Annotated in this window: 49 protein-coding genes and 1 tRNA gene (1 of these 50 only partly in view); 35 read left to right on the top strand and 15 right to left on the bottom strand. The window is 70.6% G+C overall.

Annotated elements, in window-relative coordinates; all coding sequences use genetic code 11:
* A protein-coding gene (locus tag ACWCRB_RS16485; protein WP_450996712.1) for an HAD family hydrolase crosses the window boundary here: on the bottom strand, positions 1-550 show its 5' portion. The gene continues 284 nt to the left of window position 1, outside the view; the window shows 550 of its 834 coding nt (coding positions 1-550); its start codon is at positions 548-550; the stop codon falls past the left edge of the window.
* A gap of 553 nt (positions 551-1,103) precedes the next feature.
* Here ACWCRB_RS16485 and ssd point away from each other — a divergent pair.
* The 7 genes from ssd (at position 1,104) to ACWCRB_RS16450 (ending at position 6,242) form a co-directional block, all read left to right on the top strand.
* Positions 1,104-2,210: a septum site-determining protein Ssd gene (ssd, locus tag ACWCRB_RS16480; RefSeq protein ID WP_450996711.1), complete on the top strand. Its 1,107-nt coding sequence runs from the start codon at positions 1,104-1,106 to the stop codon at positions 2,208-2,210.
* A complete protein-coding gene (locus ACWCRB_RS16475; protein ID WP_450996710.1) occupies positions 2,207-3,412 on the top strand; it encodes a TadA family conjugal transfer-associated ATPase in 1,206 nt (401 codons plus the stop codon). Before ssd ends, ACWCRB_RS16475 begins: the two co-directional genes overlap by 4 nt.
* A 20-nt stretch (positions 3,413-3,432) precedes the next feature.
* On the top strand, positions 3,433-4,278 hold the full coding sequence (locus ACWCRB_RS16470; RefSeq protein ID WP_450996728.1) for a type II secretion system F family protein: 846 nt from the start codon (positions 3,433-3,435) through the stop codon (positions 4,276-4,278).
* 70 nt (positions 4,279-4,348) lie between these two features.
* Positions 4,349-5,149: a type II secretion system F family protein gene (locus ACWCRB_RS16465; protein WP_450996709.1), complete on the top strand. Its 801-nt coding sequence runs from the start codon at positions 4,349-4,351 to the stop codon at positions 5,147-5,149.
* A gap of 88 nt (positions 5,150-5,237) precedes the next feature.
* A complete protein-coding gene (locus ACWCRB_RS16460) occupies positions 5,238-5,456 on the top strand; it encodes a DUF4244 domain-containing protein (protein WP_235476106.1) in 219 nt (72 codons plus the stop codon).
* Positions 5,443-5,835 carry a TadE family type IV pilus minor pilin gene (locus ACWCRB_RS16455; protein ID WP_450996708.1) on the top strand — a complete coding sequence of 131 codons (393 nt, stop codon included), beginning with the start codon at positions 5,443-5,445 and terminating at the stop codon, positions 5,833-5,835. The genes ACWCRB_RS16460 and ACWCRB_RS16455 overlap by 14 nt, the downstream gene beginning before the upstream one ends.
* Positions 5,832-6,242: an Rv3654c family TadE-like protein gene (locus ACWCRB_RS16450; protein ID WP_450996707.1), complete on the top strand. Its 411-nt coding sequence runs from the start codon at positions 5,832-5,834 to the stop codon at positions 6,240-6,242. Before ACWCRB_RS16455 ends, ACWCRB_RS16450 begins: the two co-directional genes overlap by 4 nt.
* A gap of 75 nt (positions 6,243-6,317) precedes the next feature.
* Here ACWCRB_RS16450 and ACWCRB_RS16445 read toward each other — a convergent pair whose 3' ends face one another.
* Entirely contained in the window at positions 6,318-8,792 is a 2,475-nt protein-coding gene (locus ACWCRB_RS16445) for a DEAD/DEAH box helicase (RefSeq protein WP_450996706.1), read from the bottom strand.
* Positions 8,793-8,872: 80 nt separating this feature from the next.
* Here ACWCRB_RS16445 and bldG point away from each other — a divergent pair, with 80 nt between their 5' ends.
* The 11 genes from bldG (at position 8,873) to ACWCRB_RS16390 (ending at position 25,563) form a co-directional block, all read left to right on the top strand.
* Positions 8,873-9,214, top strand: coding sequence for an anti-sigma factor antagonist BldG (gene bldG, locus ACWCRB_RS16440; protein WP_005475923.1), 342 nt, complete (start codon positions 8,873-8,875; stop codon positions 9,212-9,214).
* Positions 9,215-9,340: 126 nt separating this feature from the next.
* Positions 9,341-9,775 carry an ATP-binding protein gene (locus ACWCRB_RS16435; protein ID WP_235476102.1) on the top strand — a complete coding sequence of 145 codons (435 nt, stop codon included), beginning with the start codon at positions 9,341-9,343 and terminating at the stop codon, positions 9,773-9,775.
* A gap of 331 nt (positions 9,776-10,106) precedes the next feature.
* Positions 10,107-12,509: a sodium-translocating pyrophosphatase gene (locus ACWCRB_RS16430; RefSeq protein WP_450996705.1), complete on the top strand. Its 2,403-nt coding sequence runs from the start codon at positions 10,107-10,109 to the stop codon at positions 12,507-12,509.
* 195 nt (positions 12,510-12,704) lie between these two features.
* Entirely contained in the window at positions 12,705-13,301 is a 597-nt protein-coding gene (locus ACWCRB_RS16425; protein ID WP_450996704.1) for a small secreted protein, read from the top strand.
* Between the two features lie 86 nt (positions 13,302-13,387).
* Positions 13,388-14,920, top strand: a complete 1,533-nt coding sequence (locus ACWCRB_RS16420; RefSeq protein ID WP_450996703.1) for a DUF7059 domain-containing protein — start codon at positions 13,388-13,390, stop codon at positions 14,918-14,920.
* Positions 14,921-15,432: 512 nt separating this feature from the next.
* Positions 15,433-15,630, top strand: coding sequence for a hypothetical protein (locus ACWCRB_RS16415; RefSeq protein ID WP_450996702.1), 198 nt, complete (start codon positions 15,433-15,435; stop codon positions 15,628-15,630).
* A 270-nt stretch (positions 15,631-15,900) separates the two neighbouring features.
* Positions 15,901-18,762, top strand: a complete 2,862-nt coding sequence (gene topA / locus ACWCRB_RS16410; RefSeq protein WP_450996701.1) for a type I DNA topoisomerase — start codon at positions 15,901-15,903, stop codon at positions 18,760-18,762.
* Between the two features lie 125 nt (positions 18,763-18,887).
* Complete coding sequence (gene tmk / locus ACWCRB_RS16405; protein WP_450996700.1) at positions 18,888-22,232, top strand: dTMP kinase; 3,345 nt, start codon at positions 18,888-18,890, stop codon at positions 22,230-22,232.
* A gap of 248 nt (positions 22,233-22,480) precedes the next feature.
* On the top strand, positions 22,481-23,686 hold the full coding sequence (locus ACWCRB_RS16400) for a DNA polymerase III subunit delta' (protein ID WP_450996699.1): 1,206 nt from the start codon (positions 22,481-22,483) through the stop codon (positions 23,684-23,686).
* Between the two features lie 137 nt (positions 23,687-23,823).
* Positions 23,824-25,359 (top strand): alpha/beta hydrolase, encoded by a 1,536-nt coding sequence (locus ACWCRB_RS16395; RefSeq protein ID WP_450996698.1) that lies wholly within the window; start codon positions 23,824-23,826, stop codon positions 25,357-25,359.
* 130 nt (positions 25,360-25,489) lie between these two features.
* A tRNA-Thr gene (locus tag ACWCRB_RS16390) sits at positions 25,490-25,563 on the top strand.
* A 171-nt stretch (positions 25,564-25,734) separates the two neighbouring features.
* Here the strand turns inward: ACWCRB_RS16390 and ACWCRB_RS16385 are convergent.
* The 7 genes from ACWCRB_RS16385 to ACWCRB_RS16355 all read right to left on the bottom strand — a co-directional run bounded on the left by ACWCRB_RS16385 (position 25,735) and on the right by ACWCRB_RS16355 (position 31,821).
* Positions 25,735-25,863, bottom strand: a complete 129-nt coding sequence (locus ACWCRB_RS16385; RefSeq protein WP_450996697.1) for a hypothetical protein — start codon at positions 25,861-25,863, stop codon at positions 25,735-25,737.
* 713 nt (positions 25,864-26,576) lie between these two features.
* The gene (locus tag ACWCRB_RS16380; protein ID WP_450996696.1) at positions 26,577-27,290 is read right to left on the bottom strand and encodes a hypothetical protein; all 714 of its coding nucleotides are present in this window, start codon (positions 27,288-27,290) and stop codon (positions 26,577-26,579) included.
* 51 nt (positions 27,291-27,341) lie between these two features.
* Positions 27,342-28,385 (bottom strand): LLM class flavin-dependent oxidoreductase, encoded by a 1,044-nt coding sequence (locus ACWCRB_RS16375; RefSeq protein ID WP_450996695.1) that lies wholly within the window; start codon positions 28,383-28,385, stop codon positions 27,342-27,344.
* Between the two features lie 47 nt (positions 28,386-28,432).
* Positions 28,433-29,932 (bottom strand): aldehyde dehydrogenase, encoded by a 1,500-nt coding sequence (locus ACWCRB_RS16370; RefSeq protein WP_450996694.1) that lies wholly within the window; start codon positions 29,930-29,932, stop codon positions 28,433-28,435.
* Positions 29,925-30,656, bottom strand: coding sequence for an alpha/beta fold hydrolase (locus ACWCRB_RS16365; RefSeq protein WP_450996693.1), 732 nt, complete (start codon positions 30,654-30,656; stop codon positions 29,925-29,927). The genes ACWCRB_RS16370 and ACWCRB_RS16365 overlap by 8 nt, the downstream gene beginning before the upstream one ends.
* Positions 30,657-30,667: 11 nt before the next feature.
* Complete coding sequence (locus tag ACWCRB_RS16360; RefSeq protein WP_450996692.1) at positions 30,668-31,219, bottom strand: amino acid synthesis family protein; 552 nt, start codon at positions 31,217-31,219, stop codon at positions 30,668-30,670.
* Positions 31,216-31,821: an amino acid synthesis family protein gene (locus ACWCRB_RS16355; protein ID WP_450996691.1), complete on the bottom strand. Its 606-nt coding sequence runs from the start codon at positions 31,819-31,821 to the stop codon at positions 31,216-31,218. Before ACWCRB_RS16355 ends, ACWCRB_RS16360 begins: the two co-directional genes overlap by 4 nt.
* 208 nt (positions 31,822-32,029) lie before the next feature.
* On the opposite strand from ACWCRB_RS16355, the gene ACWCRB_RS16350 reads away from it, so the two are divergent.
* From ACWCRB_RS16350 to ACWCRB_RS16300, 11 genes are all read left to right on the top strand, one after another.
* A complete protein-coding gene (locus ACWCRB_RS16350) occupies positions 32,030-33,583 on the top strand; it encodes a BCCT family transporter (RefSeq protein ID WP_450996690.1) in 1,554 nt (517 codons plus the stop codon).
* Positions 33,570-33,995, top strand: coding sequence for an ester cyclase (locus ACWCRB_RS16345; protein ID WP_450996689.1), 426 nt, complete (start codon positions 33,570-33,572; stop codon positions 33,993-33,995). The genes ACWCRB_RS16350 and ACWCRB_RS16345 overlap by 14 nt, the downstream gene beginning before the upstream one ends.
* A 26-nt stretch (positions 33,996-34,021) precedes the next feature.
* Positions 34,022-34,543, top strand: a complete 522-nt coding sequence (locus tag ACWCRB_RS16340) for a flavin reductase family protein (RefSeq protein WP_450996688.1) — start codon at positions 34,022-34,024, stop codon at positions 34,541-34,543.
* A 10-nt stretch (positions 34,544-34,553) separates the two neighbouring features.
* Positions 34,554-35,231 carry a GntR family transcriptional regulator gene (locus ACWCRB_RS16335; RefSeq protein ID WP_450996687.1) on the top strand — a complete coding sequence of 226 codons (678 nt, stop codon included), beginning with the start codon at positions 34,554-34,556 and terminating at the stop codon, positions 35,229-35,231.
* Between the two features lie 101 nt (positions 35,232-35,332).
* Positions 35,333-36,667 (top strand): type III glutamate--ammonia ligase, encoded by a 1,335-nt coding sequence (gene glnT, locus ACWCRB_RS16330; RefSeq protein ID WP_450996686.1) that lies wholly within the window; start codon positions 35,333-35,335, stop codon positions 36,665-36,667.
* 58 nt (positions 36,668-36,725) lie between these two features.
* Positions 36,726-37,583, top strand: coding sequence for a glutamine amidotransferase (locus tag ACWCRB_RS16325; protein ID WP_450996685.1), 858 nt, complete (start codon positions 36,726-36,728; stop codon positions 37,581-37,583).
* Positions 37,571-38,248 (top strand): GltB/FmdC/FwdC-like GXGXG domain-containing protein, encoded by a 678-nt coding sequence (locus ACWCRB_RS16320; protein WP_450996684.1) that lies wholly within the window; start codon positions 37,571-37,573, stop codon positions 38,246-38,248. The genes ACWCRB_RS16325 and ACWCRB_RS16320 overlap by 13 nt, the downstream gene beginning before the upstream one ends.
* A 95-nt stretch (positions 38,249-38,343) precedes the next feature.
* On the top strand, positions 38,344-39,663 hold the full coding sequence (locus tag ACWCRB_RS16315) for an FMN-binding glutamate synthase family protein (protein ID WP_450996683.1): 1,320 nt from the start codon (positions 38,344-38,346) through the stop codon (positions 39,661-39,663).
* Positions 39,660-40,745, top strand: a complete 1,086-nt coding sequence (locus tag ACWCRB_RS16310; protein WP_450996682.1) for an FAD-dependent oxidoreductase — start codon at positions 39,660-39,662, stop codon at positions 40,743-40,745. Before ACWCRB_RS16315 ends, ACWCRB_RS16310 begins: the two co-directional genes overlap by 4 nt.
* A gap of 9 nt (positions 40,746-40,754) precedes the next feature.
* Complete coding sequence (locus tag ACWCRB_RS16305) at positions 40,755-41,405, top strand: helix-turn-helix domain-containing protein (RefSeq protein ID WP_450996681.1); 651 nt, start codon at positions 40,755-40,757, stop codon at positions 41,403-41,405.
* Between the two features lie 125 nt (positions 41,406-41,530).
* On the top strand, positions 41,531-42,826 hold the full coding sequence (locus tag ACWCRB_RS16300; protein WP_450996680.1) for an ammonium transporter: 1,296 nt from the start codon (positions 41,531-41,533) through the stop codon (positions 42,824-42,826).
* A 105-nt stretch (positions 42,827-42,931) separates the two neighbouring features.
* Here ACWCRB_RS16300 and ACWCRB_RS16295 read toward each other — a convergent pair whose 3' ends face one another.
* Positions 42,932-43,519: a TetR/AcrR family transcriptional regulator gene (locus tag ACWCRB_RS16295; protein ID WP_450996679.1), complete on the bottom strand. Its 588-nt coding sequence runs from the start codon at positions 43,517-43,519 to the stop codon at positions 42,932-42,934.
* 99 nt (positions 43,520-43,618) lie between these two features.
* On the opposite strand from ACWCRB_RS16295, the gene ACWCRB_RS16290 reads away from it, so the two are divergent.
* Entirely contained in the window at positions 43,619-44,578 is a 960-nt protein-coding gene (locus ACWCRB_RS16290) for an alpha/beta hydrolase family protein (protein WP_450996678.1), read from the top strand.
* Between the two features lie 141 nt (positions 44,579-44,719).
* On the opposite strand, the gene ACWCRB_RS16285 is transcribed toward ACWCRB_RS16290, so the two are convergent.
* The 5 genes from ACWCRB_RS16285 to ACWCRB_RS16265 all read right to left on the bottom strand — a co-directional run bounded on the left by ACWCRB_RS16285 (position 44,720) and on the right by ACWCRB_RS16265 (position 50,995).
* Positions 44,720-45,532, bottom strand: coding sequence for an NAD(P)-dependent oxidoreductase (locus ACWCRB_RS16285; RefSeq protein WP_450996677.1), 813 nt, complete (start codon positions 45,530-45,532; stop codon positions 44,720-44,722).
* Positions 45,529-46,401 carry an NAD(P)-dependent oxidoreductase gene (locus tag ACWCRB_RS16280; protein WP_450996676.1) on the bottom strand — a complete coding sequence of 291 codons (873 nt, stop codon included), beginning with the start codon at positions 46,399-46,401 and terminating at the stop codon, positions 45,529-45,531. The genes ACWCRB_RS16285 and ACWCRB_RS16280 overlap by 4 nt, the downstream gene beginning before the upstream one ends.
* 96 nt (positions 46,402-46,497) lie before the next feature.
* Positions 46,498-48,162 (bottom strand): IS200/IS605 family accessory protein TnpB-related protein, encoded by a 1,665-nt coding sequence (locus ACWCRB_RS16275; protein WP_450996727.1) that lies wholly within the window; start codon positions 48,160-48,162, stop codon positions 46,498-46,500.
* A 524-nt stretch (positions 48,163-48,686) separates the two neighbouring features.
* Positions 48,687-49,187 carry an SRPBCC family protein gene (locus ACWCRB_RS16270; protein ID WP_450996675.1) on the bottom strand — a complete coding sequence of 167 codons (501 nt, stop codon included), beginning with the start codon at positions 49,185-49,187 and terminating at the stop codon, positions 48,687-48,689.
* A gap of 50 nt (positions 49,188-49,237) precedes the next feature.
* On the bottom strand, positions 49,238-50,995 hold the full coding sequence (locus tag ACWCRB_RS16265) for a SpoIIE family protein phosphatase (protein WP_450996674.1): 1,758 nt from the start codon (positions 50,993-50,995) through the stop codon (positions 49,238-49,240).
* Between the two features lie 460 nt (positions 50,996-51,455).
* Here ACWCRB_RS16265 and ACWCRB_RS16260 point away from each other — a divergent pair, with 460 nt between their 5' ends.
* From ACWCRB_RS16260 to ACWCRB_RS16240, 5 genes are all read left to right on the top strand, one after another.
* Positions 51,456-52,223, top strand: coding sequence for a maleylpyruvate isomerase family mycothiol-dependent enzyme (locus tag ACWCRB_RS16260; RefSeq protein ID WP_450996673.1), 768 nt, complete (start codon positions 51,456-51,458; stop codon positions 52,221-52,223).
* Positions 52,224-52,433: 210 nt separating this feature from the next.
* Positions 52,434-53,531: a hypothetical protein gene (locus ACWCRB_RS16255; RefSeq protein WP_450996672.1), complete on the top strand. Its 1,098-nt coding sequence runs from the start codon at positions 52,434-52,436 to the stop codon at positions 53,529-53,531.
* Between the two features lie 322 nt (positions 53,532-53,853).
* Positions 53,854-54,219, top strand: coding sequence for a hypothetical protein (locus tag ACWCRB_RS16250; protein ID WP_450996671.1), 366 nt, complete (start codon positions 53,854-53,856; stop codon positions 54,217-54,219).
* A 265-nt stretch (positions 54,220-54,484) separates the two neighbouring features.
* On the top strand, positions 54,485-55,750 hold the full coding sequence (locus ACWCRB_RS16245) for an acyltransferase family protein (RefSeq protein WP_450996670.1): 1,266 nt from the start codon (positions 54,485-54,487) through the stop codon (positions 55,748-55,750).
* 177 nt (positions 55,751-55,927) lie between these two features.
* Positions 55,928-57,379, top strand: coding sequence for a Tat pathway signal sequence domain protein (locus tag ACWCRB_RS16240; protein ID WP_450996669.1), 1,452 nt, complete (start codon positions 55,928-55,930; stop codon positions 57,377-57,379).
* The last annotated feature ends 86 nt before the right edge of the window (positions 57,380-57,465 follow it).

The following is a 57,465-nucleotide window of genomic DNA, read 5'->3' as shown; positions in this document are numbered from 1 at the left end:
GGTCGTACCCCTCGGACTTGGCCAGCTCCTCGATCGCCTCGGCCTTGGTGGGTCCGTACGCGTAGTACTCCACCTCGCCCGTGAAGCAGCCGTCGTCGCCGACGACCATGCGCGTGGCCACCACCCGGTCCGCGCCGAGCAGTTCACCGATCGGCTCGACGACCTCCGCGCCCGACGTGGACACGATCACCACGTCACGGCCGGCGGTGTGGTGCTCCTCGATGAGAGAGGCCGCCTCGTCGTAGATGATCGGGTCGATCAGGTCGTGCAGCGTCTCGGCGACGATCTCCTTGACCTGCTGGACGTTCCAGCCTCGGCACAGCGCGGACAGGTACTCGCGCATGCGCTCCATCTGGTCATGGTCGGCGCCGCCCGCCAGGAAGACGAACTGGGCATAGGCGGTACGCAAGACGGCCCGGCGGTTGATCAGACCGCCCTGGTAGAACGACTTGCTGAACGTGAGCGTGCTCGACTTCGCAATGACCGTCTTGTCCAGGTCGAAGAAGGCGGCTGTGCGGGGCAAGGAGTGGTTTTCCACGAGCCCGAGCATAGGCGCCCACCATTCGGCGTAAGGTGTGGCGCGTGGGTTTGCCTGAGAGGGCTGTCGGGTACACCATGGAAGTCACGGATCGTTCGCGACCGTGCTAACCCGGTCCGGCTCCTCCCCCCCCGAGTCGAACCGTGGGGACGACCCCCGCTCTCCCCCCCGGCGGGGGTCGTCGCATGTCCGGGTGGGTTTTAGTTCTTCCTTCATCATCCCTTCGCGGCCGTGGCGCCGTACGAGGCGGCTTCGGTCGCCTCTTTCGCCTGCCCGCGATCCGTCACTGTGCGTAGCCGTTGGGCTGCTCTGGGGAAAGTCGTACAGCAGTCACCTGTTTGGGTGAGGGAGATATCCACAACCACCGTGTTGTCCACAGATATCGACCAAGATCCACACGATTTCCGGGTTCGCCTCATCGTGATTCCAGTGCGTCCCGCTCGCGGCGAGTTCATGGCCGGTTCGGTTTGTCGAACGCGCTTGGCCGGTTTCCGCCGGCCGTTCATATGGAGGCCGCTCGCCGGTTCTCCGCATGTCCGGGAACTAGTGAAGGGGGCCGGAAACCATGGCAGGAGCCATCACGCACGACAACGATCAGCCTGCGGCCGAGGGACGGCAGAGCGGACCGCTGATCGTCACCGAGGACGCCGGTCTGCTGGACGACCTGCTGCGCCTGTGCGCGGCGGCAGGCGCCACACCCGAAGTGCACCACGGGGTGCCCGAGCGGGGCGGTGGCTGGGAGGCCGCACCGCTCGTCCTGGTCGGCGACGACGCCGTACGGCGGGTGCGCGGGGCCGCGCGCAGGCGAGGGGTGGTGCTGGTCGGGCGGGACCAGGACGACTCCGGGGTCTGGCGGCGGGCCGTCGAGATCGGCGCCGACCACGTCCTGATGCTGCCCGACGGCGAACAGTGGCTCGTCGACCGGATCGCCGACGTCGCCGAGGGCGTCGGCAGGCCCGCGCTCACCGTCGGCGTCATCGGCGGCCGGGGCGGGGCCGGAGCGTCCACGCTGGCCTGCGCGCTCGCCGTCACCTCCGCGCGCGAGGGACTGCGCACCCTCCTCGTGGACGCGGATCCACTGGGCGGCGGACTCGACGTACTCCTCGGCGGTGAGACGGCCGACGGACTGCGCTGGCCGGCCTTCGCCGCCTCGCGCGGCCGGGTCGGCGGCGGCGCCCTGGAGGAGTCGCTGCCGAAACTGCACTCCCTGAGGGTGCTGAGCTGGGACCGCGGAGACTGCGTGGCCGTCCCGCCGCAAGCCGTACGCGCGGTGCTCGCCGCGGCCAGACGGCGCGGCGGAGCGGTCGTCGTCGACCTTCCGAGGCGCATCGACGACGGCGTCGCCGAGGTCCTCGCCCAGCTGGACGTCGGCATCCTGGTGGTCCCCGGCGAACTGCGCGCCGTCGCGGCGGCCGGCCGGGTGGCGTCCGCCGTCCGCATGGTCCTGCGCGACCTGCGCGTGGCGGTACGCGGGCCGTACACGCCCGGCCTGGACGACCACGAGGTGGCCCGGCTGCTCGACCTGCCCCTGGCAGGCGAGGTCCCCGTCGAATCGGCCCTGGCACGCCCGCACGAGGGCAAGGCGCCACCGGGAGCGGCCCCACGCGGACCACTGGCCCGGTTCTGCACGGTGTTCTGGGAGCGGGCGCTGGCCGAGGCGGGCGGCGCATGAGCCGCGTGCGCTGGGACGAGGGGCCGGGGGCGCCTGCCGGGCTGCTGGACGGCGTACGGCAGTGGCTGGCCGAGAGCGGCGCCGAGGCGACACCCGCGCGCGTGGCACAGGCCCTGCGGGAGCAGGGGAGGGTGCTCGGGGACGCCGAAGTGCTGGGCGCCGCCGAGCGGTTGAGGTCCGAACTGGTCGGCACCGGCCCCCTGGAGCCGCTGCTCGCCGATCCGTCGGTCACCGACGTGCTGGTGGCGGCCCCGGACCGGGTGTGGGTGGACCGGGGCGGCGGACTGGAACTGACCGCCGTCTCCTTCCCCGACGCGGGCGCCGTACGACGGCTCGCGCAGCGCCTGGCCGCGGTGGCCGGACGACGGCTCGACGACGCCCGCCCGTGGGTCGACGCCCGGCTGCCCGACGGGACACGTCTGCACGCGGTACTGCCCCCGGTGGCCGTCGGCTGCACCTGCCTGTCGCTGCGGGTGGTGAGGCCGCGTGCGTTCACCCTGGACGAGCTGATGGCCGCGGGGACGATCCCGCCGGGCGGCGACCGGGTGCTGCGGGCGCTGCTCGACGCCCGGCTGTCGTTCCTGATCAGCGGTGGCACGGGAAGCGGCAAGACCACCCTCCTGAGCGCCCTGCTGGGGCTGGTCGGTCCAGGAGAGCGGATCGTGCTGGCCGAGGACTCGGCGGAGTTGCGGCCCGACCATCCGCACGTCGTACGCCTGGAGACCAGACCCGCCAACCAGGAGGGCGCGGGCCTGGTCACGCTCCAGGACCTGGTGCGGCAGGCGCTGCGGATGCGGCCGGACCGGGTGGCGGTCGGAGAGGTCAGAGGCTCCGAGGTTGTGCATTTGCTCGCCGCCTTGAACACGGGTCACAGCGGCTGCGGGACGGTCCACGCGAACGCGGCGGCGGACGTACCGGCGCGGCTGGAGGCGCTGGGTACGGCCGCCGGGCTCGACCGGGCCGCGCTGCACAGCCAGTTGGCGGCCGCGCTGTCGGTGGTCCTGCATCTCGCCCGCGACCGGGCCGGGCGGCGCCGGATCGCCGAGGTGCATGTGCTGGAGCGGGACCCGTCGGGGCTGGTGGTGACGGTGCCGGCGCTGCGGTGGGGCGAGGAGGCGTTCGCGTACGAGCGGGGGTGGGAGCGGCTGCGGGGGCTGCTTCGCGCCGGAGGCGACAAGGGACAGGGGAGTGAGGGCGCGTGAACGGGACGGTCGAGTTGTCGATGGGGGCGGCCGGGGTGTGTGCCGGGGCGGTCTGCTGGTTGCTGGGCGGGCGGTATCCGGGGGCGCGGCGGGCGGAGTTGCTGCTCTCTGGGGGCGGGGCGGCGGGGACCGGGCCGCCCTCGTGGGAGCGGGCAGCCGGTGAACTGCGGCGGCTGCGCGGGCGGTTGCGCGCCGAGTGGTGGTCGGTGGCCGTCGGCCTTGTGGTGGCGCTGCTGGGTGCCTCCGTGGTGCCGGCCTTGGTGGGCGCGGCCGGGGTGCCGCTGCTGCGCCGGGTCAGGCTGGCCGGTGAGGTGCGGCGGGCGAGGGAGCGGCGGGGCGATGAGGTGATCGCGCTGTGCGGATCGCTCGCCGGTGAGGTGCGCGCCGGGCGGCAGCCGGGGGAGGCACTGCTGCGGGCGGCCCGTGACTCCGGCGGGCTCGGCGAGGCGCAGGCGTCGGTGCTGGCGGCGGCGCGGTTCGGTGGGGATGTCCCCGGGGCGCTCGCCTCAGCGGCCCGACAACCGGGCGCGGAGGGGCTGTTGGGCCTCGCGGCGTGCTGGCGGGTGGCCGTGGACCAGGGTGCCGGACTGGCGGCGGGACTGGACCGCCTCGAAGGCGCTTTGCGTGCCGACCGGGACCAACGTGCCGACCTGCGCGCCCAGTTGTCGGGCGCCCGCTCGACGGCGGTGATGCTCGCGGGCCTGCCGGTGCTGGGCCTGTTCCTGGGCACGGCACTGGGCGCGGACCCCCTGCACGTGCTGCTGCACACCGGCGCCGGACTTGGCTGCCTGCTGGTCGGCGGGGTGCTGGAGGGCGTGGGCCTGTGGTGGGTGCTGCGGATCGTGCGGGGAGCGGAGGCGGCATGAGGGCCGGGGGAGTGCGTGAGGGGGACCGCCGCGGTACGGCCGTCGACCGGGGCCGGCGAAGGGAGTTGGCGTGAGCGCGGAAGTTTTCCACAGGCTGGGGGTGGTGCTGGGGGTCGCGCTGGCCCTGGGGTGGCTGCTGCGGTGGATCGAGACGGTACGGCGTGAGCGGAGGGTGCGCCGGAGGCTGGCCAGGCTGCTGGCACGGGAACTGGAGCGGGAACGGGGCCTGGCGGGGCGGCGGTTCGAGGCACGGGACGCCGTACGGCGGTGGCTGCCCGTGGCGGGTGCGGTGTGCGCCGGGTGGGTGCTGGTCGGCGGCTTCGCAGGCGTCGTGGTGGGACTGGTCGCCGGGTTCGGGCTGTGGCGGTGGCGACTGCGACAAGCGGCCGGTGGCGCTGCGGCGGAGGAGGTCGACGCGGCCGAGGCGGCCCGGCAACTCCCGCTCGCCGCCGATCTGCTGGCGGCCTGTATCGCGGCCGGTGCCGGTCCGGTGATCGCGGCCCAGGCGGTGGGCGAGGCGCTGGCGGGACCGGTCGGGGAGCGGCTGGCGCGGGGCGCGGCGGAGGTACGGCTCGGCGGCGAACCGGCCGAAGCGTGGCGGAGGTTGGCGTCGATACCGGGCGCCGGACCCCTGGCGAGGCTGCTGGAGCGGGCCGACGAGTCGGGCGTTGCCGCGGCGGCTCCCGTGGCGCGCATCGCCGCCGACACCCGCGCCGGCTGGGGACGCGCGGCGACGGAACGGGCCCGACGGGCGGCCGTCATGGTCACCGCGCCGGTGGGGCTGTGCTTCCTGCCCGCGTTCATCGCGGTCGGCGTCCTGCCCGTGGTGATCGGGCTGGCGGACGGGTTGCTGGGCGGGGGTGGTGGGTGACGCGAGCGGTGCGAGATCAGGAGCAGGTCACCAACAGCAAGTCAACGACATCAGGTCATCAACGAAATTGACACTTACGGGAGTTGAGATGTTCGCAGTGGTACGGGAACGGGTGTGGGCGCTGGCGTTCAGGGCGCGTGCGGCGCTCGGGGCGCGCAGGGATGCCGGGATGGTCACGTCAGAATATGCCGTAGGCATCATCGCATCGGTGGCGTTCGCGGCGGTGCTCTACAAGGTGGTGACGAGCGGGCAGGTCAGCTCGGAGTTGCAGGCCATCGTGAAGAAGGCCCTCGATGCCAAAATGTGAACGCCGGGCCCGGGAGCGGGATGTGGGGCGGTGGCGGGACCGGGGGTTCGTGACCGCCGAGGCGGCTGTGGTGCTGCCCGTGCTGGTGCTGTTCTCGATGGGTCTGGTCTGGGTGCTGTTCGTCGCCGCCGCGCAGATCCAGTGCGTGGACGCGGCCCGGGCCGGTGCCCGGGCCGCCGCCCGGCAGGATCCGCCCGACGCGGTCGCCGCCGTGGCCCGTGGCGCCGCCCCGAGAGGGGCGGAGGTCACCGTCAGCAGGGAGGGCGACCTCGTGCGCGTGGAGGTCGTGGCGCAGCCGCCGGGGATCGGCGGCCTGACCGTCGATGTGGCGCACGAGGCCGTGGCGTTGGCCGAGGAGACGGTGGGGGCGGGCGCATGAGGCGTCCGGGAGGCGGGTGGCTCGCCAGGCTCTCCAGGGCTGTTTCCGGGCGCCCGATCCACTCCGACCGGGGCTCCGCGACCGTCTGGAGCGTCGGTGCCATCGCCGTCCTCTGCGTGGTGTTCGGCGTTGTCCTCGCCATGGGGCAGGCCGCTGTGTCCCGGCATCGGGCCGCCGCCGGTGCGGACATGGCGGCGCTCGCCGCGGCGGACCACTGGGCGGAGGGCGCCTCGGGAGCCTGTGCTCGGGCGGACCGGGTGGCTGCGGCACAGGGCACCCGGCTCGTGCGGTGCGCGATGGTGGGCGAGACGTCGGACCTGACGGTGATATCGGGGCAGGGGCTGTTCTCGGCGGAGGTCAGGTCGAGGGCGGGGCCACCAGGACCGCTGGGTCCACCGGGCCTCTGAGATCGGCCTGAGGCGGCGCCCGTACGGCCTCTGACAGCCTCGTACGGGCAAGCCCTGGCCCAGCCCGGGCAAGCCCTAGCCCGGCTCCTCCGGGGCCTTCTCCTCCGGTGCCCCCTGCAACAGCACCGTCAGCAGCCGCACCGCCCCCCGCTTGTGCAAGGGCTCGTTGCCGTTGCCGCACTTGGGGGACTGGACGCAGGACGGGCAGCCGGCGTCGCACTCGCAGGAGGCGATGGCCTGGCGGGTGGCCGTCAGCCAGGAGCGGGCCGTGTGGAAGGCGCGCTCCGCGAAGCCCGCGCCGCCCGGGTGGCCGTCGTACACGAAGACCGTGGGAAGGAGGGTGTCCGGGTGGAGCGGGACGGAGACGCCGCCGATGTCCCAGCGGTCGCAGGTCGCGAAGAGGGGCAGCATGCCGATCGACGCGTGTTCGGCGGCGTGCAGGGCGCCGCCGAGGATCTCCGGGTTGATGCGGGCGGCGTCGAGCTGGTCCTCGGTGACGGTCCACCACACGGCGCGGGTGCGCAGCGTACGCGGAGGGAGGTCGAGCTTTGTCTCGCCCAGGACTTCACCGGTGATGACACGTCGGCGCAGGAAGGAGACGACCTGGTTGGTGACCTCGACGGAGCCGTAGCAGAGGCGGCCGTCGCCCCAGGGGATCTCGGTGTCCGTCTCCAGGACGGCGATGGACGTCGTGTCGCGGGCGACCGTCGAATACGGCGGACTCGCCTCCTCGACCAGCGCGACCGAGTCCTTCAGATCGAGGGAGCGGACGAGATAGGTGCGGCCCTGGTGGAGGTGGACCGCGCCCTCGTGCACGGCCGTGTGCGCGGCGCCCGCGTCCACTGTGCCCAGCAGCCGTCCCGTGCCCTCCTCGACGATCTGGACCGGGTTGCCGCCACCGCCCCGGATGTCGGTCAGGTCGGCGGCCCGTTCACGGCGGGTCCAGTGCCAGGCCTTCGTGCGGCGGCGCAGCAGCTTCGCGGCCTCCAACTGCGGGAGCAGGGCCGCGGTCTCGGGGCCGAACAGCTCCAGGTCCTCCTCGACCAGGGGTGATTCGGCCGCCGCCGCGCACAGGTGGGGCGCCAGGACGTACGGGTTGTCCGGGTCGAGGACCGTCGACTCGACCGGCTGGTCGAACAGGGCCTCCGGGTGGTGGACGAGGAACGTGTCCAGCGGGTCGTCGCGGGCGACCAGGATCGCCAGCGCGCCCTGTCCGGTACGTCCGGCGCGGCCCGCCTGCTGCCACAGGGAGGCACGGGTGCCCGGGTAGCCGGCGATGACGACGGCGTCCAACCCCGAGACATCGATGCCGAGTTCGAGGGCGGTGGTGGCGGCTAGGCCGAGGAGTTCGCCGGAGTGGAGAGCCTGTTCGAGGGCTCTGCGCTCCTCGGGGAGGTAGCCGCCGCGGTAGGCGGCCACGCGGCGGGCGAGGGACCGGTCGACCTCGGCGAGGCGTTCCTGGGCGATCACCGCGATCAGCTCGGCGCCGCGCCGGGAGCGTACGAAGGCCACCGAGCGCACGCCCTGGACGGTGAGGTCGGTCAGCAGGTCGGCGGTCTCGGCGGTGGCCGTACGGCGGACGGGCGCGCCCTTCTCGCCGTGCAGTTCGGTGAGCGGGGGCTCCCAGAGGGCGAACACCAGTTCACCGCGCGGGGAGGCGTCGTCGGCGATCTCGACCACCGGGAGGCCGGTCAGCCGGCGGGCGGCGACGGACGGTTCGGCGGCCGTGGCGGAGGCGAGCAGGAAGACGGGAGAGGCGCCGTAGCGGGCGCACAGGCGGCGCAGCCGGCGCAGGACCTGGGCGACGTGGGAGCCGAAGACACCGCGGTAGGTGTGGCATTCGTCGATGACGACGTACTTCAGCGACTTCAGGAAGGAGGACCAGCGGGTGTGGGACGGGAGTATCCCCCGGTGCAGCATGTCCGGGTTGGTCAGGACGTAGTTCGCGTACTGGCGGACCCACTCGCGCTCCTCGAAGGGGGTGTCGCCGTCGTACACGGCCGGTCGCACCGCGTTTCCCAAAGGTTGTGAAAGTTCCTTCACGGAACGCCGCTGGTCGGCGGCGAGAGCCTTGGTCGGGGCGAGGTACAGGGCGGTCGCCCCGCGGCCGTTGGGGGCCTCGGAGCCGTCCAGGAGGCACGAGAGGACCGGTACGAGATACGCGAGCGACTTGCCCGAGGCGGTGCCTGTGGCGACGATCACGTTCTCGCCGTCCAGGGCGTGCTCGGCGGCCAGTGCCTGGTGGGCCCACGGGTGTTCGATACCGGCGGCCTGGACGGCCGCGACGACCTCGGCGCGAATCCGGTCGGGCCAGACGGCATGGCGGCCCGCACGTGGGGGCAAGTGCTCCGTATGAGTGATGCGCGAAGCCCGGCTCGGCCCCGAGGCGAGCCGGTCCAGGATCGTGCCCGGATCCGGCCGCGAGGCGGCGAAAGTCGAGGGTCGTTCGGATCGGTGATTCTTGGCCATCGGGATCGAGTGTGTCACTGGCGTGACGGACAATGGGCCCAAGGCGTCGTGCACGCCCTGCGGTAAGTGATTGAATGCCATCGCGGCTGGCGAACCGTCCTGGGGACTCTGCCGAGGTGTCCCTTGGGATGACCGCTCGATAGCAAGGTGCTGGAGGATCCGTGGACCTGTCCCTGTCGACCCGTACCGTCGGCGATCGTACGGTCGTCGAGGTCGGTGGCGAAATCGACGTTTATACCGCGCCCAAGCTGCGTGAGCAGCTGGTCGAGCTGGTCAACGACGGGAGTTTTCACCTCGTCGTCGACATGGAGGGTGTCGACTTCCTCGACTCCACCGGGCTCGGCGTGCTGGTCGGTGGCCTGAAGCGTGTGCGTGCCCATGAGGGCTCGCTGCGCCTGGTCTGCAACCAGGAGCGCATTCTGAAGATCTTCCGCATCACCGGTCTCACCAAGGTGTTCCCGATCCACACCTCGGTCGACGAAGCGGTGGCGGCCACCGACTGACGGCCGTTTACCGGACGCGTGTGCGGTCACCCGTGCACACGTTCGTGACGGAAGAAGTTAACGAGGGGGGTCCGGGTCTCGGCGACCTGGCCCCCTGACCGCACGCCCGTATTCCGAGGGGGATGCATGGCCACCGTTGAACTCCGCTTCAGCGCGCTGCCCGAGCACGTCAGGACCGCCCGACTGGTGGCGGCAGCGGTGGCGCGCAGGGCCGGAGTGGACGAGGCCGTACTCGACGAGGTGCGACTCGCCGTCGGCGAGGCCTGTTCGCGTGCCGTCGGACTGCACCAGAGCAGTGGCATCCCGGACCCGGTGCGGGTGACGCTGATCGAGGAGGAGAAGCAGTTCTCCATCGAGGTCGGCGACGAAGCGCCCCGATCGGCTCCCGGCGACAACGCTCCGGGTGCCGGCGGCGACGCGGACGTGGATGCCGAGGAGGACGAGATGGGCCTCGCGGTCATCAGCGGCCTCGTCGACGACGTCGAGGTCACCGCAGGGGAGAACGGCGGATCTATCCGCATGAGCTGGCCAACCACGCCGCCGGTCACGCTCCTCCCCTGATATTCGACGCCGACCTCAACCCCGTACAGCCTCAAGGGCCCTGCTGAGCAGGGCCCTTGGCGTTTTTGGCGACGGGTTCCGGGATTAGTGAAGCTATTCACGATCCCTTCGTGAAGGTATTCACGATCAGTCGCACGATAATTCGATCACGAATTCGATCACGCGTGAATGCGTCTGCGGCATTACGCCATGTGGGTCAATGGATCTTCTGTCGATCATTTGCTGAATAGCATGGGGCGATCTATTCCGTTTCCGCGTACTGTTTTGATCAGCTTCCGGTACCTACAATCCGTCCACATCTTGAGCTCAGCCCAAGCGTCAAGGAGGACGAATGGCGGGGCTTTCTACCCCTCATCGGTTCGATCAACCCACAACCTTCGCAGCCGCAGTACTGACCGACGACAACCGTCTGCTCGTGATGGTCATCGGGGTCGTAGCCCTGGCGGCGCTCGTGGTCGCCGGGGTGCTGGTGCGCCAGGTGCTCGCGGCGGGCGAGGGCACCGACAGCATGAAGGAGATCGCGAAGGCGATCCAGGAAGGCGCGAACGCCTATCTGGCACGGCAGTTGCGGACGCTCGGCGTATTCGCCGTGATCGTCTTCTTCCTGCTGATGCTGCTGCCCGCCGACGACTGGAATCAGCGCGCCGGACGGTCGGTGTTCTTCTTGATCGGCGCCGCGTTCTCCGCGGCCACCGGCTATATCGGCATGTGGCTCGCTGTGCGCAGCAATGTGCGCGTGGCAGCCGCGGCGCGGGAGGCGACTCCGGCGGAAGGTGAGCCGGAAAAGGATCTCACCGAGGTCTCCCACAAAGCGATGAAGATCGCTTTCCGTACGGGCGGTGTCGTCGGCATGTTCACGGTGGGCCTCGGCCTGCTGGGCGCCTCCTGCGTGGTGCTGGTGTACGCGGCCGACGCGCCGAAGGTGCTCGAAGGCTTCGGCCTCGGCGCGGCCCTCATCGCCATGTTCATGAGGGTCGGCGGCGGCATCTTCACCAAGGCCGCCGACGTCGGCGCCGACCTGGTCGGCAAGGTCGAGCAGGGCATCCCGGAGGACGACCCGCGCAACGCCGCGACCATCGCCGACAACGTGGGCGACAACGTCGGCGACTGCGCGGGCATGGCGGCCGACCTCTTCGAGTCGTACGCCGTGACGCTCGTCGCCGCGCTGATCCTCGGCAAGGCCGCCTTCGGCGACGCCGGGCTCGCCTTCCCGCTCCTGGTGCCCGCGATCGGCGTCCTCACGGCGATGGTCGGCATCTTCGCTGTGGCGCCGAAGAGGTCCGACCGCAGCGGCATGACCGCGATCAACCGCGGCTTCTTCATCTCCGCGGTGATCTCGCTCGCACTCGTCGCGATCGCCGTCTACGTCTATCTGCCGTCGACGTACGCCGAACTCGACGGGATCACCGACGCCGCCATCGCCGCCAAGGACGGCGATCCGCGGATCCTCGCGCTCCTCGCGGTGGCCATCGGCATCGTGCTGGCCGCCCTGATCCAGCAACTGACCGGCTACTTCACCGAGACGACTCGCCGACCCGTACGGGACATCGGCAAGAGCTCCCTCACCGGCGCGGCCACCGTCGTCCTCGCCGGTATCTCCATCGGGCTCGAATCGGCCGTCTACACCGCCCTGTTGATCGGCCTCGGCGTGTACGGGGCGTTCCTGCTGGGCGGTACGTCCATCATGCTCGCGCTGTTCGCGGTGGCACTGGCCGGCACCGGCCTGCTCACCACGGTCGGTGTGATCGTGGCCATGGACACCTTCGGGCCGGTCTCCGACAACGCGCAGGGCATCGCCGAGATGTCCGGCGACGTTCAGGGCGCGGGCGCGCAGGTCCTCACCGACCTGGACGCCGTCGGCAACACCACCAAGGCCATCACCAAGGGCATCGCCATCGCCACGGCCGTCCTGGCCGCGTCGGCGCTCTTCGGGTCGTACCGCGACGCGATCACGACCGCGGCGCGGGAGGTCGGCGAGAAGGTCGGCGAGGGCGGGCCGATGAACCTCGTGATGGACATCTCACAGCCCAACAACCTGGTCGGTCTGATCGCCGGCGCGGCGGTCGTCTTCCTGTTCTCCGGGCTGGCGATCAACGCGGTCTCGCGGTCGGCGGGTTCGGTCGTCTACGAGGTGCGGCGGCAGTTCCGCGAACACCCCGGGATCATGAACTACACCGAGAAACCGGAGTACGGGCGCGTCGTCGACATCTGTACGAGGGACGCGCTCAGGGAACTCGCCACGCCCGGGCTGCTGGCCGTCCTGGCGCCCATCGCCATCGGGTTCACGCTCGGCGTCGGCGCACTCGGCGCGTTTCTCGCGGGCGCGATCGGCACCGGCACGCTGATGGCGGTGTTCCTCGCCAACTCCGGTGGCGCGTGGGACAACGCGAAGAAACTCGTGGAGGACGGTCATCACGGCGGCAAGGGCAGCGAGGCCCATGCGGCGACCGTCATCGGCGACACCGTGGGCGACCCGTTCAAGGACACCGCGGGCCCGGCCATCAACCCGCTGCTGAAGGTGATGAACCTGGTCGCGCTGCTCATCGCGCCCGCGATCGTCAAGTTCAGCTACGGCGACGACGAGAACCTCGCCCTGCGCATCGTCATCGCGGTCCTGTCGATCGCGGTGATCGTGGGCGCGGTGTACGTGTCGAAGCGGCGCGGGGTCGCCGGGGACGACGAGGAGGAGGCGCAGCGGGTGGCCAAGTCGGCTGATCCCGCGGTGGTTTCGTAGCGCAGCCGGTCAGGAATCGGCCAACAAGCGGGCGGACGGCGCGTTTTGACGCGTCGTCCGCCCGCTTGGCGTGGGTTGCACGGCATTTCCGTGAGCCTTATCTCTCTTGGTGCAAATGGCTGCAATAACACATCAAGCGGATGTCCGTCACGCTGATGTCGCCCAGTTGGCGTGTATGTTCCGGGGCCGAGAGCCATGGAAGGGACCAATCCGGTGAACAAGAAGCTCGCGGTCGCACTGTCCGGCGGTGCGGTACTGGTACTGGCGCTGTCGGGATGCAGCAGCGACGACGGCAACGAGAAGCTGGATGCCTGGGCCAAGCAGGTGTGCGACGCGGTGAAACCGCAGGCGCAGAAGATCGAGGCCGCCAACGCCGCGATCCAGAAGGAGACCTCGGACAACAGCACCCCCGAGGCCGTCCAGAAGACCGACGCACAGGCCTTCCAGGACATGGCGGACGCCTACAAGGCGATCGGCACGGCCGTGAACACGGCGGGCGCGCCCAACGTCGACGACGGCGAGACGAAGAAGACGAACGCCGTCAAGGAGCTCAACGACATCTCGGCCTCCTACGCGGGCCTCAAGAAGCAGGTGGACGAACTCGACACCAAGGACCAGGCGAAGTTCGCCGACGGTCTCAAGGGTGTCGCCACCCAGCTGGACAAGCTCAGCCAGAGCGGCAACGACGCCCTGAAGGCCTTGGAAGAGGGCGACGTCGGCAAGGCGATGGCCAAGCAGGAGAGCTGCAAGTCGACGACCGCGGCCCCGTCGGCCTCCTCGGCCGCCAGCTGACCTCTGCGGGAGTTTTCCACAGGCGTACGGGGTGTCCGCGCGCGTCTGTCCACAGGCGTGCGCGGCGGAGCGGCGGGGCGGACACAATGGGAGGCGTGAGTAACGCCAGCCTGCACGCCCTGCCCTCCGCCGACCACCCCGACGTCACCCAGCGCCTCCGGGACGCCCTTCTGGCCGCCGACTTCACCGCCGACGGGCTGCTCGACCTGCTCGGCGCGCCCGCGTACGCCGCCCTGGCGCGCAGCGAGACCGTGCCCGCGCTCCGGGCCACCCGCGGCGACACGCCGCTGGAACTGCTCGTACGGCTCTTCCTGTTGCAGCAACCCGTGCCCCACGCGCGCGTGGCGGGCGTGCTGCCCGTCGACGACTGTGTGGCGAGCGGGTGGCTGGTCCCTGGAGACGGCGATGAAGTGGCCGCGGCCGTCGATGTACGGCCGTACGGCGGGCCGGACGGCGAGGACTGGTTCATCGTGTCCGACCTGGGGTGCGCGGTCGGCGGCGCCGGTGGCATCGGCAGTCGGGACGAGGGTGTCGTCCTCGGCGTGGGCGGTGCCTCCACGACCCTCGCCGGTATCACCGTGCGTACGCCGGTCGCCGCCGCGCTCGATCTCGGGACCGGCTCCGGGATCCAGGCGCTGCACGCCGGCCGGCACGCCACGCGCGTGACGGCGACCGACCTCAACCCCCGTGCCCTGCACATCACCGCGCTGACGCTCGCCCTGTCCGGCGCCCCGGCGGCCGATCTGCGCGAGGGCTCGCTCTTCGAGCCGGTCCGGGAGGACGAGACGTACGACCTGATCGTCTCCAACCCGCCGTTCGTGATCTCGCCGGGCGCGCGGCTCACCTACCGGGACGGCGGGATGGGCGGGGACGATCTGTGCCGCACGCTCGTTCAGGAGGCGGGGGAACGGCTGCGCGAGGGCGGTTTCGCACAGTTCCTCGCCAACTGGCAGCACGTGGAAGGGGAGGACTGGCAGGACAGACTCAGGTCCTGGGTGCCGCGCGGGTGCGATGCCTGGATCGTGCAGCGCGAGGTGCAAGACGTCACGCAGTACGCCGAGCTGTGGCTGCGCGACGCCGGTGACCACCGCTCGGACCCGGCGGAGTACCGGGCGCGGTACGACGCGTGGCTGGACGAGTTCGAGGCGCGCAAGGTGAAGTCGGTCGGGTTCGGCTGGATCACACTGCGGAAGACGGGGGCCGCCGAGCCCTCGATCACCGTGGAGGAGTGGCCGCACCCCGTCGAACAACCGCTCGGGGACACGGTCCGGGCGCACTTCGACCGCGTGGACTATCTGCGTGCGCACGACGACGCGGCCCTGCTCGCCGCGCACTTCAGACTGGGGAGCGAGGTCGTGCAGGAGCAGGTCGGGCTGCCCGGCGCCGAGGACCCGGAGCATGTGGTGCTGCGCCAGCACCGCGGGATGTGCCGGGCCACCAAGGTGGACACGGTCGGCGCGGGCTTCGCCGGCGTGTGCGATGGCACGCTGAGCGCGGGGCGGATCCTGGACGCCATCGCCCAACTGGTCGGCGAGGACCCGGTGTCGCTGCGGGACCGGACGCCCGCGCAGATCCGGCTGCTGGTGGAGCTGGGGTTCCTGGAGCCGGCGGGCGGGTGAGTACGTTCGGTCCGCTGTGGTGGGGCTGGCGGCTACGCCGTGACGACCATGGTCGAGGGGGGTGCCGCGGCCGGGTTCGGTACGGCAGGTCGCGTACTCGTCAGCCGTACGGAGGTGGGAGGTACAGGGGCGGCGCGTGAGGCGTGGGGAAGCGCGCGGGTGGCGCGGGCGGGCCGGTTGCGGCGCCTGTGCCGTCGTAGCCCTCGCTCGTGACCGTCGTACCGAGTGTGCGGGTGGCGGGGGCCGGGCGGCATATTCGCGCCGAGTTGGTCGGCCGGGCCGGGGCGGGCCGCGCGTACCGGCTGTGAGATTCGCGGGGGTCGGGTCGCGACGGACCGTGGTCGGCCGGGCCGTTCGCGTGCGTGCTCCGGGGGTGCTCGGCGGGTACTCACAGGGACGCGGGGCCGTCGTCCGTCCGGCGTTCACCTCGGGTTCGCGCGGAGGCTTCCCGGACGTGCCAGCCTCCCGGGTCCGGGGACTCCCGGGCGGGCGGAAAAGGGGCGGGCAGGGATATGGAGAGCGGACCGGCGATCTTCGCGGGAGTGGTGTTCGCCCTGTTCGGGGGCGGGCTGCTTGTGTGGACCGCGGCCCGGGTACGGAACCGGGCGCCCGTCGCCCTCGGTGTGAACCCCGTCGCATCCGCGGCCCTCGCGAGCGTCGCCGCGCTGGTCGCCCTCGGGGTCGGCGCATGGTGCTTCACCCGGGTGTGAGGTGCGGGAGAGACGGCCGTGCGGCGCATACGGCGGAGGGTCCGCCGGTAACTGGGAGGTCACCCTCCGGATAGGCGCGAAGGGGCAGGTCGACACTCCGGGCGGCAGGAATGGCGGTAGTCGGGTTACCGTTCGAGTGGCCGTTGCGGGCTTTTCCCGTTTGACACGGGGGCGGGATGTACCGTCACACTCCGCAGCGTCAGCATGACCCGACCCCGGGAGCACGGCAGCCGGGGGAGACCCCAGTGTCGACCGGAGAGAAGAGCGAAGTTGTCCCCGACCAGCGAGACCGCACACGGCGGCCGCCGACTCGTCATCGTCGAGTCGCCTGCCAAGGCGAAGACGATCAAGGGCTATCTCGGCCCCGGATACGTCGTCGAAGCGAGCGTCGGGCACATCCGCGACCTCCCCAACGGCGCCGCCGAGGTGCCCGAGCAGTACACCGGCGAGGTGCGCCGCCTCGGTGTGGACGTCGAACACGACTTCCAGCCGATCTACGTGGTCAACGCGGACAAGCGGGCCCAGGTCAAGAAGCTCAAGGACCTGCTGAAGGACTCCGACGAACTCTTCCTCGCCACCGATGAGGACCGCGAGGGCGAGGCCATCGCGTGGCACCTCCAGGAAGTCCTGAAGCCCAAGGTCCCGGTCAAGCGGATGGTCTTCCACGAGATCACCAAGGCCGCGATCCAGGCCGCCGTCGCCAACCCGCGCGAGCTGAACCAGAAGCTGGTCGACGCCCAGGAGACCCGCCGCATCCTCGACCGCCTCTACGGCTACGAGGTCTCGCCGGTCCTCTGGAAGAAGGTCATGCCGAAACTGTCGGCGGGCCGTGTCCAGTCGGTCGCCACACGACTTGTGGTGGAACGGGAACGCGAGCGCATCGCTTTCCGTTCTGCTGAGTACTGGGACCTGACGGGGACCTTCGCGACCGGCCGCGCGGGGGACTCGTCGGACCCGTCGTCGCTGGTCGCCCGCCTCACAGCCGTCGACGGCAGGCGGGTCGCGCAGGGCCGCGACTTCGACTCCCTGGGACAACTCAAGAGCGCGAACACCCTCCACCTCGACGAGGCGAACGCCCGCGCCCTCGCCGCCGCCCTGGAGAACACCGGCTTCGCCGTCCGCTCGGTCGAGTCGAAGCCGTACCGCCGCTCGCCGTACGCCCCGTTCCGTACGACGACGCTCCAGCAGGAGGCCAGCCGCAAGCTCGGCTTCGGTGCGAAGGCGACCATGCAGGTGGCGCAGAAGCTGTACGAGAACGGCTTCATCACCTATATGCGTACGGACTCCACGACCCTGTCGGACACGGCGATCTCCGCCGCCCGTGCCCAGGTCACCCAGCTCTACGGCGCCGACTACCTGCCCTCGTCCCCGCGGACGTACGCCGGGAAGGTCAAGAACGCGCAGGAGGCGCACGAGGCGATCCGCCCGTCGGGTGATCGTTTCCGCACGCCTGCCGAGACCGGCCTGACCGGCGACCAGTTCCGGCTCTACGAGCTGATCTGGAAGCGCACCGTCGCCTCCCAGATGAAGGACGCGGTCGGCAACTCGGTCACCGTCAAGATCGCGGGCACCGCCGCCGACGGCCGGGACGCCGAGTTCAGCGCCTCCGGCAAGACGATCACCTTCCACGGCTTCCTGAAGGCGTACGTCGAAGGCGCCGACGACCCGAACGCCGAGCTGGACGACCGCGAGAAGCGTCTGCCCCAGGTGAACGAGGGCGACGCCCTGTCCGCCGAGGAGCTCACGGTCGACGGGCACGCCACCAAGCCCCCGGCCCGCTACACCGAGGCGTCGCTGGTCAAGGAGCTGGAAGAGCGCGAGATCGGCCGCCCGTCGACGTACGCGTCGATCATCGGCACGATCCTCGACCGCGGCTATGTCTTCAAGAAGGGCACGGCCCTCGTGCCGTCCTTCCTGTCCTTCGCCGTGGTCAACCTCCTGGAGAAGCACTTCGGGCGGCTCGTCGACTACGACTTCACCGCCCGCATGGAGGACGACCTCGACCGCATCGCCCGCGGCGAGGCACAGTCCGTGCCGTGGCTCAAGCGCTTCTACTTCGGCGAGGGCGCCAAGGGCGTTCCCGCCGTCGGCGGCGCGGCCGAGGCGGGCAACGGCGACGGGGACCACCTCGGCGGTCTCAAGGAGCTGGTGACCGACCTGGGCGCGATCGACGCCCGCGAGGTGTCGTCGTTCCCGGTGGGCAACGACATCGTGCTGCGGGTCGGGCGCTACGGCCCGTACATCGAGCGCGGCGAGAAGGACTCCGAGAACCACCAGCGCGCGGACGTCCCCGAGGACCTCGCTCCCGACGAGCTGTCGATCGAACTGGCGGAGGAGCTGCTCGCCAAGCCGAGCGGCGACTTCGAGCTGGGCGCCGACCCCGAGTCCGGCCACCAGATCATCGCCAGGGACGGCCGCTACGGCCCGTACGTCACCGAGGTGCTCCCCGAGGGCACCCCGAAGACCGGCAAGAACGCCGTCAAGCCGCGTACGGCCTCGCTGTTCAAGTCGATGACCCTGGACACGGTCACCCTGGCCGACGCGCTCAAGCTGATGTCCCTGCCCCGGGTCGTCGGCAAGGACGCCGAAGGCGTGGAGATCACCGCGCAGAACGGCCGCTACGGCCCGTACCTGAAGAAGGGCACGGACTCGCGGTCCCTGCAGACCGAGGACCAGCTCTTCACGATCACCCTCGACGAGGCGCTGGAGATCTACTCCCAGCCCAAGCAGCGCGGCCGGGCCGCCGCCAAGCCGCCGCTGAAGGAGCTGGGCACGGACCCGGTCAGCGGAAAGCCGGTCGTCGTGAAGGACGGTCGCTTCGGGCCGTACGTCACCGACGGGGAGAGCAACGCGACCCTGCGCTCCGGCGACAGCGTCGAGGACATCACCCCGGAGCGCGGCTACGAGCTGCTCGCCGAGAAGCGCGCCAAGTCCCCGGCCAAGAAGACCGCGAAGAAGGCGCCGGCGAAGAAGGCCCCCGCCAAGAAGGCGGCCACGACGAAGACGGCCGCCGCCAAGAAGACGACGGCCGCCAAGACGACCACCGCGAAGAAGACGGCCGCCAAGAAGGCTCCGGCCAAGAAGGCGACCGCTTCGAGTTCGAGGGTCACAGGTGGCACAAGCGAGGAGTGAGTGATCTTCACTTCGTCTGCGCGCGAGCTTCGTTAAATAACCGCCCCGACACCATCAGGTGTCGGGGCGGTCGCGCGTACGGACGGCAACTTCGGGCTGTCGGTGGCTGCCGATAGGCTGAAAGCATGACGCCAGCCGAGCAGCCAACGGCCATCCACAAGGCCCCCGACGACGCGTTGGTCGCGGACTCCCGCGAACGCGCCGTCCGCGCCCTGCTGCGCCAGCCCCAGCTGAAGCGGCTGTGGAGCGCCCAGCTGGTGGGCGGCGTCGGTGACGCGCTCGCACTGCTGGTCCTGGTGGTGCTCGCCCTCCAGGCGGCCATCGCTCAGGGCTCGTTCGGCGGAGGCTACCGGGGCGTGGCGCTCGCCGTGACCGCCGTCTTCGGGGCACGAGTTCTGGCCACGCTGCTCTTCGGCGCGGTCCTGCTCGGCCCGCTCACGTCGCTCACCTCCCAGGAGGGTCCGCTCGACCGCCGCTGGACCATGGTCGGCGCCGACGGGCTGCGCGCCGTCCTGCTGATCATCGCGCCCCTGTGGATCGACTGGACGCCGGAGAACGCCCTTGCCGTCCTCCTGGTCACCGCCTTCGTGAGCGGTGTCGCCGAGCGCTTCTGGACGGTGTGCCGGGAGAGCGCGGCGCCCGCGCTGCTGCCCACGCCTCCCCCGGAGGGGGCGACCGTCCGCCCGCTGCCGGACCACATGGACGCCCTGCGGCGCCTGTCCCTGCGTACGACCTTCGTCGCGCTGCCCCTCGCGGGCGCCGCGCTCGTCGCCGCCGGGCTGGTCAACAACCTGCTGGGCACGGGCATCGAGTGGTTCGGCCGGCACCAGGGGGCCTTCGGGTCGTACGTCGCGGCCGGGCTGTTCGCCGCCTCGCTGTCCGTGCTCACCGCCCTGGAACTGCCCGACGCACGCACCCCGCGCGCGCGGTCACCGCTCGAAGGCCTGCGCCGCCCCAAGTCAGGCACGGTCGCCGAAACGGGGCGTACGGGCGCGATCCCGCTGCTCGTCCTGGCCTGCGCGGCCGTCGCAGGCGCCGTCGCGGCCGCCGTCTCCGTGGCCGTGCTGCACGCCAAGGACCTGGGCGGCGGCCCGGTGACGTACGGGCTGCTCGTCCTCGCGCTGACCGGCGGCACGGTCGTCGGCATCCGTACGGCACCGAAGGTGCTGGTGTCGCTGTCGCGGCGCCGGCTGCTCGCGCTGGCCCTCGCCTTCACCGGGGTCGCGCTGCTCGGCGCCGGGCTGGTCCCGGACGTGACGACGGTCCTGCTGATCGTCGGCCTCGCGGGCATCGGCGCGGGTGTCGCCGCCAACACCGGGCACACGCTGCTCGACCAGGAGACCGAGGACCAGCGGCGGACGCGGCTGACGGAGCATCTGCACGCGGTCGTACGGGTGTCCGTGGCGCTGGCCGCGCTGATCGCACCCCTGGTGGCGGCGCTCATCGGCCCGCACCGCCTGGAGAGCGGCAAGTTCGTGTTCGCGCACGGCGGCGCGGCGTTCACGCTGATGCTGGTGGGCGCGCTGCTGCTGCCGGTGGCCGCGCTGGTCCTCGCCAAGGTCGACGACCGGTCCGGCGTACCGCTGCGGCACGACCTGCGGGACGCGGTGCGCGGTGGCGACGACCCCGTACAGGCACCCGCTTCGAACGGTTTCTTCATCGCCCTGGAGGGCGGGGACGGGGCCGGCAAGTCCACGCAGGCGACGGCGCTCGCCGAGTGGATAAGGGCCAAGGGCCACGAGGTCGTGGTCACGCGCGAGCCCGGGGCGACCCCGGTGGGCAAGCGACTGCGTTCGATCCTGCTGGACGTGTCGAGTGCCGGGCTTTCGCACCGCGCGGAGGCGCTGCTGTACGCGGCGGACCGCGCGGAGCACGTCGACACGGTCGTACGGCCCGCTCTGGAGCGGGGCGCGGTCGTCATCTCGGACCGGTACATCGATTCGTCGGTGGCGTATCAGGGCGCGGGCCGGGACCTGTCCCCGACGGAGATCGCGCGGATCTCGCGCTGGGCGACCGACGGACTGGTGCCGCATCTGACCGTCCTGCTGGACGTCTCCCCGGAGGCCGCGCGGGAGCGGTTCACGGAGGCACCGGACCGGCTGGAGTCGGAGCCGGCCGAGTTCCACGAGCGCGTACGGTCCGGTTTCCTCACGCTGGCCGCCGCCGACGCGGGCCGCTATCTGGTCGTGGACGCCGGCCAGGAGCCCGAAGCGGTCACGACGGTCGTCCGTCACCGGCTCGACCTGATGCTGCCCCTCTCCGAGGCCGAGGTGAAGGCCCAGGAAGAGGCCCGCAAGGCAGCCGAGGAGGAGGCCAGGCGCAAGGCGGAGGAAGAGGCCGCGCGCAAGGCCGAGGAGGAGCGCGTCGAGCGCGAGCGTCAGGAGACGCTGGCCCGGCTGCGCGCCGAGGAGGAGGAGCGCAAGCGCCGCGAGCTGGAGGAGGCGCAGCGCCGCGAGGCCGAACGCCAGGCGGAGGAGGCCCGGCAGCGAGCCGAGGACGCGCGCCGCCGCGCCGAGGAAGAGCGGGCGCGGCTGCTGGCGGAGGAGAAGGCCCGCGCCGAGGCCGAGGCCCGCCGCAAGGCCGACGAGGACCGCCGACGCAAGCAGGCCGAGGACGAGGCGAGGCTCCGCGCGGAGGCGGAGGAACGGCGGCTGGAGAAGCAGCGGAAGGCCGAGGAGGCGCTGGTTCGGGCGGAGGCGGAGCGGAGGCAGGCTGCGGAGGCGGCGGCTTCGGCTGCAGCTGCTGCCGCGGCTGCTTCGGCGGCGGCTGAGGCTGAGGAGGCTGCTTCGGGTTCTGCGGGTGCGGGTGCTGGTGCTGGTTCGGGTGGGGCTTCGGGCACGGGTGCCGGTGCGGGCAAGGGTGCGGCTGGGGCTTCGGGTTCGGATTCGGGGTCTGGTTCTGGTTCTGGTGAGGCGGGTGGCGGGCGGTCTCGCGGTTCCGATTCGGAGGTGACCGCCAAGCTGCAGAAGCCGCCGGTGCCTTCTGGGGCTTCGGACGAGACTGCTGTGCTGCGGCCGGTTCCTCCGGGGGCCGCCGATGAGACGGCTGTGCTGCCTCCTGTGGTGCCGGGTGCGGCGGACGAGACCGCGGTGTTGCCGCCGGTTCCTCCGGGGGCGGCTGACGAGACGGCTGTGCTGCCGCCCGTGGTGCCGGGTGCGGCCGATGAGACCGCGGTGCTGCCTCCCGTACGGGAGGACAGTGCGGGTCGGCGCGGCAGTGGGCCCGCGGATCGGGTGCCGCCCGGGTTCTTCCGGGACGAGCGGGCGGACGGGCAGTCCGGGGCCGGTGAGGACCGTACGCGGGAGTTGCCCCAGGTCGATGCCGACGGCGCTCCGCGTCGCCGTCCCCGCTCCGACTGGGCGGAGGAGACTCCGCTGGACGATCTGCCGACGCTGGCCGACGAGCTGCTCGGGCCGCGCGAGGACGATGGCCGGGACGAGGGGCGGGGGCGGGGCGGGCGGCGCCGCTGAGGCCGGACTGCTGTGACGGGGCTGGTGTCGGCGAGGGACCGTGCCTGTTGCTGGTGAGGACGTGTGCCCGTTGCCGGTGAGGGCTCGTACCTGTTGCTGGTGAGGGTGCGTGTCTGTTGCCCGTGGGGCCCGTTGTCAGTGGTGGCCCGCACAATGGACTGCGCAGGGCGAGCCGTGCGGAAACGGCCTGCCGAGGCGGCGTGACGTAATGGCGTGACGTAAAGGCGTGAGCGAAGGGCGGTGCTCCCATGCCGGTGTGGGACGACCTGGTGGGTCAGGAGAAGGTGAGCGCGCAGCTGGAGGCCGCCGCGCGGGATGCCGACGCCCTGGTCACCGCCGTCGCCGCGAGGGAGCCGCTGCCCGAGGCGTCGAAGATGACGCACGCCTGGCTCTTCACCGGCCCGCCCGGCTCGGGCCGGTCCACGGCGGCCCGAGCGTTCGCCGCCGCCCTTCAGTGCGTGAGCCCCGACCGGGCCCTCGGCGGAGTTCCCGGCTGCGGGTTCTGCGACGGCTGCCACACGAGCATGGTGGGTACGCACTCCGACGTGCAGATCGTCCGTACCGATCTGCTCTCCATCGGCGTCAAGGAGACCCGCGACCTGGTCCGGCGGGCCCAGCTGTCACCGGCCGTCGGACGCTGGCAGGTCATCGTCCTGGAGGACGCGGACCGCCTCACGGAGGGCGCGGGCAACGTCCTGCTCAAGGCCGTCGAGGAGCCCGCGCCGCGCACGGTGTGGCTGCTGTGCGCCCCGTCCATCGAGGACGTACTGCCCACGATCCGCTCCCGCTGCCGTCTCCTCACGCTGCGCACCCCGCCGGTGGAGGCGGTGGCCGACATCCTCATCCGCCGGGACGGCATCGAGCCGCACGTCGCGCACACCGTCGCCCGGGCGACCCAGGGCCACATCGGGCGCGCCCGACGGCTGGCGACGGACGCGCGGGCCCGCGAGCGCCGGGCCGCCGTACTGAAGCTGCCGCTCCGCGTCGAGGACGTCGGCGGTTGCCTGAAGGCGGCCCAGGAGCTGATCGACTCGGCGTCCGAGGACGCCAAGCAGCTCGCCGAGGGCGTCGACGTGAAGGAGACGGAGGATCTGAAGCAGGCGATGGGCGCGGGTCAGGGCGGCCGGATGCCGCGTGGCACGGCGGGCGTGATGAAGGAGCTGGAGGACCGGCAGAAGCGCCGGAGAACGCGTACGCAGCGCGACACCCTCGACCTCGCCCTGATCGACCTCACCGGCTTCTACCGCGACGTCCTCGCCCTCCAGCTCGGCTCCCGCCTGGCGATCGCCAACATGGAGGCCGAGGACACCCTGGAGCGGCTGGCCCGCGCCGGCTCACCCGAGTCGACGCTCCGCCGCATCGACGCGATCGCCGCATGCCGCGAGGCCCTGGACCGCAACGTGGCACCGCTGCTGGCGGTGGAGGCGATGACGCTGGCGCTGAGAGCTGGCTGACGGTCAGCGGGCTGACGGTCACTGGTTCACCGGCTCATGGTCGGCAGCCACTGGCCGCTGGTCGGCAGCCGTAACTCGTATGAGTCATATCGCGGACGGAGAGTATCTGTCCGGCTCCTCAGGGTTACGCTCGGTGAATGCAAATGAGGCGCATCCCTCGTCAGACCTGGACCCTGCTCGCGGTCGCCGCGCTGCTCGTCTCCGCCTGTTCCACGGGGAGTTCGACGAGTGCGGCGAGTTCGTCGGCGGACACGGAGCCGGCCGGGCTCGCGCCGTACTACGCGCAGAAGCTGAGCTGGCGGTCGTGCGGTGTCCCCGGTTTCCAATGCGCCACGATGAAGGCACCCCTCGACTACGCGGCTCCGTCCGAGGGTGACGTCAGGCTCGCCGTCTCCCGCAAGAAGGCCACGGGGCCGGGCAAGTCGCTCGGCTCACTGCTGGTCAACCCGGGCGGGCCGGGCGGTTCGGCGGTCGGGTACGTGCAGTCGTACGCGGGGATCGGCTACCCGGCGGAGGTCCGGGCGCGCTACGACATGGTCGCGGTCGACCCGCGCGGGGTGGCGCGCAGCGAGCCGGTCGAGTGCCTGGACGGCCGCGAGATGGACGCGTACACGCAGACGGACGCGACGCCCGACAACGCCCGGGAGGCGGATGAACTGGTCGGCGCGTACAAGGAGTTCGCCGAGGGCTGCGGCAGCAGCTCGCCCGATCTGCTGCGGCATGTGTCCACGGTGGAGGCGGCCCGGGACATGGACATCCTGCGGGCGGTGCTCGGCGACGAGCGGCTGACGTACGTGGGGGCGTCGTACGGGACGTTCCTCGGGGCGACGTACGCGGGTCTTTTCCCGAAGCGCGTGGGCCGGCTCGTCCTGGACGGCGCGATGGACCCCTCCCTGTCCGCGAGCCGGCTGAGCCTCGGGCAGACGGCGGGGTTCGAGACGGCGTTCGACGCGTTCGCGAAGGACTGCGTACGGCAGACGGACTGCCCGCTCGGTACGGAGGAGGGCGAGGTCGGCACGAACCTGAAGGCGTTCTTCCGCCGCCTCGACGCGTCGCCGATCCCGACGGGCGACGCGGACGGCCGACGGCTGGGCGAGGCCCTCGCCACGACCGGCGTGATCGCCGCGATGTACGACGAGAGCAACTGGCCGCGACTGCGTGAGTCGCTGACCTCGGCGATGCGCGACAAGGACGGCGCGGGCCTGCTGCTCCTCGCCGACAGCTACTACGAGCGTGACGCCGACGGCCGCTACTCGAACCTGATGTTCGCCAACGCGGCCGTGAACTGCCTCGACCTCCCGGCGGCGTACGCCACCCCGGACCAGGTGCGCGATGCGCTGCCGACCTTTGAGAAGGCGTCCCCGGTCTTCGGCGAGGCCATGGCCTGGGCCTCCCTGAACTGCGCGTACTGGCCGGTCCGGCCGACGGGCGAGCCGCATCGCATCGAGGCGAAGGGCGCGGCCCCGATCGTGGTGGTCGGCACGACCCGCGACCCGGCGACCCCGTACCCCTGGGCCCAGTCCCTCGCCCGCCAACTCTCCTCGGCCCGCCTCCTGACCTACGAGGGCGACGGGCACACGGCGTACGGTCGGGGCAGCGACTGCATCGACGGCACGATCAACGCGTATCTGCTCCGGGGGACGCCTCCGGTGGAGGGGAAGCGATGTTCGTAGCGAGGTGACCGGATCGGGGCGGACGTCGGCGCTGAGGCCTCCTCGGAGGCCTCAGGGGGGTGTGCGGAGCACCCTCGGAAACTGTGTAGACTTACCGACGTTGCTGATCGCACCATAGTGCGGACAGCGCGCCGCCTTAGCTCAGATGGCCAGAGCAACGCACTCGTAATGCGTAGGTCTCGGGTTCGAATCCCGAAGGCGGCTCTGTGGAAGCCTCAGGACTCACTCGCCGTGACCTGGGGCTTTTGCTTTTGTCGGATGCGGTGGCGGCGCTGCGCGCGTGCTGCTCTGTGGTCCCTGGTCTCAGTTGCGGTCTCAGTGGCGGGTCGGCGGCTACCGTCGTGACGAAGAGCCTGTAGGAGGCGAGCAAGTCTTCTATCGGGGGGCCTGCTGTTCCAGTACCGAAGGGTCCGTGAAGGCCGGGTCGCGGGGTGTGTTCGTGTGGGACTCCTCGTCGGAGTCCCAGTCCCAGGACTCCTCCTCGTCGGACAGGCGCTCGACCATCTCGAAGAATCGGCTCTCGACCGGGCGTAGGTGTCTCGTTCTTGCCGACCGACAGGACCGCCAGCCAGCCGGTGTCGTCGGCGGCCCAGAGGTTTGCTCCGGTCTCGGCCCAGAACAGCACGGTGTCGGCGGTGGGATCGGGCTTGAATTCGTTGACCCTCCTCGGCGAAGTATTCTCTGGGCGTCCTTTCCGCGTCGACGGATTCCATTCCGTGTCCGCCCGGCGGCCGTTCCAGAGCCAGCCGTCGAACATGTCGGCCGGGTTCGTTATCGTGCCCAGGCCGGACACCGGGGGTGCCCAGCCACGCCTCGAAACCCTCCCGTGACATCGGTATGCGGGCGGCCACCATAAAGCTGTCCGACATGACTTCCTTCCCTTCCTTCCCTTCCTTCGCTTCCTTCGCTTCCTTCGCTTACTTCTCTTCCCGGCTCGGAGACGCGATGTTCGCGGACTGGGTCGGCTCCTTTCTACCCTGATCGCTCTCGTCCTCGTCCTTCTTCTTGTCCTCGTCCTCGTCCGGCGGATTCTCGCCGTCGCCGAGCCGGACGGGGAAGGGGAATACCCGGTGTTCGCCCTTGACTTGGGTACGGGCCCCGGATGCGTCGGCACTCCGTCCAGTGCTTTGCGGGGGCCGGCTGTGTGCAGTACCCCTTTGACTTCGAGCCCGTGTACGCCGAGTTGTGTCCCGAGCCGAGGCAGTGAATCCTCGCCGCTACAGGCGCCACCACCACGCTTCGAGGTCCTGGTCGTCGGTGAGCTCCATCGGCATCGCGTAGGGCGACCGTTGGGCGATGGGCAGGGCTTCGGTGCGGCGGACCAGCGCGCGCAGGTCTCGTACGGCGGGTATCTCGGCCAGTTCGTCGATGTCGTAGGGACAGCCCGCGGGGCCGCCGAGGAGGGTTTCGCAGCCGAACGCGTACCACTCGCCTATGAGTTCATGGTTTCGGTCCTTCTCGGCGGCTACTGCGATCTCGTGGACCACCTCGATCAGTGGGGTGCGGCGGGGTGGGGTGGCGTCCGGGCCGTGGAGTTCGCCTGCGGCCGTCATGCGTTGCCACAGGGCCGTGCCTGCGTCGCAGTAGAGGAACGGCGGGTCCACGTAGCCATCTTCGAGCCAGGAGTCGTAGCCGGCGAAGTCGGGGGCGTCCTCGTCGAAGGTGCGCAGTTGCGTGAACTCGGTCAGTGAGTCGAAGTAGGTGGATCTCTCGGCGTGGTCGGGGTGCCGGGCGAGTGGGAAGCGGTACGTGTGGCCGCGGCGCAGCAGGATGTCCAGCACGCGGAAGTGTGTGAACGAGCAGTCGTATCCGGCCTGGAAGGCGTACAGCGCCGCGAACCAGTCCCGGACGTGGGGGTTGTTCGGCTCGGTGTGGGTGTCCAGGACGCGGATCGAGTCCGCTACCAGGTCCTCGATCGCATGGTCGGACATGGCCGTATCCAAGCAGGCCCCACTGACAGTCCGGTTCGTTGGAGGCCCGGCTCATTGGAAGGCCGGTACGACCTCCTTGATGAACAGCTCCAGCGACGCCCGCTTCTCCTCGTGCGACATGCTGTTGTCGATCCAGAAGCTGTACTCGTCGACGCCGAGTTCGTCGTATGCGCGCAGTCGTTCGATGACCTCGGCGGGGGTGCCGATCATCGCCGTTCTGTGGAGGGACTCCGGCCGGAACTCCGGGCGGTCCTCGAACTTCGACTCCGGGCTGGGTGGCAGGAAGCCGTTCACGGGGGCCGCCTTGTTGCCGAACCATGCGTCGAACGTGCGGTAGTAGCGGTTGATCGCCTCTGCCGCCGGGCGCCAGCCCTCCGGGTCGTCGGGGGAGTGGACGTGCGTGTGGCGCAGCACCATCAGGTCGGGGCGCGGTACCTCCGGGTGGTTCTCCACCGCCGTGTCGAACTTCCGCTTCAGGTCTACGACTTCCTCGTCGCCCTTCATCAGCGGCGTGACCATGACGTTGCAGCCCTGCGCCACCGCGAAGTCGTGGGAGGCGGGGTCGCGGGCCGCGATCCACATGGGCGGGGTGGGCCGCTGGATCGGCTTGGGGACGCTCGTCGAGGTCGGGAACTGCCAGATCTCGCCGTCGTGGGCGTAGTCGCCCTGCCACAACGCGCGGACGGCGGGGACGAGTTCGCGCAGGTGCTTGCCGCCGTCCGCCGCCGGGAGTCCGCCCGCCAGGCGGTCGAACTCGAACTGGTAGGCGCCCCGGGCCAGTCCGACCTCCATCCGGCCGTCGCTGATGACGTCGAGCAGCGCGCACTCACCGGCGACCCGGAGCGGGTGCCAGAACGGGGCGATGACCGTCCCGGCCCCGAGACGGATCGTCGAGGTCTTCGCGGCGAGGTGGGCGAGCAGCGGCATCGGGCTCGGGGAGATCGTGTACTCCATCGAGTGGTGCTCACCGATCCACACCGTGCCGAACCCGCCCGCCTCGGCCATCAGGGCCAGCTCGGAGAGGTTCTCGAAGAGCTGCCGGTGACTGACCTCCTCGTCCCAGCGCTCCATGTGCACGAACAACGAAAACCTCATGGCTACTGCTCCTTCGCTGCTGTTCTGTCGACCAGTCGCATTCCGGCTCAGCTCCGCATCGTGAACGGGTCCGCCACCGGCTCCTCGCTCGTGTTGATCCAGACGCTCTTCAGCCGCGTGTACTCCCTGATCGTCTCCGTGCCGTGCTCCACGCCGACACCGCTGCTCTTGAAGCCCTGGCGCGGGGACATCGGGGACATGGCCCGGTACGTGTTGACCCAGACCGTTCCGGCGTCCAGGCGCGCCGCCAGCCGGTGCGCCCGGGAGAGGTTCGTCGTCCAGACGCCGGCCGCGAGCCCGTACTCGGTGTCGTTGGCCAGTCGTACGGCCTCCTCCTCGGTGTCGAACGGCATGACCGCCAGGACCGGGCCGAAGATCTCCTCCCGTACGACGCGCATGTCGTTGTCGACGTCCACGAGGACCGTCGGCTCGTAGAACCAACCGCCCAGGCCGCCGCCGTCCGTGGCCCGGCCGCCGGTCAGGATCCGGGCGCCCTCCTCGCAGCCGAGGTCGACGTATCCGGCGACCTTGTCGCGCTGGTCCTCGAAGGCCAGCGGGCCCAGCTCGGTCTTCTCGTCGAGGGGGTCGCCGATGACGATCGTCCGGGCGCGTTCCGAGACCCGGTCGAGGAGTTCGTCGTAGACCGATCTGTGCGCGAAGACCCGGCTGCCCGCGATACAGGTCTGGCCTGCCGCGGCGAAGATGCCCGCCACCACACCCATCGCCGCGTTCGGGATGTTCGCGTCCTCGAAGACGATGTTGGGCGACTTGCCGCCGAGTTCGAGCGTCGAGCCGATGAAGCGGCTCGCGGTGGCCGCGGCGATACGGGCGCCCGTCGCCGTACTGCCGGTGAAGGAGATCTTCGCCAGGTCGCGGTGGTCGACCAGGGCCTGTCCGGCCTCCGCGCCGAAACCGGTGACGACGTTCACCGCGCCCGGCGGGAAGCCGGCTTCGAGTGCCAGTTCGGCGAGCCTCAGGACCGTCGCCGAGGTGTGTTCCGAGGGTTTGATCACGACCGTGTTGCCCGCGCAGAGCGCGGGCGCCAGCTTGCTGCTGGTCAGGGTGAGGGGGGAGTTCCAGGGGGTGATCGCGCCGACCACGCCCAGGGGTTCGCGGGCCGTGTAGTTGAGCACCTGGCGGTCCGAGGTGGGGATGTACTCGCCGTGGATCTTGTCGGCCAGGCCCGCGTAGTAGTGGTAGTACTCGGGGAGCGTCGTCAGCTGGCCGCGCATCTCGCGCAGGAGCTTGCCGTTGTCCAGCGTCTCCATACGGGCCAGGTCCTCGGCGTTCTCGGCGATCAGGTCGCCCAGGCGGCGCAGCAGATGTCCGCGCCGGGTCTGGCTGAGGTCGCGCCAGCGGGGGTCCTCGAAGGCCTTTCGGGCGGCGGTCACCGCCTTGTCGATGTCGGCCGCGTTGCCTCGCGCGGCCCGGTAGAGGACCTCGCGGGTGGCCGGGTTGGCGCTCTCGAAGTACTCGCCCGACGCGGGCTCGGTCCATGCCCCGCCGATGAAGTGCCGCCATGTGGTGAGGCCGGTGAGGTCAGACATGTGCGCACTCTCCGATGAAAGTGGTGAGGGAGTCGACGAACGCCTCCGGGCGCTCGACCGGCAGCATGTGCCGCGCCCCGGGGATGATCTCCGCCCGGCAGTCGGGCAGGGCCGCCGCGAGCCGGTACGTCATCCCGGGGGTGGACCCGGGGTCGTTCTCGCCCGTCACCGCCAGCGCCCGTACGTCGATGGCGGCCAGGTCCGGCGCGAGGTCTGCGTCCGCCGTGGCGAACACGCGGTAGCAGGCGAGGAAGGACGCGAGGTCGTTCGCGAGCAGGGTGGCCTCGGTGCGGGCGATCCGATCGGGGGCGACGCCCGTGCCGTCGTACCAGCGCTTCAGGGAGGCCGCCGTGCTCGCCGTGAAGTCGGCTTCGGCGGTGTGGAGGCGGTCGAACACGGACGCCCGCTCCTCCGCCGTGCGGGCGCACACCGAACTCACCGAGGTCAGCGTAGCCGTCAGCTCCGGGCGGTGCAGGGCCAGGTGCTGGGCGACCAGGGCGCCCAGCGAGAAACCGACCAGGTGCGAGCCCGCCGGGATCCCGTCGGCCACCCCGGCGGCCAGTTCGGCGAGGGTCACCCCGTCGCGCACCGGCGGGCGGGTGCCGTGGCCCGGCAGGTCGGGGGTGAGCACGGTGAAACGGTCGGCCAGGAGCGCGGCCGTCGGCTCCCACATGGTGTGGTCGAGCCCGACGCCGTGCAGCAGCACCACGGTCGGCCTGCTCATCGCCGCGCTTCCTACTGCTCGGTCGAGAGCGGCGCCAGACGCTGCTGCGGGCGCCCCTGGGCAGCCGCGGCCAGCGCGATGACGATCTCGTCCGGGTGGGGGGCGTCGCTCAGCCTGACCTCGATGCTCTGGTGGTGCGAGCGGATCGTGGCGTCGGTGATGTGCTTCAGCGGGATGTCGAAGAGCACACCGGCGGGCCCGCGCTTCTCGACCGCCGGCAGCAGGGTGGTGGCGTTGGCGGCCTTGCGGAAGTGGTCGCCGAACCTCAGCGTGTGGATCAGCGCCGAGCCGTGCTCGATCTCGCCGTCGAGACCGACGATCGCCGCCTTGCCGTACGCCTCGGCGGGGGCCTCCAGCGCGTCGAGGACCGCCGGGGCCAGCAGCGCGCCCAGGTCGGAGGCGTGCGCCTCGATACCGGGGGCGAGGTCCTCGACGAAGCCCTGACCTGCCCAGGGGTTCTGGATCACCGCCGCCACGACGGCGATCCGGGCGGGGCGGACGAGCCCGCGACCGCCCTCGGTACGGATCTCCTCGACCACGGTCACGATCTTGCGAACGCTCATGAGGGAACAACCTCCAGGGTTTCGGCGGTGACGACGGGGTCGGTCGTACGGTCCCCGATACGAGGATGCGGGCGCGGCCCCGTCGACGCCGCCGCGATCACGACGATCTCGTCCGGGCGCGGGGCGTCGGACACTCGGGCGCTGATGGTCTGGTAGTGGCTGCGCGTCGAGGCCCGGGTCTTGTGCCAGAGCGGGACGACCAGCGTCTCGCCCGCCTCGGCCCGGGTGTCGGCGAAGCAGATGATCGACTCTCCGGCCAGGAACTCCCGTACCAGATTGCCGAAGTACGGCGTGTGGATGAGGGCACCGGCGTGCTCGATCTCGCCCGCCGAACCGACGATGGCGGCCTTGCCGAACGCCTCGATCTCGTCCACGTCGCCCAGGGAGGCGATCAGCCGGTCGGTGAGCAGCCTGGCGAGGACCGGGCCCACGCGAGCCTGCTCCACGGAGAGGTCGGCAGAGGGGCCGGTGCCCAGCCACGGGTTCCGTACGACCGCTGTGGCGCTGGCTCTTCGTACCGGCCGCGCGGGTGCCTCACCCGCCTCGGTCAGGACGACGTCCCGATAGACCACGAGCTTACGAAGACCAATGCACTCTTGCATGCCACAGGACGATAGGTCTCGTTTCTTGGGTCGGTCAAGGGACAGCTTGAGATGAGGTGGTAATACGGCTTTGAACTGTGGTTATTCGCGATACACAAAGTTAACCGGATCGCGTGTGGCTGACGCCTTGACGCTCCCGGGGTGCCGTGCCTTACTGCTTCTTGCATGCCAGAGCGGGGGACAGGCTCTGCGGACTCTAAGGAGTTTCATGTCCAGTCACCTTCGAACCGGCTCCGTCTTCTGGACCTCGATCGGGATCTCCGCGGTCTTCGTGGCCTGGGCGGTGCTCTTCACCGACAACCTGAACAAGGTCACCAACAGCTCGCTGAACTGGGTGACGGCCACCTTCGGCTGGTCCTACCTGGTGATCACGCTCGCCATCCTGATCTTCCTGGTGTTCCTGGCCTTCAGCCCCGCCGGCGACCTCCGCCTGGGCAAGGACGACGACCGCCCCGAGTTCTCGACCCTCACCTGGTTCGCCATGATCCTCAGCGCGGTCATGGGCATCGGACTGGTGTCGTACGGGGTCGCCGAACCGATCTCCCACCTGGCGTCGCCGCCGCACGGTCTCGCCGAGCCGAACACCCCGGCGGCAGCCGTGCGCGCCCTCCAGTACTCCTACTTCGACTGGGGTCTGCAGGCCTGGGCGATCTTCGCCGTGTTCGGTCTGGCCATCGCGTACTCGACCCACCGCAAGGGCCGCCGCACGCTCGTGAGCCAGCTGTTCGTGCCGCTGCTCGGGGACCGGGTGAACGGGCCGATCGGCAAGGCGATCGACGTACTCGCCGTCTTCGCGACCCTCTTCGGCACCACGACCTCGCTCGGCCTCGGCGCCCTCCAGGTCAACAACGGCCTGGGCAGGCTGTGGGGGATGCCGGTCAACAACGTGAGCCAGGTGCTCATCATCGCCGTCGTCACCTCGATCTTCACGCTCTCGGCGGTGACCGGGGTCAGCAAGGGCATCAAGTTCCTGAGCCAGGGCAGCACCCTGCTGGCGATCGGGCTCTTCGTCTTCATGCTGGTCGTCGGGCCGACCGTGTTCATCGCGAACCTGTACATCGAGTCCGTCGGCCAGTGGGCCACCGACTTCTTCCGGATGAGCCTCCAGGGCACGGCCTTCGGCGGGCTCGAATGGATGCAGTGGTGGACCTACTTCATGATGGCGTGGTGGGTCTCCTGGGGCGCCTTCGTCGGCGTCTTCCTGGCCCGAATCTCCCGGGGCCGGACCATCCGCGGCTTCATCATGGGCGTCCTGGTCGTCCCCAGCGTCGTCTTCTTCACCTGGTTCACGGTCTTCGGCGGTACGGCGATCCACGTCGACATGTTCGAGGGCGGCGACATCGCCAAGCAGACCGCGGCCGACATCAACAGCGCGTTCTTCGCGACCCTCGACCACTTCCCGCTCGCCGACGTGACCTCGGTGGTCGCGATCATCCTGGTCGTGATGTTCTTCGTCTCCGGCGCCGATGCCAACACCTACGTCCTGTCGATGATGACCTCGGACGGCTCGCTCACCCCGCGTCGCCCGGTCCTCGTCCTCTGGGGCGTCCTCACCGGTGTCACCGCCGTCGTCCTCATGCTCGCCGGCGGACTCAACGCCCTGCAGAACACCGTCATCGTGACGTCCCTGCCGTTCCTCGTGATCATCGCCGGGCTGGCGGTGTCCTTCTGGACGGAGCTGCGCGCGGACAGACACGCGGCGCGGGCGGGAGTGGCACCGGCGGCGGAGGACGGAAAGGAGAAGGCCGATGTCGCGGTCTGACGTGCGGCGAGGGCTCATCGAGAAGGCGTGGGAAGCGGCCTGGGGCCAGGGTGACGTCGACGCCCTCGACGCGCTGCTGAGCCCGGCGTACCTCCGCCACGGCGGCGATCCGCGCCCGCAGGACCTGAACGCCCTCAAGGCCACGATCGTCTCGACCCGGGCGGCCTTCCCGGACCTGGTCACGACCGTCGACGACATCGTGGTCGAGGGCGACCGGGCCGCCATCCGCTGGCACAGCGGCGGCACCCAGACCAACTCGTTCCTCGGCGTCCCTCCCACCAGGCGGTACGTCGAGGTCGGCGGCGCCACCTTCGCCCGCTTCGAGGGGGACCTGATCGTCGAGGAGCACGTGACCTGGGATCCCAGAGCGCTGCTCTCGGCGCTGGGCGTCATCCGGGTGGGACAGGACTGACCGGCGGGAGAGGAACGACGATCACGATGACCAGGAGCACAGACATGGCCCCGCTCGCCGCCAAGCCCGACCTCGACGTGATGAAGCAGGTCAACCGGCAGTTCGTCACCGGTGTCACGGTCGTGACCGCGATGGACGGGGAGACCCCCAGAGGGCTCGCCGTCAACGCGTTCTCCAGCATCTCGCTCGACCCCGCCACCGTGATGGTGTGCGTCCAGCGCACGTCCACCACCCACGACTGCCTCTTCCGGGCCGACCACCTCGCGATCAACATCCTCTCCACGGACCAGCTCGACGTCGTCGGCGTGTTCGCGGGCAAGTCCGACGACAAGTTCCGGGAGGTGGAGTGGGAGAGGGGCCCGTACGGCAGCCCGCTGATCGCCCGGAGCAGCGCGCGGATGGAGGTCGAGATCCGCGAGCGGCTGCAGGCCAGCACCCACACCGTGTTCATCTGCCGGGTGGTGCACGCGGCGGTCGCCGACAACCATCCGATGGTCTACAGCGCGGGTAAGTTCTTCGACGGCGGCGCGCTGGCGCCGCTGGAATGAGGAGGGTTCGGTGAACGAGCCGAAGAACGGGTCGATGCAGGCCAGGGTGATCGCCGACATGCGCCGGCGGATCATCAAGGGAGACATCGAGCCCGGCGCCCCGCTCTCGGAACTCGCCCTCGCGGAGGAGTTCGGCGTCAGCCGTACGCCGGTGCGCGAAGCCCTCAAGCAGTTGCAGACCGAGGGGCTGGTCGAGATCCGGCCCCGCGTCGGGACGTTCGTCTCCACCCCCTCCCGCCGCGAGATCACCGAACTCTTCGAGATGAAGGAACTCATCGAGGGCGCCGCCGCCCGTCTCCTCGCCCGGCGTGGCCGCGTCACGGAGATCGACCTGCTCGAACGCAATCTGCGCGAGGCCGACGAAGCGGTGGCCCGGGACGACCGGGAGCGGTACGCCGAGCTGGTCCAGGAGTTCCACGACCTGCTCATCACCGGCGCCGACAACAGCAAGCTGGAAGCCCACTACCGCATGCTGATGAACCAACTCGCCTACTACTCGCGGCTCGTGCACACCTCGCTGAGCCGGCCGGGCCGCGCCCTGCAGTCGGACCGCGAACACCATGTCGTCGTGGAGCTGATCCTGGAGAAGGACGGGGACACCGCCGAGCAGGTGATGCGCGAGCACGTCAGGGCCAGCAGGAGGGCGTTGCTGGCGGGGCTGCCCGTAGGCGGTTCGCACACCTCCTGACTTACGGGGAGCTTCCACGGCGGAAATCTCTCCGTAACGCCCTACGTGTCTACTGATATGCAACAACGATTCACCACAGTGGACACCCTAAGGAGGGGCCCATGGTGACCGCAGCCCCCGATCCCGCCGAACTCCCCGATCTCGCCGAACTGGTCCGCGCCGACGGCATCGAGTTCGTCCTCGCCGTCTTCGTCGATCTGACCGGCAAACCGTGCGCCAAGCTCGTCCCGGCCCAGGCCGTCGAGGAACTCCGTGACGAGGGCGTCGGGTTCGCCGGGTACGCGGCCGGTGCGCTCGGCCAGCAGCCCAGCGACCCCGATGTCATCGCCCGCCCCGACGCGTCCTCGTACACCCCCGTCCCCTTCGTCAAGCCCGGCCTCGCCCTCGTCCACTGCGACCCGTACGTGGAGGGCGAACCCTGGCCCTACGCCCCGCGCGTCATCCTGCGCCGGCTGCTGGAGCGGGCCGCCGCCCAGGGGCTGTCGCTGTCCGTGGGCGCCGAGGTCGAGTACTTCCTCGTCAACCGGGACGAGCACGGTGTGCTGCGGGTCGCCGACTCCAGGGACACCGCCGCCCAACCCTGTTACGACGCACGCGGGTTGACCCGGATGTACGACCACCTCACCGCCGTGTCCAGCGCCATGAACTCCCTCGGCTGGGGCAACTACGCCAACGACCACGAGGACGGCAACGGCCAGTTCGAGCAGAACTTCAAGCACGCCGACGCCCTGACCACCGCCGACCGGGTCATCACCATGCGGTACCTGGTGTCGATGCTGGCCGAACAGCGGGGCATGACGGCCACGTTCATGCCGAAGCCGTTCACCGACCGCACCGGCACCGGCATGCACATGCACATGTCGCTCTGGCGGGGTGACCAACCCGCCTTCCCCGACGCCTCCGACGAGCGCGGCCTCGGACTCTCCCCGCTCGCCTACTCGTTCGTCGCCGGGATCGTCGAGCACGCGCGGGCGTTGCAGGCCGTCATCGCGCCGACCGTCAACTCCTACAAGCGCACCGGCGCGGTCAACACCCGCTCGGGCGCCACCTGGTCACCGCGCGTCGCCGGGTACGGCGGCAACGACCGCACCCACTTCGTGCGCGTCCCCGACGGCAACCGCGTCGAACTGCGCGGCGGAGACGGCGCCGCGAATCCGTATCTGGCTGCTGCCGCCGCCCTCGCCGCAGGCCTCGACGGCATCGAACGCGGCCTCGACCCGGGTGAGCCCGGCGCGGCCGGCAAGGGCCCGGAACTCCCGCCGACCCTGCTGCACGCCGTCGAGGCGCTCCAGGCGGACGAGGTGATCAGCGGTGCGCTGGACGCGGTCGGGGCCGGGGTGAGCCGGTACTTCGCCGATCTCAAGCGCGAGGAGTTCTTCGAGTGGCACGCGACGGTCGGGCCCTGGGAGCTGGACCGTTATCTGACTGCCTTCTGACCGTCCTCCGCCTTCTGATCGACTTCCGTCTTTTGGCCGCCTTCTGAAGGGACTTGAGATGTGCGGAATCGTCGGGCTCCATCTGCGGGAGCCCGCACTCGAACCCCGGCTCGGTGAACTGCTGGCCGCGATGCTCGGCCAGGTCGTCGAACGCGGCCCCGACTCGGCGGGCGTCGCGGTCTACGGCGACCCGCGACTGTCCCCGCCGGGACGGACCGTCGTGTCGCTGCTGGGCACCTCGAAGACCGAGGTGGAGGCCGTGCTGCCGGGCGTACAGGCCTACGATGCCGACGCCACGACCGTGGTCCACGCGGACGTCTCCTCGGTCGCCGCCGCGCTTCCCGGCGCCCGGGTCATCGGCTCCGGCGAGGGATTCGCCGTGCTCAAGGGCACGGGAAATCCGGTGCAGTTGGCGGACGCCTTCGGGCTCGCCGGCGTCACCGGCTGGCAGGGCGTCGGCCACACCCGTATGGCCACCGAGTCGGCCGTGACGCCCGAGGGTGCGCATCCGTTCTCCGTCGGCCCCGGACAGTGCCTCGTGCACAACGGCTCCTTCGCCAACCACGCCACCATCCGGCGTCAACTGCGCGCCCAGGGCGTCGAGTTCGACAGCGAGAACGACTCCGAGGTGGGTGCGCGGTTCGTCGCCCATCAGCTGGAACAGGGCGCCGATCTCGAGAAGGCGCTGCGGTTGTTGTGCGAGCGGTTCGACGGTTTCTACACGTTGCTGGTGTCCACCGGTGACTCCTTCGCGGTCGTCCGTGACGCCATCGCCTGCAAGCCGGCGCTCGTCGCCGAGACCGACGCGTGGGTGGCCATGGCGTCCGAGTACCGGGCCCTCGATGTCCTCCCAGGCATCGAGAACGCCCGCATCTTCGAACCCGAGCCGGAAGAGGTGTACGTATGGCGACGTTGATCGACCTGGCGGAGTCCCCGGTGCGGGAGTTGAACCAGGCGTTGCATTCGCCCGGCGGCGTGGATGTCTGGCGGGTGGTGAATCCGCGCGGGGCGCACGCCGTCGCGTGCGGTATACGGGAGGAACTCACCGTCGATGTCGAAGGGCACGTCGGCTATTACTGCGCCGGTATGAATCAGCGGGCGACGGTCACTGTTCATGGCAATGCGGGTACGGGGGTTGCCGAGAACATGATGTCCGGGGTGGTTCGGGTGCGGGGGAATGCGTCGCAGTCGGCCGGGGCCACGGCGCATGGGGGGCTGCTGGTTGTCGAGGGGGACGCTTCTGCTCGGTGTGGGATCTCCATGAAGGGGGTGGACATCGTGGTGGGGGGTGATGTCGGGCATATGAGTGCGTTCATGGGGCAGGCGGGGCGGTTGGTTGTTTGTGGGGATGCGGGGGAGGCGCTGGGGGATTCGCTGTATGAGGCTCGGATTTATGTCCGGGGGACGGTGAAATCACTTGGGGCGGACTGTGTCGAGAAGGAGATGCGGCCCGAACATCTTTCGGAGCTGGGGGAGTTGCTCAAGGCGGCTGAGCGGGACGAGGATCCTGGGGATTTTCGGCGGTATGGGTCTGCCAGGGCGCTTTATCACTTCAAGGTTGATAATTCTTCGTCGTATTAGCGATGTTATCGGCTGACGGCCGGTGGGGGCTGGTCGCGCAGTTCCCCGCGCCCCTAAGGGCGACAACTCGCCCCCTATTCAGAGGAGCTGAACCCTTGGAAGCCGCATCCCGTGGTCTGCGTGAGTCCGCTACCTTCGACCGCGCCACCATCCATGCCATCCAGCGTGCCGCCGAGACCGGGATCTACGACATCCGGGGCTGGGGCGCGAAGCGCCGACTCCCGCATTTTGACGACCTGTTGCTGCTCGGGGCCTCCATGTCCCGCTATCCCCTTGAGGGTTACCGGGAGCGTTGCGACACCGACGTCGTTCTCGGGACCCGGCATGCCAAGAACCCTCTCCGCCTCTCCACCCCCGTCACCATCGCCGGTATGAGCTTCGGGGCCCTCTCCGCGCAGGCCAAGGAGGCCCTCGGGCGCGGTGCCAGCGAGGTGGGTACCTCCACCACCACCGGGGACGGGGGGATGACCCCCGAGGAGCGGGGGCACTCGAAGCACCTCGTCTATCAGTATCTGCCGTCCCGGTACGGCATGAATCCCGACGACCTGCGGGCCGCCGACGCCATCGAGGTCGTCCTCGGGCAGGGGGCCAAGCCCGGTGGTGGGGGCATGCTGCTCGGGCAGAAGATCACCGAACGGGTCGCCGGTATGCGGACGTTGCCCGTCGGGATCGACCAGCGCAGCGCCTGTCGGCACCCCGACTGGACCGGCCCCGACGACCTCGCCATCAAGATCCTCGAACTGCGCGAGACCACCGACTGGGAGAAGCCGATCTATGTGAAAGTCGGCGCGACCCGGACGTACTACGACGTGAAGCTGGCCGTGCATGCCGGAGCCGATGTCGTGGTCGTCGACGGGATGCAGGGCGGTACCGCCGCCACCCAGGACGTCTTCATCGAGCACGTCGGTATCCCCACCCTCGCCGCGCTGCCCCAAGCCGTCCAGGCACTCCAGGAGTTGGGCGTCCACCGCGAGGTCCAGCTGGTCGTGTCCGGCGGTATCCGCTCGGGCGCCGACATGGCCAAGGCACTCGCCCTGGGTGCGGACGCGGTCGCCATCGGCACGGCCGCGCTCATCGCACTCGGCGACAACCATCCGAAGTACGACGCCGAGTACCGCGAACTCGGCTCCGCCGCGGGCTACTTCGACGACTACCAGGACGGCCGCGACCCCGCCGGCATCTCCACCCAGGACGAGCAACTCGCCGCCCGCCTCGACCCCGTCGACGCCGGTCGCCGCCTCGCCAACTTCCTGCGCGTGATGACCATGGAGGCGCAGACCCTCGCCCGCGCCTGCGGCAAGTCCCACGTCCTCCACCTGGAGCCCGAGGACCTGGTCGCGCTCACCATCGAGTCCGCCGCCATGGCCCGTATCCCGCTCGCCGGCACCAACTGGATCCCCGGAGCAGGCCTGTGATCGCCGTCCTCGGCGCCGGGCTCATGGGGGCGGCCACCGCCTGGCAACTGGCCCGGCAGGGGCACGAGGTCACCCTCATCGAGGCGTACGACATCGGCCACCGGCACGGCAGTTCGCACGGCACCTCCCGGATCTTCCGGCGGGCGTACGCCGACCCCCTCTACGTCGGGCTGACCGGGCAGGCGTACGAGCACTGGCGCGAGCTGGAGCAGGACAGTTCAACTCCCTTGCTGCGTACGACCGGTGGGCTCGACCTGGGGGAGGGGCGCGACCCGGAGGGGCTGGCCGCCGTACTGGGCGCCGCCGGAGTCCCGTACGAACTCCTCGACGCCGAAGCCGCCGCCGAGCGCTGGCCGTACATCCGCTTCGAAGGCCCGGCGCTGTACCACCCGGACGCCGGTGTCGTCGACGCCGACCAGACCGTCGCGGCGTGTGTGCGGCGGGCTGTCGAGCATGGCGCCGACGCGCTGATCGGCGTACGGGTCGAGCGAGTCGAGGTCGGGGAGAGGGTTCGTCTGCACACGGACGACAGGCGGGAACTCGTTGCCGACACGGTCGTCGTCGCCGCTGGTGCATGGCTGCCCGATCTCCAACTGCCCGTCCCTCTACCGCCGTTGCGCGTCACCCAGCAGCAGGTCTTTCACTTTCCGCAGCGGGAGCGGGGCGTGCGGTGGCCGATCCTGGTGCACAAGGACGAGGCCATGCAGGTGTTCGGGCTGCCGTCCGGTGCCGACGGCGGGCCGCTGCCCGCGGTCAAGGTCGCCGAGCACGACCGGGGGACCGTCACCACCGCCCGTACCCGCAGCGGAGTCGTCGATCCGTCGTCGCGGGCGCGGGTGAGCGACTTCGTCCGGGAGCGGCTGCCCGGCCTCGTCCCCGAACCGGTGGCCGAGACGACCTGTCTCTACACCACCACCCCCGACGAGGACTTCGTCCTGGACCGGCACGGGCCGCTGGTCGTCGTCTCGCCGTGCTCCGGCCACGGCGCCAAGTTCGCCCCGCTCATCGGCGCGATGGCCGCCGACCTCGCCACCGGCCGCACCGAGCCCCACCCCCGCTTCCGGCTGAAACGCGCCGGTTAGTATGCGCCGATGACCGACCACCCCGACCACCCCGACCATCCAGAAGACGCCGACGGCTCCGAAGCCTCTGATGCCTCCGACGACAAGGCGCTGGAGCGGATCATCGCCGTCCGGGCCCGTGAGTACCGGCAGGCGGCCGGGCTGTCGGTCGGGGAGATGGCGCAGCGGGTCGGTATCTCCAAGGCCATGCTGTCGAAGATCGAGAACGCCCAGACCGCGTGCAGCCTCACCACGCTCTCCCGGCTCGCGCGCGGACTCGACGTCCCGGTGACCGCCCTGTTCCGGGGCATGGACGACGAGCGCGAGGCCGTCTTCGTCCCGGCGGGACACGGCGCGCGGATCGTGCGGCGGGGGACGAAGGTCGGCCACGAGTACGCCCAGCTCGGCTCGCTCCGGGGCACCCACAAGCGGATGGACGCCCTGCTCGTCACGCTGACCGAACAGAGCGAGGTCTTCCCCCTCTTCCAGCACGCCGGCACCGAGATCATCTACATGCTGGAGGGCGTCATGGCCTACGGCCACGGCAAGTCCAGCTACACCCTGCGCCCCGGCGACGCCCTCCAGTTCGACGGCGAGGCCCCGCACGGCCCCGAACGGCTGCTCGAACTCCCGATCCGCTTCCTGACGGTGACGGCCTTCGGCGACAGCCCGCAGCACTGAGACCGGGCCTTGAGCAACACCGAAACCGGGCCTTAATCGGTCACGGAGTTGTCCTGTAACGCACCACATGTCTACTGCGGTGAAACCTTGTTTCCTTCGGCTGGACTTCTCCGCGGAGTGTGCGCATGGACACCGGAAGTACCGCTTGGATGCTCGCGAGCACGGCACTCGTCTGTCTGATGGTGCCGGGCCTGGCGCTCTTCTACGGCGGCATGGTCGCCGCCAAGAGCGTCCTGAACATGATCATGATGACCTTCGGCTCCGTCGCCCTGGTCGGCTGCATCTGGGTCGTCTACGGCTTCTCGGCCTCCTTCGGCGACTCGATCGGCGGCGCCGGCCTGCTCGGTGACGTCACCGAGTACTTCGGTATGAGCGGCGTCATCGCGGACGACCCGAAGGCGGTCATCCCGCTCTCGGTCTTCGCCGCCTTCCAGGCCCTCTTCGCGGCCCTCACCGCCGCCCTGATCTGTGGTGCCATCTCGGACCGCATCAAGTTCGGCGCCTGGATGGCCTTCACCGGCATCTGGGTCACGCTGGTCTATCTCCCGGTCGCCCACTGGGTGTTCGCCTTCGACGGCAAGGACGTGGTGGGCGGCTGGATCGTCAACAAGCTCGGCGCGATCGACTTCGCGGGCGGTACGGCCGTCCACATCAACTCCGGCGCGGCGGCCCTCGCCGTGATCCTGGTCCTCGGCAGACGCATCGGCTGGCAGAAGGAGGGCGGCCAGGAACGTCCGCACAACCTCCCCCTGGTGATGCTCGGCGCGGGCCTGCTCTGGTTCGGCTGGTTCGGCTTCAACGGCGGCTCCGCGCTGACGTCTTCCAACGCCGCCTCCGTCGTCGTACTGAACACCTTCACCGCCACCTGCTCCGCGATGCTCGGCTGGCTCCTCGTGGAGAAGCTCCGCGACGGCCACCCCACGACCCTCGGCGCCGCCTCCGGCGCGATCGCGGGCCTGGTCGCGATCACCCCGTCCTGCGGCGCCGTCTCCCCGATCGGCGCCCTCGCCCTGGGCGCGATCGGCGGCGCGGTCTGCGCGCTGGCCGTGGGGCTCAAGTACAAGTTCGGGTACGACGACTCCCTCGACGTCGTCGGCATCCACCTCGTCGGAGGCATCACCGGCACCCTGCTGGTCGGCGTCCTCGCCACGTCGGACGCCCCCAACGGCGTCGACGGCCTCCTCTACGGCGGCGGCCTCTCCCTCCTCGGCAAGCAGGCGGTCGGCGCGTTCGCCGTCCTCGCGTACTCCTTCGCCGTGACCTGGCTGATCGCCAAGGCCCTGGACAAGACGATGGGCCTGCGGGTCCGCCCCGAGGTCGAACAGGAGGGCGTCGACGTCCACCTGCACGCGGAGAGCGCCTACGACCTCGCCCACCCGCCGACCACGGCGTCTGTTCCGGAGCCTGCCGCTGCGGGATAGGTCCCGCCCGAGCCTGCCGCCGCGGGTTGGGTCCCGCCCCAGCCCGCTACCGCAGGACAGACCCCGCCCGGACCCGCGTGACGACCCGCGCCGCCTGCCCCTCGTTCAGCTCCTCGCCAGCCCCCGCAGGAGCAGTTCGACCAGGCGGCGCGGGTCGTAGCGCGGGTCGTTGTCGTGCCCGATGCACAGGTTGCCGATGCCGCGCATCAGTTCGTACGGCTGTGTGCCGGGCCTGATCTCGCCCGCACCGGCCGCCGCGTCGAGCAACTCCCCGCAGACCGGCACCAGTCGGTCGAGGAAATAGGTGTGCAGGGCCTCGAAGCCGCTGTTGTCGGACTGCATCGCGTTGGCCAGGCCGTGCTTGGTGACCAGGAAGTCGACGAACAGGTCGGCCCACTGGCGCAGTGCCGTGAGCGGTGAGTCCGCCTCGGCCAGCAGGGCCGGGCCCGCCTCGGCGCAGGCCTCGACCTGGTGGCAGTAGACGGCGACGACGAGATCCGCCCGCGTCGGGAAGTGGCGGTAGATCGTGCCCATCCCGACGCCCGCCCTGGCCGCGATCTCACGGATCGGCGCGTCGACGCCCGAGGTGACGAACACCGCGGCGGCGGCGTCGAGCAGCGTCTGCTGGTTGCGCTGCGCGTCGGCCCGCTTGCCCCGGGGCGGCACCCCACCCGACTGGCCCGAGCTGGCCATCACGACCCCTTCCGGCTCTCGTTGACTAAACGGAACAGCGCTCCGTATATTAAACGGAACAGCGCTCCGCTTCAGCCTATCCGAAAGGCACTGCGCGTGATGACTGAATCGACATCGACGTACCCGACTCCGGTCCTCTCCGTCGGCCCGTTGGTGCTGCCGACGCCCGACCGGGCCGTCGACCTGCACCTGCGCGTCTCGGCGCCCATGACCGGAGGCGACGGGAACGACCTGCCCGTCATCCTCCTCTCGCACGGCCAGGGCTACTCGAACAACCTCTCCTCGCTCAACGGCTACGCGCCCCTCGTCCACCACTGGGCGGCGCAGGGCTTCGTCGTCATCCAGCCCACGCATCTCAGTTCGACGACCCTGGCCTCGATCCTGCCTCCGGACACCCCCGGCGCGCCCCTGTACTGGCGCTCCCGCGCCGAGGACATGACACGCATCCTCGACCGGCTCGACGAGATCGAGGCCGCCGTCCCGCAGCTCCCCGGGCGCCTGGACCGCGACAGGGTCGCTGTGGCCGGGCACTCGATGGGCGGCCACACCGCGAGCCTGCTGCTGGGCGCCCGGCTCACCGACCCGGACGACGGGACGGAGGTGGACCTGACCGAGCCCCGGATCAAGGCGGGCGTCCTGCTCGCCGCGCCCGGCCGAGGGGGCGACGCCCTCACCGAGCACGTCACCGAGAACTGGCCGTTCTTCTCGACCACCGACTTCTCCCGGATGGCGACGCCCACCCTCGTGGTCGCCGGTGACAAGGACGCCTCCGCCCATCTGACGGTCATGGGCCCGGACTGGCACACCGACCCGTACGTCCTGGCCCCGGCCCCCAAGTCCCTGCTCACCCTGTTCGACGCGGAACACGGACTCGGCGGGATCTCCGGGTACGACGTCGCCGAGACCACGGACGAGAACCCCGCCCGCGTGTCCGTGCTCCAACGCCTCACCTCGGCCTACCTCCGCACCGAGCTGTACCCCGGCGACCCTGCCTGGCGGACGGCGCGCGAGGAACTGGCCGTCGGGCCCGACCCGCTCGGCCAGGTCGAGTCCAAGTAGTGAGCAAGCAGGGCGAGTTCAAGTAGCAAGCGAGTAAGGCGAGTTCAAGTAGGCAGGGAAGGCGGCGAGGAAGCCGTCACGATGAACCGGCGGCGCCCCGGCTCATCGCGAGCACGGAGTCCTCTGCCGAGGCCGGTCAATTCAATCGCGCCGCATCGCCGCCACGAACCGCCGCGCCACATCCACGAGTTCACTGCCCGGAGCGTCGCCCAGCAGCTCCGCCGTCAGTGTGACGTCCTTGGTGAGGGCCGCGTCGGCCGCCGTACCGGCGATCCCGGTGAGGGAGCCGGCCCGCAGCCGTACCCCCGAGGCGACACAGGCCGAGCTGCCCGTCGTCAGGATGTCCGCGAGGGCCGCCGGATCGACCCCCAGCGACTCCCCGGCCCGCATCGCGTCGTCCGCGAGGACGATCTGCGCGGTGAACAGGGCGTTGTTGACGAGCTTCGCGTACGACCCGGCCCCCACCCCGCCCAGATGCACGACGTGTTGCGAGAGCGTGGCCAGCAGGCCGGACACGTCGGCCAGCGCCCCGGCATCACCGCCCACCATGATCGTCAGCTCGCCCGCGAGGGCCCGCGCGCTGCCTCCGCTCACCGGTGCGTCGAGGACGCGCAGACCGTACGGCGTCGCCCGCTCGGCGATGCTCCGGATCTGCGCGGGCGACAGCGTGCTGTGCACGAGGACCACGCTCCCCGGTTTCAGGGCCCCGGCCAGTCCGTCCGCCCCGAACAGCACCTCCTCCACGCCCGCCGCGTCGAAGACGCAGATGCCGACCGCGTCGACCGCCGTGCCCAACTCGGCCGGGGTCGCCGCGAACGTGACGTCGTCCGCACCCGCGAAGGGTTCCAGCGACGCCTGCCTACGGGCGTACAGGGCGAGGCCGTGCCCCTCGGCCCGGATGCGCTGCGCCATCGGCAGACCCATGCTGCCGAGCCCGATGAAACCGACCTTCACGATGCCGCCCTCCGTGTGTCCTGGTTGTCCGGTCGGCTGTTCGGCGCGTCGGCCGTCCGCAGCACCTTCTCCTCCACCGCGTCCGACGACAGCACCGTCCCGATGATCCCGAGGTCGGCTCCCGCGTTCCGCGCGACCTCGCGCACCACGGTGACGTCCTTGAGCATGAGCACCGACAGCCGGTCCGCGACCGCGTCGACCGACCCTCCGCCGGCCACGATGCCGAGCGCGCGACTCGCTCCGCTGCCGTGCTGCAACGCGCCCAGGATCGCCCGCTCGTCGATCCCGAGCGATCCCGCCAGCCGTACCGCGTCGACCGCGAGGCCGACCTGCGCGACGAACAGCGCGTTGTTCACGAGCTTCACCCGCTGACCGTTCCCGGCCGCACCGACCCACAGGATCGGCGAGGCGTACGTCGCCAGCAGCGGCCGTACGTCCTCCAGAACCGTTTCGTCGCCGCCGACCCACAGCGTGAGCCGGCCCTCGGTGATGTCGTTCGGGCCGCCCGAGAGCGCGGCGTCGAGCACCCTGGTCCCGCGTTCCGCCGCCGCCTCGACGAGCAGGCGGGCGGTCGCGGGGTCGGAGGTGGTGTGCTGGATCAGGGTCGCCCCCGGGCGCATGGCCGCCAGGGCGCCGTCCGGGCCCAGGCACACCGACCGCACCTGCTCGTCCGTCAGGACGGCGACGAACACGGCGTCTGCGTCCCGGACGGTCTCCGCCACCGTCGCGGCGCAGATGAGGCCGTCGGCCTCGGCGGACGCGCGGGACTCCGGACGGCGTACGAGAACGGTCACGTCGTGTCCCGCGGCCCGCAGCCGGTCGACGATCGGCCGGCCCATCCGGCCCGCCCCGATGAATCCGAGCCTCACTGCTCCTCCGGTGTCGGCCGCACAGCAGGATCAGGTTCTCCTGAGCGAGAAGCAGGCTCTCTCGTTCACCTCAGGACAGTAGCGGGGCCTCGCGTCTCAGTACAGACCGTTCCTGGAGACTGAGCGGGAGTCCTGTTGCCAGAACCCATGCTCGGCCGAACGCCCCGGACGGTGTTGGGCGTTCTGGTTGCCCGCGTTCGCTCCGCGCCCGGCGCGCACGGATCGTGTCCGTGGTCCGGGGATGAGGGGGCGGGGTTCCTCACGCCCAAGGACGCCTGGCCTGGCCTGGACGGTCCGATGCCCCGCACGATCACTCTGGTCGTGCGGGGGCGGTGCCGTCCGTCGCCGGATCGGGTGTCCCTGGGCGCGCCTTCCGATCGCCACGGCAGCAGCATCATGGCGTGTGGTGGTGCGGGTTGTCGTGATGAGGGGTTTCTGCCAGTGCTGGGCGCCCCATCGGCTGGTGTAGGCCGGGTCCACGGCGATGACCGTGATACCCGTCTGATCCGCCATCGAGGACAATCGGGCACGGAGCTTCCCCGTGGGCATGCCGGAGATCAGCTGCCGGAAGCGTTTCCTGCGGCCGTGCTTCTCCCTTGTCTTCTCTGCGGCGAAGTTCAGGTCCTCCACCGCGATCGCCTTCACGCCGCAGGTGCGGGCCCAGTGCAGGAGGCGGGTGAGGGCGTGGCGGACCTGGGCGTCGCGGTGCTGAGTGGTGCCGGTCAGGTCGTAGAAGAAGCGGCGCGGGCTGCCGGTCGGGTTGCCGTGGGTGTCGAGGCGCCAGGCGGCGAGGTGGTCGGCGTTCATGTCGACACCGATCACCCCGTGGGCGAGCGCGGCCTCGATGGGCAGGGTGGTCGTGGGTGGGATCTGCCAGGACGCCGTCACATACCAGCGGTCCCGACCGGTATCGAGGTGGATGCGGTAGGCGATTGCCCGGTTGGCCGCGACACGGTCCGCCCACTCGGTGCCCCGGTGGGCGAACGTGAGCCGGCAGGCCAGGACGTAGCGTCCGTGCGGGGCGTTCGCCAGATGCGTGAGGGGTGCGGGGAGTTTGATGCTCGCCTCGCCGTCCGGGCTGACACGGATGGTCTCGTTGCCGTAGCGCTTGCCGGACTCCCCGTCCGCCTGGCAGAACCAGCGCTCCGCCTCCCAACGCCCACGCCACGCGGACTCGGTCAGCTGTGCCGCTTCCAGGTGGTGCCGGGTGCGGGCCAGTTGCTTGCCGCCGCGTACGACGTGGACGAGTCCGGCTTCGCGGTCGGCCCGCGCGGCAGTCAGTCGGTCTTCCAGCACCCGCAGCCGCCGTGACTTGGCGTGCCATTCCCGCTGTGACCGGTAACCCCCGGGCGCCTTCTTCGTCCCCTTCTGCCCGACCGGCTGGGACAACCGGTCCCCGATGGTGCGGACACCGGCTTCCAGGTGGTGGATGTGCGCCGACTGGCCACGGCGGGCCACTGCCCACTGGTCATGCGTGGCTTTGGTGATACTGCCCGCCCACCGCGACGACGACAGAGCGGTCAGTTCCCGCTTACGCATCGCCCACGTCTCGCCGGAATGCGCCAGGCCGTCCCGGCAGCGAGCCTTGAGGTCCTTCGAGGCCAGCGCCCCCTGATGTGCACCCACCAGACGCAGCACCTTCTCATCGCCGGGCGTCAGGTCCTTGAGACGGGTCCGGACAGCCACACCACTCGGACCGGACACGACGAACGGAGCCGCGATACTCCTCAGCCCACTCACCCCGTCACCCCCACCCGGCATCCCGCCCGAAGAACCCGTCACCGTGAGAAACGAGCACCACCCATGAAGGTCACGCATTCGACACAAGAACATCAGTTCCCCACCGAGAGCCGACCTCACGGCCGAGACGCGCGACACAACACAGACCAGCAGCACTCACTCCCGCTCACCAGAACGCTCTTGAACGCACTCCAGCGACAACAGCTCCAAACCCCTTGCCGTTAACGGAGTTGCGCCACACGTTCCCGGCCGTGTCGCGGGAGACGATGTCCGCCTTCGCGTCGCCGCCCGTCAGAGGTGCGGCCATGGGCCGCTGGCCGGAGACGTCCGCCACGCCCAGGCAGGAGCTGCTCCGCCGGGACGGAGGGCGGGTCGGGACCGGCGGTCACGGTGAGAACGGCGAGCGTGGCGATGACGCCACGGGCGACGGTACGACGGGCCGACTCGGGCCTCCTGGACGGAAAAAGATCCAGTCCCCCGGCCATCCCCACGAACAAGCGCCAAGAGGCTAACACCAGCCACATGCCCATCAGGCCATGTACTGGTCAAAAGCGCCGTTCGACCGTCCGCGCGAGAATCCCCAACGTCGCCCGCAGCGCCGACTCCTGGAGGATCGGGAACACCTCGGCGGCCCGGTACCGCTCGTGGATGCGACTCCAGTCGTAGTACGAGGTCACCTCGGTGCCGTTCGAGATGGGGCGGAGCCGGTAGCCGAAGTGGTGGTTGACGGAGGGCCGGAAGTCGGGGGACGTCGGGGTCCACTCGATGAGCGTGTCCTGCTCGAACCGGGTGATCTCCACGGTGACGTCGTACCGGCCCATCGGCAGGTCGCCCAGCGCCTCGCGGTCCATGTGCACGACGAACGAGTCCCCGGCCGCGCGCACCGCCTCGCCGTCGGCGGCCTGGAGCATGCCCGAACTGTCGATCGCCACATGCCCGTCGGGGTCGCAGAGGAGGCCGAAAATCCGGGTCGGCGTCGCCGCTATCTCACGGGACACCTCGAACCGCTCCACCTGCTCCACGTGCTCCACCTGCTCCGTCGCCATGACTCTCCCTCTCGCCCTCGCCGACCGGCCGGAAGTCTAACTACCGGCAGCTACCGGCCCCGGCTGTACCGCGCCGCCACCAGCGCGATGTCGTCCTCCGGGTCGTCGGGGGCCACCCGGTCGAGGACCAGGTCGAGGAGGTCCTCGGGGGCCGGGCAGCCACGGATGCGGGTCAGGCGGCGCAGGGAGGCGTCGATGTCCTCGTGGCGGCGTTCGATCAGGCCGTCGGTGTAGAGGAGCAGGGTGTGGCCGGGCTCGCAGGGGGCGGTGAAGGAGACGTACCGGCTGTGGCCGGTGCCCAGGGGCGGGCCGGGCGGGACGGGGAGGAGGGTGGCGCGGCCGTCGGGGCGGAAGACGACGGGCGGGAGGTGTCCGGCGCTGGCGTAGGTGCAGATGCCCTTGCCGGGGTCGGCGATGGCGATCACGCAGGTCGCGGGGCGGTCGGCGGCGGTGGTGTGCAGGAGGTGGTCGAGTTCGAGCAGGATGCGGTCGGGGCCGGGTTCGCGGGCGGCGACCACGCGAAGCATGGCCTGGTAGCGGCTCATCGCGACGGCGGCCTCCAGACCGTGGCCCATCACGTCGCCCAGGGCGAGCAGGGTGCGTCCGTCGTCGAGGGCGACCGTCTCGTACCAGTCCCCGCCGACGAGGACACCGCGTCCGGCGGGCCGGTAGCGGTAGGCGACGTCGACGTCCGGGTGCGGCCGGCCCGGCTCGGCCAGCAGGGCGCGCTGGAGCTGGACGACGGAGTTGTGCTCGGTGGTGTAGCGGCGGGCGTTGTCGAGGCTGATCGCGGCCCGGCCTGCCAGGTCCTGGGCGATCACGGCGTCGGTCTCGCCGAACAGGGGCGAGTCGCCCGCGCGGACCATGGTGACGGTGCCCACCTGCTGGCCGCGTGCGGTCAGCGGCACGATCAGGGCGGAGTGGATACCGGCGGCCAGATAGGCGGCGACGTTCCCGGTGTGGGGCGCCGAGCGGCTCATCTCCTCCTCGTCCATCAGGTTGTCGATCACCGGACGTCCGGTCTCCAGACAGCGGACGAGGGACGAGCCGGGCTTGTGGTCGACGTACTCGCCGGGCCGGCCCAGCGGCCGCATGACCGTCTCCAGCTCGGGTACGGCAGCCAGCGCGGCCCGGCGCAGCCGCAGCGAGCCGTCGCGGGGCGCCCGGCTGGTGCCGTGCTCGGGGAGGATCTTCACGGTGGCGGCGTCGGCGAGCTTCGCCACCAGGAACTCGGCCAGCTCCTGGCAGGTGGTGTCCATGTCCAGGGTGGTGCCGACGCGGGTGGCGGCCTCGTCGAGCAGGGCCAGGCGCTCGCGGGCCCGCTCCAGCTCCCGCTGCTCCTGCCGGGCGGCCGAGATCTCCAGCACGATGCCGACGAGCCCCAGGGTCCGGCCGTCCTGCCGCAGCCGGTGGTAGGCGCCGTGCCAGTAGCGGCGTTCCAGCGGGGAGTCGGCCTGGGTGTGCCCGCTGGAGATCGTCTCGCGCGGGATGCCGTCCGCGATCACGGCCCGCAGCACGTCCTCGCGGGGATCGACCCCCGGGACGACCTCGGCGACGGTACGCCCGATGTGGTCCTCGGCCGGTACGCCGTTCATGTCGGCCAGGGTGGCGTTGACGTACCGGAAGCGCAGCTGGGTGTCGAGGACGGCGATCGCCGCGGGCGTCCCGTCGAGAAGCTGCCCGAGCAACTCGCGCACCTGCGCGGACCAGGCGTGCGGGAAGCCCTGAGCGCCCTCCGGCGGCCCCACGCCGGTGGCCTCGCGCTCACCGTTGCCCGCGCCCTCGTCGCCGGCCCGCTGCCGGTCCACCCAAGCATCCGACCACGAGTCGGGGGCGAGCGCATGCGGAGTTACGGAGGCATGCTCCGGTTGCGGTTGCGGTTGCGGTTGCGGTTGCGGTTGCGGGAGCCGGGAGCCGGGAGCCGGGAGCCGGGAGCCGGGAGCCGGGAGCCGGGGGCGCCGGGGGAGCCTTCGCCGTAGCGACGGATTTGGTGGAGCGGGCTCCGGAGCCGGCCCAGGGGCTCCTGGAGGTGACCGGCCCGGAGGGAAGGGAGCCCCGGGCGGTGCGGGATCGCGGCGCGTGGTTCACACGTGGTCCTGGTGGCCCGGCGCCGGGGGCGGCTCGACGAACCGGCCGCCGAACTCACCACGGCGCACGGCATCGAGGCCACGGCCACCCCCCTCGACCTCGGCCTGCCCGCACCGGGGCGCAGCGGCGCGCTTCGAAAATCGCTGCCTGATTGTTGGATCATGGTGATAGACAGCCGGAGTGGAAACGACTCTGGACTTCCCCGATCTGCTGCGGCTGATCGACGAACGGTCGACCGCGTTCCGTACGGCGGTCGCCTCCGCGCCCAGCCTCGACGTGCAGGTGCCGACCTGCCCCGAGTGGACGCTGTTCGATCTGGCGCAGCACATCGGCGAGGGGCGCCGCGCCTGGGCCGCCACCGTCGCCGCAGGGCCTGCCGCGACGGCCAAGTCCGAACCGGAGAACGCCCCGGCCGCCCCTCGGGAGCACGAGGCCCTGTCGGCCTGGCTGGCCGAGTCGACGCGGGAACTGCTGGACGCACTGCGGGAGGCGGGCCCGGATCGAGGTTGCTGGACGTGGTGGGGCGCGTCGCAGTCGCCGAAGACCTGTGGCGCCGTAGCCCGGCACCAGCTCCAGCAGATGACGGTGCACACGTACGACGCCCAGGTCACCGCGGATCCCCCGCAGCCGCTGCCGGCCGAGGTGGCCCTCGATGGTGTCGAGGAGTTCCTCTCCACCTGCGTCGCCACAACGAGCGCCTGGCCGCACAAGCCCACCGCTTTCGACTTCCACGCCACCGAGGGCCGCTCCTGGCGCCTCACGCTCGACGGCACCGGCGCACGCGTCGCCACTGCCGCCGAGACTCCGGACGCGCCGGGCGTCTCCGTCCACGGCACGGCCAGTGAGCTGGTCCTCTTCGTGTACGACCGCATCCCGCCGGACGTCTTGCGGATCGACGGAGACGCAGCCCTGTTCGACCTGCTCCGGGCATGGGAGCCGGAGGAGTAGGGCGTGGGACTGGTGGGCTCGCATGTTGAGGCGTCGCGTGTGTATCGCATCTCTGATGCGGCTGCGGTGCGGCGACTTGAGAGAAGGTGGCGCGCCCACACGGTCCGTCCGCCCAGCCGGCCTCGCTGTCAGTGCTCTGTGCCATCATGCGGACGCGTCCCGGGGGAGCGGGCCGCGGTCTACTGATTTGCCAGGGGGATGGGGATGGGGATGGGCGCGGGTAAGGAGCCGGACGGCTCGTCCAGGTCCGACGAGGAGTGGGACCGGTTTCTGCGCGAGTCGGTGGCGGGTACCGCCGACTCGCCCAAGGAGCCGTCGGCGCGGGCCCGCGACGTGGCGAAGCGGCTGCGTGAGGAGCCCGGCCCCGGCCCGGAGGGCTGGCGCAGCTACACGCCCGCGCGGCCCAAGCGGCGCACGGGCTGGTACGTGGTCGGACTGCTGGCTTCGTTGATGCTGCTCGTGGTGGCGCTCGCGCCGGGACGGATAGTGGACCTGTTCGCCGGCGACGACTCTGCCTCCCCGCCGCCGTCGCCCGAGACCGCGAGCCCGACCGAGGCACCCGCGGAGGTGGCGGCCCAACGCCCCACCCTGGACGAGCCGTTCCGCGGTTCGCCGGCGGCGAGCTGGGCGAGCGGAGCGGCGGGGATCACCGTGCCGAAGGCAGGGGCGGTCGGCTGGATGAGCGCGGCCGAGGTCGAGCGGGCCCTCGCCCGCAGCCGGGACTTCCTCGTCGCGTCCGGCCTGGACCGCGCGGTGCTGCGAGGCGAGCGCCCCGAGAAGGCGATCGCACTGATCAACCCGCATCAGAAGGACGTCCAGGACTTCCTGAGGACCTCTTTCCGAACCCCGAGCGAGAAGAACGACCCCCTCTTCCTCTTCAGCCGCTTCCAGTCGTCCCACACCCACCTGGTCGGCGACGTCGTGAAGACCTGGGGCCGGCTCACCTACCGGGAGGGCGAGCGCGACGCGCTCCAGGTGACCGCCGACATCACCTTCGTCTACCCGGTCACCCGCGCGGACGGGGGCGGCGACGAGGTCGTGCGCACGATAGTCCGGCGCGAGCTGGTCCTGAGCTGGGACGACCCGGACAAGGTGATCACCGAGCCGGGCACGTTCTCGATCGTCTCGTACAAATACGACGTGACCAACGGCGGCTGCGGCGCCCCCACGGGCTACTTCACCCCGCCCTTCGACACGGACGACCAGACGACCGAAACCGGCCCGGAGATCGACCCGTACGACCGCAGCGCGCCGGTCGGGCAGGCCGGGTCCGCCGGGGACGAGTGTGTGAGGGCGACGCGGTCGTAGGGCGGTCCCGCCCACCAGCCCCCACACCCACACCCACCCAGCCACCCCGCACCCCGGACCCGTACGTCTGGACCCTCCCCAGCCCCCACCACGCCCGCTGGCGCCGCTGGCACCGACGTACGCAGCACATCCCACCCAAGGACCGAACGTCCCCGCTCCTCCCCGAGGAACCCTGCTGGCAGCAACCCGCACACACTCCACCCCGCCCCCTGAACCGGACACCGCACGACGACCCCGTACGCCTCTACGTACTCCAGGCCCTCGGCGAGGAATGGTGACGCCAGGATCTAGGCTGCGGTCAGGACCTTGGAGGGGGGCCGGGATGGGTTTTGAAGGACAGGTCTGGCGCCTGGAGCGGGATCGGCAACTCCTCGGCGAGATCCTGATCGACGACGCCGACTTCCCCTGGCTCAGTGGCCGCTTCGCCCCCGAGTCGGCGTTCGCCGAGGTCGAGCCCTGGTTCGTCGAGCTGCTCGCGCTGGTCGAGACGGAGGAGCACGAGCGGTTCGACGACGCGTTCGACCGGATCGCCCGTGCCCTGACTCTGGTGTCGCCGTCGGGGCCGGTTGCGGAGTTCCTCCTGCACATCGAGGGTGACCAGGCCTGGTTCCGCTGGAGCGACGAACCGTTCGATGACCCCGTCGATGACCCCGTCGACGAACCCGCCGACGGACAAGGCGAACCGTAGGACGCCAGTCGCCAGCGTGTCGCCCCGACCGCAACACGAACAGGAACAGAACCCTCCGTATCCCGTCGAAATCTGATCCCTTTCGCTCTACAACCCTTGATCTGCCTCAGAAGTCTCTTTGCGTGAACCATGAGGTTCTACGGTGTTCGCGGGTTTGCCGTGACTCTCGATGGGCAAGCGCTCGCCGTTCCGCTGTCGGCCGCTGACGCCGTTCCAGGGGCGCAGACGGTCGGTGCGGGCGAGCTTTCCGATGGGGGAAAATCAGGTGTCGATGCAGGGTGCGGACAGTGGGCCGCCGATGCGTGGGCGGGTCACGGCCGGGATGCAGAAGGTGATCCCGTCTCCGAGGCAGCCCCTCCCGCTGGCCACTACCGAGCATGCGCCGGGGCCTGCGGGGTCCGCAGGGGCGACGAAGAAGCCCACCCGGACGACGGCGAAGCACGCCGCCCTCCCGGGGCGCGGCGACCGTCGGCTCTACGCCATCGACGGGCTCCGTCTGCTCGCCGCCCTCGTCGTGGCCCTGCATCACTACGCCGGGACCTGGAGGGTCAACCAGCCGGACAACGCGATCTGGGGCCGGGCGGTGTCCGACATCATGCCGACCTGGTTCCGGTTCTCCGCGTACGGCTGGCTCGGCGTCGAGATCTTCTTCGTGATCAGCGGGTTCGTCATCTGCATGTCGTGCTGGGGGCGTACCCCGCGCCAGTTCTTCACCTCCCGCGTGATCCGGCTCTACCCCGCGTACTGGTTCGCCATCATCTTCACCTCGGCCTTCCTGGTCGCCGTGCCCGGCGTGTGGGAACGCCACCGGGCACGCGAGATACTGCTCAACTTCACGATGCTGCAGTCCGGTTCGCGCGCCCCGAACGTCGACGGCGTGTACTGGACCCTCTGGTCGGAGCTGCGCTTCTACCTGCTCTTCATGGCCGTCGTCGCGACCGGGCTGACGTACCGGAAGGTCGTCGTCTTCTGCTGCCTCTGGGGCGCCGCCTCGATGATCGCGCCCGCCGCCGGCTTCCACCCGGCGACGCTGATCATCAACCCGGAGGGCTCCTGGTACTTCATCGCCGGCCTCGCCCTCTACCTCATGCACCGCTTCGGCCAGGACCTGCTGCTCTGGGGCATCCTCGCCATGTGCTGGATGATGGGCCAACTGGAGATAGGCCATCGCATCGACACGATCGAACGGGTCTCCAGCTGGCGCGCCAGCGTGCTGATCTTCACGCTGTTCCTGCTCCTCATGGTCGCCATCGCGCTCGGCTACACCGACCGCATCCGCTGGAAATGGCTGGTCACGGCCGGTGCGCTGACGTACCCGTTCTATCTGATGCACTACCTCGTCGGTACGACGATCATCAACCGCCTGCGCGACACCATGGACGCCCGCCTCCTGGTCGTCTCCGTGATCGTCGGCTTCCTGGTGCTGAGCTGGTTCGTCCACAAGTTCGTCGAAGCACCCCTGGCGCGGATCATGAAGCGGGGCCTGGACACGTCGTTCGCGCGACTGCGCAACGCCTCGTCCATGCACTGACCGGCCGACCGCGCCCCTACTGCCGAAACCCCGGGTCACCCTCCTGGCCCGGGGTTTCTCGGTGTTCGCGGACGGTCCAACAGACGTCCGTCCCAAGGGCGTTGACCCGCCCCGGGCGCACCAGCAGAATGAGCCCGCGCGTTCATGAGAGCGCTCTCAGGCCAGCAGAGGAGACCCATGAACGCCAGGTCCGACCGAGAAGGCACACCGCGCCCGGCGCTCAGCCGCCGTACGCTCCTCGGCGCCGCGGCCCTCACCGCGGCGGCCTCCGGAACCGCCTACGCGGCCGTCAACACCCCCTCCTCCAAGGGGGCGTCGGGATCCACCGGAACCTCCTCAACCTCCTCCGCCCAGCGCCGGGCCCACACCTTCCTCGCCGCCGCCATGGACGCCTACCCCGACCACGGCGACCTCCGCCTCACCCAGAGCTACACCGACCAGGCGGGCCTGTTCAGCACGGCGTTCACCTACGACAACGCCCTCGCGATCCTCGCCCACCTCGCCGTACGCACGGAGTCGGGGCGGGCCCGAGCCGTCGCCCTCGGAGACGCCCTCCTCTACGCCCAGGCCCACGACCCGGCGTACGACGACGGCAGGCTCCGCCAGGCCTACAACGTCGGCCCGTACGTCTTCTTCGACGGCGTCGCCCAGCCCGACGGCTTCGTACGCGCCGACGGCACCGCCAACGTCGGCACCCAGTTCGGCTTCACCGGCACGGCAGTTGGCGACATGGCCTGGGCCGGTATCGCGCTGAGCGCCCTCGCCCGCCGGACCGGTGCGCGCCGCTTCCTCGACGGCGCCGTACGGATCGGCACCTGGATCGAGGCGAACGCCAGTACCGACCAGCCCCTCGGCGGCTACAAGTTCGGCGTCGACGGCGCCAACCAGAAACTCCCCTTCAGCTCGACCGAGCACAACACCGACCTGGTATGCCTCTTCGGACGGCTCGCGCTGCTCACCGGCGACCCGGTGTGGCGGCAACGGCGGGCGAGGGCAAGGGCGTTCGTAGAGAAGATGTGGCAACCCACCACCGGATCAGGAGCAGGCGGCTTCTTCTACACGGGCACCAACGACGGTGTGACCGTCAACAAGTCCCCGATCCCCGAGGACACCCAGACCTGGACCCACCTCGCCCTCAACTCCCGCGCACAGCACAGCCGTTACTCCCGCTCATTGGACTGGGCCGCCACCGAACTGGCCGTCCTGGACCGCTCCGACCGCACCAACAGCACAGTCCCCGCAGGCCAGTCGTACGAGGGAGTCACCTTCAGCTCCGCGAGCCTGCTGGCGAACGAGGACGCGCCCATCGCCGAGTTCCAGCCCAAGCCGAACCGCAACGGCGTCTGGTTCGAGGGGACCGCGCACCTCGCCCTAGCTCTCCGCGACCGCGCCGGCCACGGCGACGAGGCCCGCGCCCACCGCCTGATCGCCTCCATCGAACGGGCCCAGGAACTCCTCGGCACCACCCAGACCATCGGCACCCGCCCCCTCCCCGAACGCGCCGGCGTCGTCTCGGCAACCAGCCCCCTCGACACCGGATTCGGCTTCGGCTACTACCCGTACCGCCACGTGGGCGCAACGGCCTGGTACCTGCTGGCGGCGACCCGCACGAACCCGCTACGAGCGTGATTTCCCGCCCACCCACCCCCACCGCACTTCAGCACCGGCCCGGGCATTTCAGCCCGTTGGGGGTGTGCGTGAAGTGCGGCGAGGGC

Source organism: Streptomyces sp. NPDC002156 (genome assembly GCF_053593675.1).
This window is presented reverse-complemented; position numbering and strand designations above follow the sequence as displayed.

Excerpts from the sequence above, each read along its gene's own strand:
- ssd (WP_450996711.1), top strand. The coding sequence starts at position 1,104 with ATGGCAGGAGCCATCACGCACGACAACGATCAGCCTGCGGCCGAGGGA.
- ACWCRB_RS16475 (WP_450996710.1), top strand. The coding sequence starts at position 2,207 with ATGAGCCGCGTGCGCTGGGACGAGGGGCCGGGGGCGCCTGCCGGGCTG.
- ACWCRB_RS16470 (WP_450996728.1), top strand. The coding sequence starts at position 3,433 with ATGGGGGCGGCCGGGGTGTGTGCCGGGGCGGTCTGCTGGTTGCTGGGC.
- ACWCRB_RS16460 (WP_235476106.1), top strand. The coding sequence starts at position 5,238 with ATGTTCGCAGTGGTACGGGAACGGGTGTGGGCGCTGGCGTTCAGGGCG.
- ACWCRB_RS16455 (WP_450996708.1), top strand. The coding sequence starts at position 5,443 with ATGCCAAAATGTGAACGCCGGGCCCGGGAGCGGGATGTGGGGCGGTGG.
- ACWCRB_RS16450 (WP_450996707.1), top strand. The coding sequence starts at position 5,832 with ATGAGGCGTCCGGGAGGCGGGTGGCTCGCCAGGCTCTCCAGGGCTGTT.
- ACWCRB_RS16445 (WP_450996706.1), bottom strand. The coding sequence starts at position 8,792 with ATGGCATTCAATCACTTACCGCAGGGCGTGCACGACGCCTTGGGCCCA.
- ACWCRB_RS16435 (WP_235476102.1), top strand. The coding sequence starts at position 9,341 with ATGGCCACCGTTGAACTCCGCTTCAGCGCGCTGCCCGAGCACGTCAGG.
- ACWCRB_RS16430 (WP_450996705.1), top strand. The coding sequence starts at position 10,107 with ATGGCGGGGCTTTCTACCCCTCATCGGTTCGATCAACCCACAACCTTC.
- ACWCRB_RS16425 (WP_450996704.1), top strand. The coding sequence starts at position 12,705 with ATGGAAGGGACCAATCCGGTGAACAAGAAGCTCGCGGTCGCACTGTCC.
- ACWCRB_RS16420 (WP_450996703.1), top strand. The coding sequence starts at position 13,388 with ATGGGAGGCGTGAGTAACGCCAGCCTGCACGCCCTGCCCTCCGCCGAC.
- ACWCRB_RS16415 (WP_450996702.1), top strand. The coding sequence starts at position 15,433 with ATGGAGAGCGGACCGGCGATCTTCGCGGGAGTGGTGTTCGCCCTGTTC.
- tmk (WP_450996700.1), top strand. The coding sequence starts at position 18,888 with ATGACGCCAGCCGAGCAGCCAACGGCCATCCACAAGGCCCCCGACGAC.
- ACWCRB_RS16400 (WP_450996699.1), top strand. The coding sequence starts at position 22,481 with ATGCCGGTGTGGGACGACCTGGTGGGTCAGGAGAAGGTGAGCGCGCAG.
- ACWCRB_RS16395 (WP_450996698.1), top strand. The coding sequence starts at position 23,824 with ATGCAAATGAGGCGCATCCCTCGTCAGACCTGGACCCTGCTCGCGGTC.
- ACWCRB_RS16385 (WP_450996697.1), bottom strand. The coding sequence starts at position 25,863 with ATGGTCGAGCGCCTGTCCGACGAGGAGGAGTCCTGGGACTGGGACTCC.
- ACWCRB_RS16380 (WP_450996696.1), bottom strand. The coding sequence starts at position 27,290 with ATGTCCGACCATGCGATCGAGGACCTGGTAGCGGACTCGATCCGCGTC.
- ACWCRB_RS16375 (WP_450996695.1), bottom strand. The coding sequence starts at position 28,385 with ATGAGGTTTTCGTTGTTCGTGCACATGGAGCGCTGGGACGAGGAGGTC.
- ACWCRB_RS16370 (WP_450996694.1), bottom strand. The coding sequence starts at position 29,932 with ATGTCTGACCTCACCGGCCTCACCACATGGCGGCACTTCATCGGCGGG.
- ACWCRB_RS16365 (WP_450996693.1), bottom strand. The coding sequence starts at position 30,656 with ATGAGCAGGCCGACCGTGGTGCTGCTGCACGGCGTCGGGCTCGACCAC.
- ACWCRB_RS16360 (WP_450996692.1), bottom strand. The coding sequence starts at position 31,219 with ATGAGCGTTCGCAAGATCGTGACCGTGGTCGAGGAGATCCGTACCGAG.
- ACWCRB_RS16355 (WP_450996691.1), bottom strand. The coding sequence starts at position 31,821 with ATGCAAGAGTGCATTGGTCTTCGTAAGCTCGTGGTCTATCGGGACGTC.
- ACWCRB_RS16350 (WP_450996690.1), top strand. The coding sequence starts at position 32,030 with ATGTCCAGTCACCTTCGAACCGGCTCCGTCTTCTGGACCTCGATCGGG.
- ACWCRB_RS16345 (WP_450996689.1), top strand. The coding sequence starts at position 33,570 with ATGTCGCGGTCTGACGTGCGGCGAGGGCTCATCGAGAAGGCGTGGGAA.
- ACWCRB_RS16340 (WP_450996688.1), top strand. The coding sequence starts at position 34,022 with ATGACCAGGAGCACAGACATGGCCCCGCTCGCCGCCAAGCCCGACCTC.
- glnT (WP_450996686.1), top strand. The coding sequence starts at position 35,333 with ATGGTGACCGCAGCCCCCGATCCCGCCGAACTCCCCGATCTCGCCGAA.
- ACWCRB_RS16325 (WP_450996685.1), top strand. The coding sequence starts at position 36,726 with ATGTGCGGAATCGTCGGGCTCCATCTGCGGGAGCCCGCACTCGAACCC.
- ACWCRB_RS16320 (WP_450996684.1), top strand. The coding sequence starts at position 37,571 with ATGGCGACGTTGATCGACCTGGCGGAGTCCCCGGTGCGGGAGTTGAAC.
- ACWCRB_RS16305 (WP_450996681.1), top strand. The coding sequence starts at position 40,755 with ATGACCGACCACCCCGACCACCCCGACCATCCAGAAGACGCCGACGGC.
- ACWCRB_RS16300 (WP_450996680.1), top strand. The coding sequence starts at position 41,531 with ATGGACACCGGAAGTACCGCTTGGATGCTCGCGAGCACGGCACTCGTC.
- ACWCRB_RS16295 (WP_450996679.1), bottom strand. The coding sequence starts at position 43,519 with ATGGCCAGCTCGGGCCAGTCGGGTGGGGTGCCGCCCCGGGGCAAGCGG.
- ACWCRB_RS16290 (WP_450996678.1), top strand. The coding sequence starts at position 43,619 with ATGACTGAATCGACATCGACGTACCCGACTCCGGTCCTCTCCGTCGGC.
- ACWCRB_RS16275 (WP_450996727.1), bottom strand. The coding sequence starts at position 48,162 with ATGCCGGGTGGGGGTGACGGGGTGAGTGGGCTGAGGAGTATCGCGGCT.
- ACWCRB_RS16270 (WP_450996675.1), bottom strand. The coding sequence starts at position 49,187 with ATGGCGACGGAGCAGGTGGAGCACGTGGAGCAGGTGGAGCGGTTCGAG.
- ACWCRB_RS16255 (WP_450996672.1), top strand. The coding sequence starts at position 52,434 with ATGGGCGCGGGTAAGGAGCCGGACGGCTCGTCCAGGTCCGACGAGGAG.
- ACWCRB_RS16250 (WP_450996671.1), top strand. The coding sequence starts at position 53,854 with ATGGGTTTTGAAGGACAGGTCTGGCGCCTGGAGCGGGATCGGCAACTC.
- ACWCRB_RS16240 (WP_450996669.1), top strand. The coding sequence starts at position 55,928 with ATGAACGCCAGGTCCGACCGAGAAGGCACACCGCGCCCGGCGCTCAGC.